Origin of the sequence: Candidatus Rickettsia colombianensi (genome assembly GCF_003664375.1) — a bacterium.
GTDB lineage: Bacteria > Pseudomonadota > Alphaproteobacteria > Rickettsiales > Rickettsiaceae > Rickettsia > Rickettsia tamurae.
Genome location: NZ_RAQN01000013.1, coordinates 1 through 57,671, shown reverse-complemented (window position 1 = coordinate 57,671; position 57,671 = coordinate 1). Strand labels below are relative to the sequence as shown.

The window sequence follows — 57,671 nt, the reverse complement described above, 5'->3', positions numbered from 1 at the left end:
TGTTAAAACAGAACTAAGCACTGCAACATACATTACATATATCGGTTTATCTGCCTTTTTACTTTGACTAATAAACAGCAAAATATATAGCACGCTTATTAGCGGCAGAAAAATACTGATAGATATAATAGGTAATTCTAACATTCTTTTAAGATTTTATGAGTTTTTTTATTAGTATATGTCATTCCCGCGAGGCATTGTTGCGTGGATCAATTCCACCGCTGTCATCCCGCGACTTGATCGCGGGATCCAGTCCTTTTTTAATTTTTTTCTGGATACCGTGGTCAAGCCATGGTATGACACTAAAAACCTTTCCAAACAAAATAACTAATTGTTACAACAATAAATGATACTATATACAAAGCATAATTAAAAACATATCCTGTTTGTGTTTTGCCGGTAAGAACGCTAAAGCAATTAACGACTCGTGAAAAACCGTTCGGTCCAAAACGATCGATTATTTTTTGATCGCCAAGATAAAATAAAGAAGCTAAACAGTTAATAGGCTTCACAATTAAGAAATTATATATCTCGTCGAAATAATATTTATTTCTTAGAATGTTGGAAATTAATCCAAGGGGTGTCATCCCGCAGCTTAACTGCGGGATCCATTTTTTTTGAATTCCGTGGTCAAGCCACGGAATGACAGTACTTGACTTATATAAGTAAATCCCAATAACAATTCCCACTATACCGACTGCCATAGGTAGTAATTTTATATATAAAGGCGGGTGGCTAATTAGTAATTTATAAATATGTAAATTAAATAGGCTTTCATGGAAATAACCGTTTGTTTTGTCCATAGAGAGTAAATAATAGCCGATCATACCGCTAAAAAAGCTCCCAGCGACAAGTAATATAAGTGGATTATTCATTATTTTAGCCGGTTCGTGAGCATGTTCAAAAACATCTTTTTCTAGCTTAGTTTTGCCATGAAATACCAACATAATAATCTTCATTGAATAAATAGCGGTAAGTATTGCTGCTACTATCCCAAAAATGAACATAAATGAGCCGCTACTATAAGTCGCTTCTAAAATCGAGTCTTTAGAGTAAAACCCTGCTAAAGGATAAATCCCTATTAGTGCAAGTGAGCCGATTAAGAAATTTCCGTAAGTTACCGGCATTTTATTTCTTAAATCACCCATTTTAAAAATATCCTGCTCGTGAATGGCATGTATTACGCTGCCGGCTGATAAGAATAATAAGGCTTTAAAAAAGGCATGAGTTACTAAGTGAAATATCCCGCTATTATAGGCAGATACCCCGCAAGCCATAAACATATAACCAAGCTGGCTACAGGTAGAGTAAGCAATAATCTTCTTGATATCGCTTTGCATAATAGCAATGCTTGCAGCAAAAAGACAAGTAACACCGCCGATAATCGTAATAAATTGTAGAATTAAAGGGCTATATTCAAACAAATACGAGCAGCGTGCTACTAAGAATACTCCTGCCGTTATCATGGTTGCTGCGTGAATAAGTGCGGATACCGGAGTCGGTCCTTCCATCGCATCAGGAAGCCATACATGTAAACCAATCTGTGCAGATTTACCCATACAACCGATGAATAATAAGAAGCAAATAATATCTAGAATAGAAAACTGTAACAATATTTTTGTATTAGATAATAATTCTGCAGATGAAAATACATCTTTGTAATTTGCCGAACCACAATAAACAATAATTGTTATTACGCCTAAGATAAAAGCAAAATCGCTGGCTCTATTTGTTATAAAAGCTTTAATCGCTGCTTTATTGGCGGATTCTTTTGAATACCAAAAACCAATTAGTAAATATGAGCAAACGCCGACGCCCTCCCAACCGAAAAATAACTGTAAGAAATTATCGCTAGATACTAGCATTAACATAAAAAAAGTGAATAAAGAAAGAAAAGACAAGAAGCGTATAATCCCCTTATCTTCGGCCATATAGCCAAGCGAGTAAATATGCACGACGCTAGATACCCATGTTACGACTATAAACATTATGCTAGTTAGCTGGTCGATATAAATCGACCAATTTACTTTAAAATTTCCAACCTCAATCCATGGTAATAATTTAATATGGATTATATTTCCGTCTAAGCCCGCATCACAAAATATTATTAATGAGAATAAGGCAGATAAAGATAAAAAGCCGGTTGCAATTACTTGAGCTAATTTTTTGTCTATTATCCTTACGAATAACTCGTTTATTATTGCAGAGGCAAGCGGTAACATGATGATCATTATGGAAATATTTTGATACATCATTATCCCCTCATCTGATTAATGTCGGTAATTTCAATTGAGCCTTTATTACGGAAATATATTAGTAATATTGCAAGCCCGATTGAGGTTTCGGCAGCTGCTACGGTTAAGATTATAATACTAAAAATTTGTCCCGATAATTCTTGCATATATACGGAAAATGCAACAAAATTTATGTTAACTGCAAGCAGCATTAACTCAATAGACATTAATACATTGATAATATTTTTGCGATGCATAAATAATCCAAACATTCCGATAGTAAAAACTAAGCTGCTTAAGATTAAATAATGATTAAGCGAAATATATTTATTCATATTTAATATTCTCAACACCTTTATTTAGAATAGGCTTTGTCATTAATACGGTATTTTCTTTATTGTGACGTAGTTGTTTTGATATATCTTGACGTTTTACTCCCTCACGCTTCTTTAGCGTTAACGTAATACATGCAATCATAGCGACAAATAAGATAAGGCCCGCCATTTGAAACGGTAGCATAAAGTCTGTGTAGAGTACGCCTCCTATTGCTTTAGTATTTAAGATATTATTTGTTATGGCAAATGATATACCGGAGCTGAAATTAATATTTTTGGTGCCAAGTAAAATAATTGTTACTAAATCAGCAAACATTATTAGAGCTATAAAAATACTTAAAGCAAGATTTTCTTTTAACTGTGTTATTGTCTTATTAAAATGCATATCTAGCATCATTATCACAAATAAGAATAATACTGCTACAGCTCCAACATAAATCACTATCAGCATCATAGCTAAAAATTCTGCTCCAAGCAAAATCATAAGCCCTGCACCGTTGATAAATGCAAAAATTAACCATAATACCGAATATACGGAATTTTTGCTTAAGACAACGCATAAGCTACTGATAGTTATTAATGTTGCAAATAAATAAAAAAATATAGGCATGGTGTTTATATAGGTTGTGTCTTATCGCTATTTTATCTTCGTAAAACTCGTTTTACAACATTAGGTTCTTTCTCAATAATCTTAAGAAGTAATTTTGCAGCTCCGGTAGGTAATCTTCTGCCTTGTTCCCAGTTTCTTAAAGTTGCAACACTAACTCTAAATGTTGTAGCAAATTGTTGTTGTGTTAATTTTAACTTATCTCTTGCTTCATGCACGTCTATATTAGATAATTTTATATCATGTTTATTTGCTTTTAATTTTCCTTTAGCGTATAAAACAGCCTCTTGCATTCCAATTAATATACTTTTTTCGGTTTGATTAGTATGTTTATTATTCATTTTTGCCTCTTCCGACATGTTTTTTGCATGATTTCGATGTCATTCCCGCGAAAGCGGGAATCCAGAAAAATAACATTAATATAAATACATATTTGACAAAGTAAACCTATATTCAAACATCAAACCAACAAAGCATTAGAAGAAAATTTCTCGATCATCGGAGTAAATAAGCTTTCTAGTTCTTTGCGTATTTCTTCTTTGTTTTCTACCTTTTGACCTTCTTTACTTAAAGTTAGCTCGCCTTTTTCTACATGACCAAGTACAGCCTCAATGATTGCTTTTTTATCATGTTTACCGTCCATATACCTAAGTGCAAACTTCTCAAAGAAATTAACGCCAATCGGTTCATGTTTTAAATTTGTAACCCACATAGAAGGTGTATGGGTTGCTTGATGTATTACCATTTTTGTTGTTTTAGGCTTATCAAGCTCAGGGTTATTTCGATGCTTCTGATTTGTAATACTAATATAACCTTGTAATACTAGCTTCATTGCATTATTTAAAAGCTCAGCTTTAATTTCGTTTAATTTAGTATTATGTAGCTTTTTATTAGCTTCAGCGGTTATTTTCTCAAAGCTTAACGGATTATTTAGATTCTCGCTGAAAGTGTATAAAATAGCTTTCATATAAGGTGAACTAGTTGTTAAGTTAGAGTCTTTATTACCGTTTAAGAAGAATTTTAAGGATTCTGAAGCATTATTAAGATCTACTTCTTTGAGTGGTTTTTCAGGCACTATATTAAAGATCATATTAAATTTCGTTATATCATCATTGTTAATATTTCTATTAATTTTCACATCACTATGACATAATAAAGTGGTTCTAAAACGACGATTCGTAATGAAATCCATATATTGTTCAGTTCTAACTATATCGTTCACCGCTTTTAACTGCTCTACTACTTTTGGTGGCATATTACCAAGATACATAGTCGAAAGATTACAATCGGCTAAATATTGTAAATTGTGCTTTCTTGCTTCATTCATAAATTCATGGAAGTAGAATTGAGCATTTTCTTCTTCTAGATGATCATGACGTAAATAATGATCGGTTTGTTTAGCAAGCAGTCCTGCCTCGGTTTTTAATACTTCTGCATAAGGAGTTTTAGAATTCTCTAAGCTATCCTTAACAAATTCTAGTAACAATCTAGATTGAGCTATTCTATCCCGTACATTTGCAAATGAGCTAGAATGATACATCATCATATCTCTAATAGTACGGACCATATTCCAACCCGGTAGAGTATTATAGCTAATATATGCTATTCCGTTTGGGCTAAGATTTTTATTACAAACTTCAAAAATTTTATCTCTAACGGTTTTTGGCACCCAAGAAATTACGCCATGGCAAATTATATAATCAAACTTACCGAAAGAATCATCAATATCGGTTATCGAACAATGATGAAATTCTATATTTTTCAGTCCAAGTTCTTTAACATTTTTATTTGCTTCGTCAATTTGTACCTTAGACAAATCAACCCCAACAAAATGAGTTTTTGGATAAAGAACTGCGTGTGGTATTAAATTACCGCCTGCTGCACAACCAAGCTCTAATATTTTTGCATTCTCGACTTCAGGAGCATTTACATCGAAAAGAGTTGCAAGTGTACTTAAGTGATAGGGGTGGGTAGTAGCATACGGGTAGCTCTCATATGGTACTTCATCATAAGTGTTATGATCTGAAACCGCACCGTTAAGAACTGATTGTATGGAATGTGATTTTTTTGCCGTCTTATCATGACCGTTAGGGGTAGAAGAAGAGTTAGTAGCTTTTGGGGACATATTTTTTCCTTATAATAGTTGGATTATTCGTGTCATCCCGCGGCTTGACCGCGGGATGACATTGCAGCTTTCATATAAATATTTCACAGAATTATTAAAATGGCAATCTATAATTAAACCCTACGCCAAATTCTCCAACGGCTATAGTTTTTTGATAGGATTTGCCGGCACAAATTGCCCCATTTTCATATCAAGCGTATCATAATTAATTCTTACTCTATGTGCCGTTTGTAATTTTGCAGTTGCATCAATACTTAAATTTGAAGTTACATCTTGTGAAATCCCAAGACCTGCTTGCCGAGCAACACAATGTTTATGAGTTCTTCTTACTTTAAAATAATTGCTATTTATAACACTCCACCTAGAAGAGATAGGCTTAACTTTTATTTGTGTTATTCCACCTCCAAGTATTACAAAAGGTGTGAAAGTTTTTATTTTTTCTAAATCATAAATAAGATTTAGCATATATATTTGGTAATACGGTAATATTACCTGGGGTTTTAGGCATAGTGAGACCATTACTTAAATTTTGCTGAGGTAATACGTAATGCAGACGATATTTATGTTGATAAGTTGCTGAGAATTCAATAGCTATCTGTGGATATATTATATAGCCTATTTTCCCACTATACATACTTGATTTTTTTAAAATTATTTCGGTATTTGAGTGTTTATGTCGGAATTTACTAACGACCGATTCAACTATTCCGCCTTCTGCTCCTATATAGAACCCTGTTTCTTTTGCAAAAGCAATGTTATTAAAAATTATGATAGTAATAAAAAATAATTTTAGTAATTTAGTCATTATAATTGCTTAAAAAATAAAAAAAATATTATATACCTACTTTATTAATGGTCAATCATATTTTTCCTAATTATGGAAGCAATTATACCAAATAGTAATAAAGTAATAGTTACAGTGAGCGAAACATATGCCGGAATCGCTATATAATGATGAATAAATATTTTAAAGCCGATAAATATTAAAATTAAAGCCAAAGAATATTTTATATAACTGAAACGTTCTGCAATTTCTGCTAAACAAAAGAATAACGCTCTAAGCCCTAAAATAGCAAAAATATTTGAAGTATAAATTATATAAACATTATTAGTAATTGCGAATATTGCCGGTATACTATCTATAGCAAAGACTAAATCTATTGCTTCTATCAGTACTAGAGATATAAAAAGGGGGGTAAAATATAGTTTGTTATTACGTTTAACAACAAATTTATCCCCTTCAAGATTAGGAGTAATATTTAGATTTTTTACTATTGACTTGTAAATATAAGAATTCTGTATATCAAAAGTTTTATGTGATACATAAAAAGTTTTTATACCGGTAGCAATGAGTATTACGGCAAAAATATATAATAACCAGGCAAATTTATTTATAAGAATAATACCGCCGTAAATCATTATGGCTCTGAATATTATTACGCCTATTATACCGAAAAATAAAACACGATGTTGATATTTCCCGGGAATTTTAAAAAATTGAAAAATAATAGAGATAACAAAAATATTATCAAGTGACATAGCTTTCTCAATGAGAAAGCAAGTATAATATTCACGAGCATGATCTGCCCCCGTATTATAGTAAACATAGATACAGAATAAACAAGCTATTACAAAATAGAAAAGACTAAAAAGTACGCTTTCTTTAAAGCTCATTACGGTATTTTTTTTGTGTATTATTCCCAAATCGAGAATCAGTAAAGCAGCGATTACCGTATAAAAGATAATCCAACTCATTTATTTATCTCTTCATTTTATATTGCATGTGGAAATATAACCCCCCGCCAAACATAACTCTTAGCTGAAATTTTATAGTATTTTCTCCTTGTTTTAAATAACGCTTTATATCAATCGGTAAATTCTTAGCTTGTAATGCTTGACCTTGGTCATTTCCATTGTTACAGTACCTTTTCTCATCTAGAGAATCAACATTAGTAGGGAGGCTAAGTAGCTTTGTGCCGTTGACATATATTAATGTGCAATCATCATACCATAAATCTTTTACTTCAAAATACTCAATATCGTCCATTATTGCATCTAAAGTTACTTTGAATTCTACAGTATGCAATATTGTATTGCCCGGTTCATTTGTTGCATCTATAAATGCCCCATCCTTTGGAAATGCCATAATGCTCCCCTGTGGTAACGGTTTTTTGTTTAAGATATAGTCACCTATTTTAGTTACCGGATTATAAGGGGTCTCAGGTAATTGGCTTGATGGAAAGTCGTTATAACCAACTTTTATAGGTAATCCTGTAGATTCTCTACAGCCGACACCTTGACCTAAAGGTTCAAACTTGACAACCTTTCTATCAAAATATGACAAACAATGGCGTTCTAAAGGTTTACTAGGATCAATAACTATCCAATTCGTTGGACATTTTCCTTTTGCAAGTTCTCCTATATCGCTTTCAGGCCATTCTGCATTACCGTGATTGTTACCGGAAGGAGCTTCCACTGTGCTAGGAATTTTAGCACAAGTAGGTACTAATATAGGAGCACAAAGATTCAGCTCTTGCCAAGTTTTATCTCTTACATCCTCAGTCTCAGCTTTATATGTCGGCTCAGGAGGAGTGTTTTCATCTCCTTTTGTATATGTCACTGTATAATATTTTGAAGGATCTACCGGTACTAATATTGGTCCTATGTTAGGTTCCGGCTTAATTCTATCTGTATACTCCCTACTTAAAACACATATTGGAGTATTAGCCTTATCGTTATTGGTATAGCATTTACTCGGAATCTTATTTATATTGCAAGTATAAATTGTAATACCTCTTCCTGGACCTGACACTGTTTCTTCTAGAGTACAACTTGTTAGATCTGTATCTTTTTTACATAAGCCAAGGTTTGGATATTTAACGTTATATTTATTTTTAAAATCCTTACAATTTATAGTATCGTTGTTGTTTAGTTTAGCAAGTACACAATTTGTCGAGTCATTATTGTAACCGGGAATAGGTGATCCATCAGGTAAAGTAGGAAGCAGCATAGGATTACAATGTTGGAAATTTTTCGGCATCAAGCAGGCATGCGTTCCACCTTGGATATATTTACCGTTTATATATTCTAAATGTTTTAAATATACCGCACTTGAGTCAGGATTTCCATTACTATCATAAGGTTCTTTATCGTCTTTATATTTACCGTGAATAGTCAACTGATTTAGAGCATTCTCTCCTGAAAACGGCATAGCAATATATTTATCTTCCTTCGGATCTTTAGGTATAAACGCAACAGAAGAACTATACTTATAACCGGCAAGCATTACTATGCTTTCTGTGTCAGTGGGGTTGGGAGGTGGAGGTCCGGCGTATGCTAACGGCGTGACAAGAGTGCTTGTTTCATCTATGATATTGTTGCCTTCTCTTACTTGTACTGAAGCAATGAATTGCGGTTTATAATAAGCATCGTTGAGATTGTTATTATTAGTACAGATAATTCCGGCATATTGTTTTGCACATTCATAAGCAGCTAAGCTGTAAGAATGATTTACTCTCGGTACGCAATCTATTAAATTACCGGACTCAAATAAGCAAATATTATTAGGATTTTGCTTATCGTCTTCGGTATTACTAATAGAGACATGAAGCTTTCTATCTTTACCGTTATTGTCTTTTAAGGTGACATCTGTCTTTATAGGCATTAAGCTAGTTGTATCTTGTTTTTGTACCTCAGGAAATTTTACGCTTACATCCTTAAATTCGCCGATATTAACTCCCCATACTTTTTGGCAGGTAGTTGAATTAGAACTTGGACAGTCCGGTATATCGCTTATGTAGTAATCGCTAGGTGTTTCTACATTTCCAATTTTCTGCGAATATACTATTCTAAATCCCTCATTACAACCGTTAGCCGTAACACTACATGGCGTAGGAATTTCTGTATTAATACATGGAGTGCTGCCTGAAGTATTCTTACACGATTTAATTAAATCTTTAAAAGCCGTGTTAGTATGAGTAATTTTTGCTGAAGAAAAATCTATATTACGTGGTTCTACACAAGTTTTGAGGTCAGAGGGAGAACTCGTGCAAAGTGGAACAAGATTGCTAAAGCTAACACGTATGGTATTATTAACAATATTGTTTTTAACATTAATATTAGACGGCACTACACAAGCCGGACTAGTAGAAGATTGGTCAAACTTGCCGCTTGCATCTTTTATGCTACATACATTATTAGCACTAGCATTAATGCTAATATAATCTAAATTTGGACAATATGGCGGTGGAAAAGGTCCTAAAGGTAATTGTACACAACCAAAAGAATAGCTATCTACAGAACCGTTTAATGACCCAAGTGCTTCAATAATTTTTATTATTAAATCAGGAAAAAAATTAAAAATCTCTCCTATTGCATTAAGTATTGATTGAAGTACTTTTATAAATTCTGAATTTTGATCTATCATACCAAGAAGCTGCCCTAATAAACTTGGTAAACTTGCTCCTTTTACCGTTTCAACTAAAAATTTTAATACTTTTGCAATAGGACTAAGTTCATTAGTTTGATGAAGAGGTTGACGATTAGGATTCCAGTCCATCGGATCAAGATGTACACCGGAATCTGAAACAAGGTTAACAAGTCCAGGATCGCTATAAGCACAAAGTTTAGGAGATTTTAAAGTAACTATTTTTCCGTCTACACTGATTATCTTATTATCACTTTGTGTGTAACCGACTTTATTGAGATGTACTCCATCGGTATAACCTGGATCTGCAGGGGAAGGTGTAGCATTTATTCCGGGAGGCGGAGGCATATCCGGTACGGCAATTCTAGCACAAACTCTAGTTAGAGGTAGACCGTAACCTGTAGGCCATAATACACATTCTCCATCCCAATTTAAAGTAGAGTTTTGGTGCCAACAAGCTGCGGCATTACAGCTTTGAACTCTAATACGAATTTTTGGAGTAAAGTAACTACTATCAGGGGCTTCTTCTGCACATCTATTGAGTAAAAAACCGATAAATGTACCTGGGTAATCAAATTTTAATAAACAAGTATCATTATTGCGACCGTCGCTTTTATTCCAAGGAGGACACAATGTGCCTGGTTTAAAAGGTCCTCTTTTTACTTCATTTTTGCTGCCCTTATTCCAAATTTCTGTTCTCTCACTTTGACCGCAATTACATGGATCGCTAAGACAATCGACTATATCACCCCAAATAGATGCATATACATTAAATGAGAAAAATGAAAATAAGAAAAATAGTAAATATTTTTTTAACACTTTGAGTATTCTTTATGCTCGTTGTTTTTATAGTTCATAATAAATTATTGTCATCCTGCGAGCTTGTAGCGGGATCCAGTCCTTTTTAGTTTTTTTTGGATCCCATGAATAAATCACGGGATGACAGAGTGAAATATTAGTCCGTATTTAACTCATTATATAGGTAATTAACCCAATTATCCGGAGGACCTTGGTGTTGTTCAAGTATTTTTTTATAAATATCCATTTCCTCTTGTCTGCTTGATAAAATACGGACAATTCCTATTAAAGCGGCAATACTTAATTCAGAAGCTATCGATTTATTATCCTTACTAATTAAGAACATTCTTGCAGAAAGTATTAGCTGTGATAATTTTCGTATTTCCGGCTCGCTTAAACCTAAAATTTTATCTAAATCTTCTATTTTAATGTCAGACGGTAGAATAATTTTAGTATTAATTAAATCAAGCCAAGGTTTTATAGTATATTTTGGATATGACTTAAGATAAATAAAGTTGAAATTACTGACGAAAATACCGTTATTTTGAGATAAATTATTATAGATTAAATTTATATTATCATAATAAACCTCAGGTCTGTAAAGTTTATCAAAATTATCGGCAGCAAATATTTTAGGTTTTCTGCCAACTAGGCTTAAATGATAAGTAAAAGCATAAATTACTGCTGCACTAATACTTTGGTGTTTCTTTAAATTATTATTAAATTGTTCTAAAACTTTTCTCTCCGTCGGGTAAAATTGTTTAGAAAACGGCTCATCAGAAAGTTTATATAAATTAAACCCTATAACTTTCCCTTCTTCAATGTTAAGAGACGGTCCATCAAATAATCCATAATATAATTGTCCTTCGGTAAAAACTTTAAGTTTATCAAGTATTTGTATTCCTCCTTCCTCCTTAAAATCTTCTAATTTTAAAATATCGGAAAAAATACGTTTTTCTTTTTCAATTGATAAAATTTTATTTTTTAATTTCTCTAGAAAGGATATCTCTATTTTACTAAGAGGTGAAATATAATGACCACTGATTAATTTTAAAAATTCTAAAATGAAGACTTGTGATTTTTCTGTATCATCTACTAAAAATGGATTGATAATTTGTTTGTCCGGTTCTAACCATTTGCCTTCTATTGCCTCGATAAAAATTTTAGAATCATTATTATTAGAGATATAAATTATTGTTGGATCGTATTTAGTCGATTCTGATATTAAAAAGTTCAATAATACGGTTTTGCCGGTTTTTCCCGTACCAAAGATGCAAGTATTACCTTTATTCGTTTTATCATGAAAATTCATGAAATATGGAGTACCTTTCTCGGTTCGTAGTAAAGTTATAGCCTTACCCCAAGGATTATATTGATTACCGAGTGTAGTATTATGAAGAGTGGTAAGAGAAGCAATATGTTCTACGGATAATGGTGACATTCTACGTATAAAGGCAAAGTTAGCAGGTAATTGCGACCAAAATATTTGCTCAATATTAAGATCTTCTTTTACATGAATAATACCAAGTTTAAAAAGTTTGGTTGATGCTTTAGTTACGGCTGCATCTAGTTTATTTTCATCTTCTTCTATAACGGCAATTGAAATTTGCTGATTACAAAATTGCAAATCTAAATTAGCTGCATCAAGCTTATTAATCCCTTTGTGATTAAGTAAAGTTGAGTCGTTAGTAATTTTTAGAATATAATCTTGACCACGCAATTTGGATGTTACTTGTTTTTTGCTAACAAAGTAAAATATTTCAGTTATTATTAATTCAATCGGTAACTGTAAAAATTTATCTAGTGTATTAGAAGGAGTTTCTTGATATTCTTTTATAGATAGTAAAGAAGCGAATTTATTATTTTTCTCATGATCCGTAACTACCATTTTATCGCCGCTAATTGTATAAATACTTCTACCTAGTGCATCGGATAAATCTATTATAGGTACCAAACAATCATTATTATTAAGATTAGCTATTCGATTATATAAAAATAAAGGATTAGAAAAAACATTATCATTTTCAAATATTATACCGAGTTTTTCAGCACCAAATTCGTTTAAATCGTTTAAAATATTATTAGTGATATTTTCTAGTTTTTGAAAAGCTGAATCTAAGTAGTTATTTTCAAAATCAGTAATTAATTTATTAGATAAAGAATTTATTAAAGAGTTAAAATTTTTGATGTCAACTTTAGCAGAATCATGTACTATAGATATATATAAAGTATTAACGAATTTATCATTCCAATGGTTTTTTCTTTGCCATAGTGCATGAATATTTGCCGGTAATAATTTTTTGTAAGGAGTGGAATCGTCTAAATTTTGTTTTTCTCGTATTGTATGTAGCCAAAAAGCAAAATCATAATCGGTTATATTCTTTTTTATAGAAACTCTAACCATTTCACGTAAATTTTGTATGTTATCGCTTATTTTCTCTGAGTTAATGCCGTGTATTTTGATAATTTGTAGTAATTTACCGTCTTTGGTAAGTAAAGTATTTTCATTATAATGACATGCTATAGGTATAAAATTAGGAGCATTATAATTATATATATCTTTGTCAAATTTTCGTAAATCACTAAACACAAATAACCTGAATTTAAATTATCGTTTTGTATACTATGTAACATTTGGGAAGTCATCCCGCGACTTGATCGCGGGATCTAGAAATAACTTAACAATACTAATCATTTTATTATTAGTAAATGGATACCGTGGTCAAGCCACGGTATGACACAGAGTCACACAACGCCGTTTCCTACATGACGATGCCAATTTTCAAATTAAACGAGTATACAACAAAACTTTACCTTATTATTTATGTTTAATAAACAATTATTCACTATATGTAGTAATTTTTTGTAACCCTCCCATGTAATTTATCAAGACATCAGGTATAGTTATTGATCCATCTTCATTCTGATAATTTTCAAGTATTGCAACCATAGTTCTTCCGATAGGTAATCCTGAAGCATTTAAAGTATGAACTAAGGTAGTTTCGTTACTGCCGAATTCTTTATATCTTGCTTTCATTCTACGTGCTTGAAAATCTCCACAATTAGAACAGCTAGCAATTTCGCGATATTGCTTTTGTCCCGGAAGCCATACTTCTATATCATAGGTTTTTTTTGCCGCAAACCCCATATCTCCGGTGCAAAGTAACATAACACGATAAGGAAGATTCAGTTTTTGTAAAATAGTCTCTGATGCATTAGTTATATATTCATGTTCGGTTTTTGACTCTTCCGGAGTAGTAATAGATACAAGCTCTACTTTACCGAATTGATGTAATCTAATCATACCTCTTGTATCTCTACCGCTACTACCTGCTTCTGATCTAAAGCACGGGGTGTAAGCAACATAACGCATCGGTAATTTCTCTCTCGGTATAATAGTATCGGCGACTATATTTACTAAAGATACTTCTGCGGTTGGAATTAGTCTGTAACCATTTGTTGTTGCAAAAGACTCTTCGGCAAATTTAGGTAGTTGTCCTGCATTATACATAGCATTATCTCGAACTAATACCGGAGGTGATATCTCAAAGAAGTCAAACTCTTTAGTATGAACATCAATCATAAAATTAATTAAAGCACGTTCTAGCTTTGCTAAATCACCTTTTAACGTTACAAATCTAGCTCCTGAAATTTTAGCAGTTTGTTCAAAATCCATTAAGTTTAATTTTGTACCTAGTTCAAAATGCTGCTTATTCAAAGCATTTGGATTTGTCTCTCCGTAAGTACGAACTAATTTATTCATACTTTCATCAATCCCGTAAGGTACTTCTTCATCCGGAATATTAGGAAGCATATTTAATAGTTCATTTAATTCGTTATTATTATTTAGATCATGTTCGAGTTCTTCCAATTTCTCATTTATATGTTTGACATCTTTTTGTAACCCTTCAAACTCTTCGCCGCTTTTAGAGGCCATATTACCTAAAATCTTTGATTTTACCTTACGTGCATGCTGAAATTCTTGAATTAAACTCGTAATTTTTCTTTTCTCTCCGTCGAGCATAGCAATTTTACTAGACATAGGTTCAATAAATCTTTGGCTAAGCTTTTCATCGAATAATTCTTGATTTTCTCTAATCCATTTGATATTTAACATTTAGTGTCCTCGGTTTTTCTATAAAATTACATATCATTATTGAAGTTTCATATAATAAAAGTAGCGGTATTGCAAGAGCAAACTGGCTTAAAATGTCAGGAGGCGTTAATATTCCTGCAATAATAAAGTTAATTACCACGGCAATGCGTCTTTTTTGCTTAAGTGTTTGTACCTTAACTATTTTTAGTATATTTAATATTATTATCACAACCGGTAGTTGAAAAGCAACTCCAAAAGCAATAATTAAATGAATAACTAAATTTAGATACTCGCTAATTCTTGCTTCCAAAACTATCGGTACTATCATATCACGTTTTTCAAAACTAAGAAAAAAATTCCAAGCTTTCGGCATTACAAAGTAAAAAACAAAAATACTACCGCACCAAAATAAAATAGGCGACATAAAAAGAATAAAAGCGATAATTTTTTTTTCATGGCGGTGTAACCCGGGGCTGATAAATAAATAACACTCAAAAGCAATTATAGGTATAATAATAGTAAAAGCAGTAAAAGCTGCAAGTTTAATATAGGTAAAAAATGCTTCTGTAAGCCCTGTATAAATTATATTTCGTACCGTATCACCGCTTAGCTTAGCAAGCGGTTTTAATAAAAAACTATAAATATTGTCGCTACAATAATAGCAAATAGCAAATATAATTATAAAAGCAGTAAATATTCTAAGAAGCCTTATTTTTAATTCTAATAAATGTTCTTGAAAACTATATAGTTTCATAAAAATTCTGACTCTTCATTTCGCAGAAATATATATATCAATATTATAGACCTTTTTTAATAATTGTCATATCTTTTTAGAAATATTCACAAAGCCTAGTTTCTTTCTATATATTTTATAAAATATCGGTATAAATAACATGCTAAACAGAGTATTACCTAAAAAGAATACAGGCCAAGTAAGATATTTTGCACAAATACCGCCAAGGCTCGCTAGAATAATACGGCTAAGAGAGCTAAAAGATGCAATAATAGAATATTGTGTGGCAACAAATTCACTATTGCAAAGGCTAGCAAAATAGATAGAGATAATAGTTCCTGCAAAGCCTGCACAAAAATTTTGTACTGTAACGGTTATTATAAATGTCTTTATATCATAGCCGATAGTAGCAAGAATCATAAACATAAGAGGTGATAATAATTGAATAACTCCACCAATTAAGACACTATGAAATATACCCATTTTTATAGTTAAAATGCCGCCTAAAGCTCCCCCGACGATCATGATTAGTAACCCGTAAGCTTTGTAAATAACGGCAATTTCATGAGTAGTAAAACTTAAATCTAGAAATAAAGGAAAACTCATAGCCATAGGTATAGAATCCGCAGCTTTATATAAAAAGATAAACAATATAATTAGCAGTAAATATTGCTGTTTATTTTTTAAGGAGATAATACTTTTTTTAATAACTTCAAAATATTGTTGTAATCCTATTAAATTATTAGTTGTATGACGTATTTCTTTTGATTGTGGTTCTTTGATACACAAAATTACTATAGGTCCAATTAGAGTAATGAATAGAGCAAATTTATATACTGTATTCCAGCCGAAAATAATTGATGAATATAAAGCACCGACGCTACCAAGTAACATACCTAAACGAAACCCTATGCTACTAAAGGTGAAAGCCATTGAAAGCTCTTCTTTCGATGTAGGTCTCTCAATTCTATATGCATCAAGTACAATATCTTGAGTAGAACTGCAGAATGAAATAATAAATAAGATAACGGCAGTAATATATAAATTATTACAAGGGCTTATGTTTAAGAACCCCGTCATTGCTAGGATTAAACATATTTGTGCTACTAATGCCCAGCCACGCCTGTGACCGAATTTAGAACATAAAAAAGGTATAGAGTATTTATCTATAAAAAGTGACCATATGACCTTTAAGCAATACGGAAAAGTAGCTAGTGATATCGAACCTATTATATCAGTGGTGTATTTTGCTTCGGATAATTGATATGGAACTGTAAAAAAAATTAAATTGAACGTAAGACCGGAAATTAAGCCTAAAAGTAAAATACCGATTAAATATGTATGGTTATTTATGTCATTCCTGCGTGAATTGATCTTCAACGTCATTGCGAGGAGAAACTGTAAGTTTCGACGAAGCAATCCAGTAAAAAATTCTGATTTACAGAATTTTTTATTATTTTTTCTGGATTGCCACACTCCTTTCAGTTGTGGCTTTGTTGCATGGTTCACTTCCACCTCTGTCATCCCGCGAGCTTGTAGCGGGATCCAGTTAAAAATACTAATATTATTAGTATTTTTAGTTGTTTTCTGGATACCGTGGTCAAGCCACGGTATGACACCGAACACGTTTTTTGAGCCATGCAACAACGCTTTCAGTCGCTCGTAATGACAATTAGGTACACACGCAATAATGCCTCGCAGGAATGACATAAAGGAATGATTAAAAATTTTGTACACGAAATCTAATAGCTTTAAATAGTTACTTAATATTTCATTTTTAGGGAGTAAGGGGCTACTTTGGAAAATATTTTACCGACTACCGGTATTTTAGTTACAATAGTGCTGATTAAGAAAAAGGAAGGAATAACATTTCCTGTAACCATAATTAATTGCTGCTTGGTATCAATATTACCTTTCATAGTAAAATCAAAGAACGGTCCATGTGCTTCCGTATCAAAAATTGTAATTATATTTCCTCTATAATTAAATTTACCGGTCATATCTTCAAATAAAATATTTTTATTATTAGTTATTGAACTAAGAAAACCCGGCAATGAAACAAAGGAAACAAGGCGTGTTAAAAAAGGAGTATCGACTACCGTAAAATGTTTTATAGAAAATTTGCCGTCTAATATCGGCACTATTTCACCTTTTTTTACTTCATATCTTTTTGTATTTAAGTTGATATTAATCTGACCGTTTTGCATAGTGGTATACATTCCGAGTCCCTTAAGCAATGCTCCGGCATTATCGGATTCAATTAGCCATTGTTCAAAAGTGTCCTTAGCGGTAAGCGACATCTTAACTTTTTTATTGTCGATATTAGCATTTAGAAAACCGGAGAAACACCGCACTTTATCACATTTAATTGCTAAATCAAGATTACCTAGAATTATATTATTTTTTAAAAGTATTTTTGATATATTAGTTTTTAAATTAATATTACGTGTAGAATCTCCCCCTTTTTCTAAAAACTGCATCATATTAGCATTTGATAAATCTAATCCACTTCCATAAAGTTCCGTATTAAGATTATGGTTATCTATGATTATTTTTCCTTTTAAATCCGTATGATTATGTTTAACAGAGGCTAGATTAATATTATAAATATTTTTCTTAATTAAGGCATTACCGTTAATTTTTAGATTATCCTGCCCTGAAAGGTTAAATTCAATATTTCTATCGAAATTTTTATCATTTAATTTAGTATATAAATATAAATTAGCTTTTTTATATAATTTTTTATGAATGTATACTTTATCTATATAAAATTCTAAATTATCAAGATTAGAATTAACGGTAATAAAACTCTCATTATTATGCTGTTTTTTATACTCAAAATTTAAAACGGTGCTGCCTGTAATTAATTTAAATACTCCTAATCTTTGATTATTTGCCGCAATATTACTTTTTATTTTAAGTAAACACTCATTATTCTTATCCGATATATCATGATCATAAGTAAAGCTGCTTGCATAATTATTAATTTTACCTTTACCGCTAATATTTAGTTTATTGTCTTTAAAGCTACCTTTGGCTTCACCGTTTTGTAATAGGATATTATTGTCTAAGGTGTTAAAAGAGATATTTGTTAATGTCGACAAAACATTATAGCTATTAGGGATATTTGGGCTAATAGGAATTATTAGCTCTATTATTGAATTTGCCGTTCCTTTGATTTTTTTAAGATCAATATTTTGATATGCATCATTTGGAACAAAGGCAATTAAGTCGTTAATTTCACCTTTAGCAGTAGCATTAAAAACAAATTGCGATTTATCTGGTCCTTCCCATTTGAAAGTCATAATACCGTCTGAAACGACACTTTTACCGCTATATGCTTCATTAATTAGAAATTTTATTTCCAGTCCTGAAATGATTATATTAGTATCAACTTTAGTTAAAGGCGGTAAATCTTTATGATATTTATATTCAAAATTCGAGATATGTAAATTTGCTTTTAAATTATCTTCTACTAAAATATTTTTTTTTAAAAATTTTTTATCTAATTTAATATTTAATTCTCCGTTTTGGATGTAACCTTGTTTTATATGTTCTCGCAAATATGAGATTATAGGATTATCCGGAATAATTTTTTCGACTGTTTGATAAATTATTAAAGGCATATTTGCGGCAGCTGCACTTGCGTTGATATTTTTATCGGTTATTATACCGTTTAGTGATAAAAAAGCTTTATCCCCAAAGGTGAGTTTGCAATTAACGGTCTTTGGATTATCTTTAGAATAGGTGGTTTTATATGAGCATAAAGCATTTCCTAGCGGTAAGCCCGTTCCTTGCTCATCGGTTAAGATATCACTTTTTATTGAAGTTAACCGTATGTCGGTTAGGGAATCTTTTTTAATTATATTTAACGAATAATCACCGGTCGTTGAAGTATTTATAATCTCTTCATCGTTATTTGAGATTACGGAAATTTTATCAATATTAAAATTAGATTCTATTAATGAATTAGAAAAGAAATTTTTGAAATTAAAGAAAAGATTAAAATCGTTAATTTCTCCTCTAGCATTATCTATAAGACTTAAGGAAATTTTATCTATGGATAATCGGTTTTCTTTAAATTCTAAATTATGTAATACAGCCTTTATATCATTTTTACTTAAATAAAATTCAATTATTTTTTTCAAAGGTTCATTTAAGTGTCCTTTATTTGCACTATAAACAGTTAGAGTTATAGCCAAAGATAATGAAATTAGAATTATAAAAATACTAATAAAGGTTTTTTTAATAAAATTCATTTGAGCTTGTAAATCTATTGAAATATGATAAAAGCTTTATATACTCGATGAACTTCAAAAATTGGCTACGTCATCCTACAAGTACTGCGGTACTCACGTATTAAGTATACGCTTCATTCCTCGTCTTGTGGATTCCTTGCTCTTTTTGAAGTTGATCTTCGTCTATACTACTCTTCATTTATTTGAGGTATACACTTGGAATATAACGTATAATTTAAAAATTTAATATAAAAATCACAAAAAATTATGAATATTACATTTATCGGTAGCGGATATGTGGGATTAGTCTCAGGTATTATTATGGGCTATTTAGGTCATAATGTTACTTGTCTTGATAATGATGAGGTTAAAATATCCAAATTAAATAAGCAAATATTACCGATTTATGAAGCTAAACTTGATGAATATCTTAAGCAAGCTTTAGAATCTGATAGGTTAAAATTTACAAATATTTATAATAATGAACTTCAAAATGCCGATGCAATATTTATTACGGTCGGCACGCCTTCAAAAGAGTCGGGAGAAGCAGATTTAAAATATGTCTATTATGCTATTGATAAAGTTTCTATGCATATAAATAAAGATTGTTTAATAGTCATAAAATCTACTGTTCTGCCTTATAGTTGCAGTAATATTATAGCTTATTTAAAATCAAAAGGCTTTTCATTTAATGTTGCTTCTAATCCTGAGTTTTTAAGAGAGGGCAGTGCGGTAGAAGATTTTTTATATCCTGATCGTATAGTTATCGGTGTAAATAATAAAGAATCAGAGGAAATATTACGAAAAATTTATGCACCTTTAATAGAACAAGGTGCAAAGTTTGTGGTTACCGATTTAGTGACGAGCGAACTTATTAAATATGCTTCAAATAGTTTTTTAGCTACCAAAATTGCTTTTATTAACGAAATGGCTGATTTATGTGAAAAAATCGGCGGTAATATTAAAGATTTATCTAAAGGTGTAGGACTTGATCAAAGAATCGGTCAAAATTTTTTAAATGCAGGACCAGGTTTTGGTGGTTCGTGTTTTCCAAAAGATATTCTAGCATTAAATAATCTTGTAGAAAATCATCATATCGATTGTAAGATTCTTAAGGCAGTAATTAAAAGTAATAAGCAGCGTCCAAGTAATATGGTAGATAAGATAGCTACTTTGTTAGACGGAGATTTAAAAGGTAAAAGTATAGCAATTTTAGGCTTAACATATAAAGCAGGAACAGATGATGTTAGAGCAAGTCCTGCCATCGAAATTGTAAAGATCTTATTAAATAAAGATGTATATGTTAAAGCATTTGATCCTATCGGTCTTGAAAATGCTAAAAAGACTTTGGAGCATAAAAATTTGCTATATTTAGATTCGGCAGTTGAAGCTTGTAAATCAGTAGATATTATAGTTATTGCAACTGAATGGTCAGAATTTAAAGAACTTAATTGGCAAGAAATTTATGATTTAGTAAAATCTCCGATAATCATTGACCTTAGAAATATACTAGATAATGAAGCAGTGAAAAAAATCGGTTTTAGATATTATGCAGTCGGAAGTAAAATTTAGTCTTTGTAATTGTCATCCCGCGACTTGATCGCAGGATCTAGTCTTTTTAAAGTTTTTTCTAGATCCCGTGATCAAGCCACGGGGTGACACAATGACATGAATACAATAAAAACTTTAACATTAATTTAAAATGCAACCTGAATTTATTCATTTAAGAACTCAAAGCTCTTATTCTTTTCTAGAAAGTGCATTAACGATCGAGAAGGTAGTAGAGCTTGCTTCATCGAATAAAATGTCTGCTATTTGTTTGGCAGATAAGGGAAATTTATTCGGCTCATTAGAGTTTGCATTATATGCAGTAAAAAAAGGACTGCAGCCGATACACGGAGTTATTCTCAACATAAAATATAATATACAGCTAAATTTAGCAAGCTTCAGACAAGATGAATTTAAGAGCAAGCCTGCGGAGCGTACAAAAGTACGTGAGCAAAGGCTTGACCCAAAAATTTCGCTTGTATCAAGCTTGCTGAATGATGCTAGAGATATTTTTGCTCAAATTTTACTTATAGCTAAAGATGAAACCGGCTATAAAAATTTACTCAAACTATCAAGCCTTACTTTTACTAAGAATGATCGTAAGATATGCGATCACATTGATTTTGAAGATTTAATCGAATATCAAGAGGGATTAATAGCGTTATGCTGTTATACCGACGGTATTGTTGGGAAATGCTTACTAGCTCGCAACGAGGAGCAAGCGATGCTATTTGCACGTAAATTACAGGAAATTTTAGGAGATCGGTTTTATTTTGAGATTATGAGACATGATCTACCTGAAGAACAGTTTATTGAGGATAGTTATATTAGAATTGCTGCCGAGCTTGCTATTCCGCTTGTTGCTACTAATAAAGTTTTGTTTAGTGAGAAAAGCATGCATGATGCACATGATGTATTGTTATGTATATCAGCTGGTGTTACTAAAGAATATCCGGATCGAAAAACAGTTAGCGAAAATTGTTATTTTAGATCACCGCATGAGATGATAGAGCTTTTTTCTGATCTACCTAGTGCCATCCAAAATACCGTGAATTTAAGAGAGCGTTGTTATTTTGCAGCACATGCAAACCCGCCGATGCTGCCTAATTTTGCCACCAAAGATATTAGTGAAACGGATTTAATTAGAAAAGATGCAAAAGAAGGGTTGCTTGCAAGGCTTGCTACAAAGTTTAAATCTGAAAATATTTCGTTAGAGAATCAAGAAGAATTGAAAACCGAATATTTTGCTCGTCTTAATTATGAGCTGGATATTATCTGTAATATGAATTTTGCCGGTTATTTTTTGATTGTATCCGATTTTATTAAATGGAGTAAAAAAGAGGGTATTTTAGTCGGACCAGGTAGAGGTTCGGGAGCAGGTTCGGTTGTTGCTTGGAGCTTGCTTATTACTGATCTCGATCCGATTAAATTTGGCTTATTATTTGAAAGATTTTTAAATCCTGAACGTATTTCAATGCCTGATTTTGATATTGATTTTTGTCAAGAAAGGCGTGAGGAAGTAATTAATTACGTACGCTCTAAATACGGTAATAATAGAGTAGGACAGATTATAACTTTCGGTAAGATGCAGGCAAAGGCTGTAATTAAGGATGTCGCTCGTGTTCTTAGTTTACCTTATAAATTCGCTGATTATCTAACAGAACTTGTACCTTTTAGTGCAGTTAATCCCGTTAGCCTAGAACAGGCAATACGTGAAGTTCCGGAGCTTACAAATGCCGCTAAAGGTAATGGACTGTATAATTTAGAGGGTGAAGCGGAGTTAATTAAGCTAGTGCTTGATACTTCATTAATTCTTGAGGGGTTACATAGGCATTCCTCAACTCATGCCGCAGGAATCGTAATAGCAGGTACTGATTTAGTCGATATAGTACCGGTATACAAAGATGCTAATTCCGATATGCTGGTAGTCGGTTATTCTATGAAATATTCTGAAATTGCCGGTTTAATTAAATTTGATTTTTTAGGGCTACAAACCCTAACGGTTATTACCGATTGTAAGAAACTGCTTAAAGAGCAAGGAATAGAAGTGGATTTTAACAATATGACGTTTGATGATAATAAGACTTATCAAATGTTGTGTAAAGGTAAAGGAGTCGGCGTTTTCCAATTTGAAAGTATCGGGATGAAAGATGCACTTAGACGCCTTAAACCTGATTCTATACATGATTTGATAGCTCTTGGTGCGTTATACCGTCCCGGTCCTATGGAAAATATCCCTACCTATATAGCTTGTAAGCATAAATTACAACAGCCTGATTATTTACATGAGCTATTGAAGCCAATCTTAGAAGAAACTTACGGAGTGGTGATATATCAGGAGCAGGTACAAAGAATTGCTCAGGTTCTTGCAGGTTATACGCTAGGAGCTGCCGATTTACTTCGTAGAGCAATGGGTAAGAAGATAAAAAAAGAAATGGAGGAGCAGGAAGAAATTTTTGTTAAAGGAGCAATGGCTAATAATATTTCGGAATCTCAAGCTAAATCCATTTTTGCAACCGTGGCTAAATTTGCCGGATACGGTTTTAATAAGGCACATGCTGCGGCTTACGGTGTTATTTCATACCAAACTGCATATCTTAAAGCTAATTATCCTGCTGAATTTTTAGTAGCATGCTTAAATCTTGAATTAAATAATCATGATAAAATTAATTTATTTCTGCAAGAAGCAAAAGATAACGGCATAAAAATTACTGCACCTAATATTAATATTTCTGAAGGATATTTTAGCGTAAAGTCTTCGGACACTGTCATCCCGCGAGCTGCGACTTGTCATCCCCAAGGTTCTCTATGTCATCCCCGCGATCCAGAAAAGGTAGAAACTGCTCTGAATCATAAAAGTATGAAAATGGATTCCCGCTTTCGCGGGAATGATATAGAAGGTATTGGATATGACAAAGAAGAAAATACAATAATCTTCGCCTTAGGTGCTATTAAGGGAGTCACGCCGAATTTCGGTAAGTTAGTAACGGATGAGCGAAAAGCAAGAGGAATGTTTAAATCAATTACTGATTTTATTGAAAGATTACCCCCAAAATCTATTAACAGTAAATTATTGGAAAATTTAATTAAATCAGGCTGTTTTGATGAGTTACATGATAATAGATTGCAATTATTTTCAAGTATTTCAAAATTGCTTTCTTATTCAACTTCATATCACGAAGAGCAGGAATCTAATCAATTTAGTTTAATTAAAGTTTCTACTTTAAGTCCAACTATTTTAGTATCAAGTGATTATGCCGATAAAAATACCTTAGCTTTTTACGAATTTGAGGCTATGGGTTTATTTATCTCTAATCATCCTCTTACGCAGTATCAAGAAATATTTAGTCGTTTAAATATTTTAAATACTGCGGATTTACATAATAACTTACCTGAAGGTACTAACCGAGTAAATCTTGCCGGTGTAATACAAAAAAAGGATTCTCGTATGTCAGCAAGAGGTAGATTCGTTACACTCGTGCTTTCCGATCCTGAGAATATCTTTGAGCTTAGTATTTTTAGCGAAGAAGTCTTAAAAGATTATGTACATTTACTTGACGTTAAAAGTTTGGTAGTCGTTAATTGTGATATAATCAAAGATGAAGGAGGAATAAAACTAACGGCAAAAAGCTTTTTATCAATTGAGGATGCAATTAATAATAAACAATTCGAACTACAGCTTTACCCACAAAATCATGAAGAATTACTGCAGATAGTAACCTTGCTTGCAACCCGCACTAATAACGGGGATCAGAGTAATGCTAAAGCTACGATCTATTTACAAAGCGAAGATGTAAAGAATTTTGTAGCAAAAATTACATTACCGGAAAAGTTTTTTCTCCAAGGGCAAGATTTTGAGATTTTAAAAGGATATAGTAAATAGCGGGGTTGTTGCTCGGCTTTCTATGTCATTCTCGCGAGGCATTGTTGTGTGGATACCGAGTCGTCATTGCGAACAGCCATAGGCTGCGTGGCAATCTCATGAAATAATAACAAACTCCTGAGATTGCTTCGTCAATTACTTCGTAAATTTCCTCGCAATGACGAAAAAACCGAGCCATGCAACAAAGCCAATGCCTCGCAGGAATGACATAGAAACCTTGAGTCAATTTTTTATAGGCAATACCTAAATTGACGGTAAAATGAATCTATAATTGAGTAATATTCTTTGATGTTTTTTTATCGCTAAGTTCCATATATTTTGTTAGTCGATGTTTGTCTGCTATTAACTTTGCTTCTTTTTCTAAATTGATATTTTGCTCAAGATTTGAATCTTTAAGTAATTCTTTAAAATAATTACTTATGGATTTTAATCCCAATTTTCCCGTTAATTTACTTAAATATTTATAAAATTTATTTTGGACCGTTTGTTTTTTAGGTTCTGAGTTTTTATTGAATATATTATCGGTTTTAACTTCTTGTTTTTTATCGTCTACCACTTTCGTACTATCAGGTGGATTTTTATTAGCTTCAGTTATTAGTTCATTTACTAAATTTTGTTTTTCTTCTTTAAGTACAGCGTCATTCAAAAAGCTTGATACAAGCGAATTTTTTGAGTGTATTGTATCCAAGTTAAGGTTAGTAGTTTCTTGTTTTTCTACATTCGGGAGCGGTATATTAATATGCTCGGTTTTTGTTTCAATTATAGGTGAATCTATTAATTTATTCTCTCCAAAAATATCTAGAGCTTGCTGCGTAAACTCATCTACTAATTTTTGAGTTTTTATAGGTGTTATTTCTTCATTAAATTTGTTTTCACTATAGTCTTTAACTACTTGAGTGATTTCTTCGGATGCTTTTGCTTCCGGTATAGTCATTTTGTATTTTTGTGCCATATCTTTTATGACATCATCCAATTTCTTATGTTCTTCTGATAACTCTAGCGGTTTAGGGTTAGTATTACTTTGTTTCATTTGCCGGAAAATATCTATAGCCGGACGGTTTTCTATTTTTGCTTGTATTTGTGCTTTGATAAGTATATTTACATCTTTATCATTTAAGCATTTTTCTGATAGCTCTTTAATGATTTGTTCTTTGTTAAATTTATATAATCTATAATTTTCTAAAATTTTTTTTGAGGGAGCTATTTCGTGCTCTTCAAAAACAAGTTTGAATATGGTTTATGACAGGCTTTAAAAGATCCTCGGTAATAGGTAAATCAGTGTCCTTATAGGGAAACACGGTAGATAAAAAATCTACTAGATCAATCTTGACATACTTTAAATTAGATTCTTCAGCAACTTTATTAAATAACTTTTCTTTTGTGCTTGGTGTAGGCCCTTCATTATAAAAAAAAGTATCAAAATAATTAGTAGCTGAATTGGCAATATCTTTTTGAAATTGATTTTGATGAGTTGTATTTGAGATACTTTGTTCTTTTATTAAAGGTATATTTAAGATATTTGCTAAATTTTTTTGTTCGCTTTCTAAGTTTGATATTATTTGAGATACTTGATTTTGTGTAATAAAATCATATATTTCACGAAATTCTGAATCCGGTACATTGTCTCTTAAAGCTTCTCTTATTGACCTGCTGCTACAATTCCCTAAAGTTTGTCCAGTAACTGTTCTTCTTGAATCAGCTGTTGGGTTAATAAGTTGTTCCGATTTGAATTTGTTGATTTTGTTATTATGAGCTTTTATTGCTTCTATTTCATTTATAGATAATATACTATCTTTTACTTCTTTATCTGTTTGATTTTTGAGTTCATATTTAATTGAGCTGAATTTTGCTTTATTTCTTGCTTCTATTGTTTCATTTATTTTAGATAATTGATCTTTTGGTGTTTGATTTAGCTTTGAATTATCTGCTCTTACCCCAGCACTGGCATTATATAATACGATAATTTTTTCCGTTTTCTTTAGAATATTTTATAACATTTGCATGTAATCCTGTATTAGTAGGAGCATTAGAATATGATAAATATGCCTCTCCGGTTTTTTGCAGTTTATCATATATTTTATCCGTAGTTTCTTCTAAAAATTTTTTTAACTGTTCTGCAGGCGGTAATTTATTTGAGTTAGTTAAATTACGTACTGAAAAGGATTGCTTATAAATCTCATCTAAGCCATCCATAAAATGGTCTAATTTTTTATCTGTATTTTCGTCAGGATTTAAAGCTTTATAAGCTCCAAGTAAGGCCTAGCCGTTATAAAATGAGCTGAGCCTAAATTATAATCTTTTATGGATTTATCATAGGTACGGGCATCGTCAAGCATTTCGCGGTACTGAGTTGCTTTCGCTTCATACTCATATTCTCGTATGTTATTTAAGGCTTGAGTGATATTTTCATAATGCTCTCTCAGCTTATTTTGATTATTCTCTTTTAGAGCAGTATTTGTAAGTTCATTATCATAATTTTCTAAGTTACCGAACTTTCTATCATTATTTATATTCTCAGCCATATTTTCAACTAATTAATTAAACAAAGATAAAAATAATCATGTATTACGAATAAATAAATGTCAATAGTTACTCACTTCAATATATCTACTTTATCTAATTGTTCCCATGTAAAATTTTCGTCTTCACGGCTGAAATGACCGTAAGCAGCCGTTTTTTGATAACATGGAGTGCGAAGCTTAAGATGTTTAATAATTCTGCCTGGACGCATATCAAAATGCTGTGTTATGAGCTTAGTAATTTGTTCGTTGTTTAATTTGCTAGTACCGAAAGTTTCAGCGTAAATAGATACGGGAGCAGCAACGCCTATTGCATAAGATATTTGATTTCACAGCGATCAGCAAGTCCTGCTCCTACTATATTCTTAGCAATATAGCGTGCCATGTAAGCAGCCGACCTATCTATATTTGGTTGGGTCTTTTCCTGAAAAGCAACCACCGCCGTGTCTTGCCATTCCTCCATAGCTGTCCACGATAATTTTCCTACCGGTTAAACCGCAATCTGCAACAGGGCCGCCTATAACAAACCTACCTGTCGGGTTAATTAGATATTTAGTGTGTTTATGAAGTAAATGGCTTGGTAATGCCTGTTTAATAATTTCTTCCATTACTGCTTCAATAAGGTCTTTTTATTGTATTTCCGGATGATGCTGAGTTGATAAAACTACCGCATCAATGGCAATAGGTGTGTTATTTTCATATCGTAACGTGACTTGTTATTTTGAATCGGGTCTAAGCCAAGACAAAACATTTTGTTTACGCAAATATGCTTGTCTTTTCATTAAAAGATGAGCGTAGTAAATCGGTGCAGGCATTAAACTATCCGTCTCGTTACAAGCATAACCGAAAACCATACCTTGATCTCCTGCACCTATTTCATCGTCAGTTGCATTGTCAACACCCATAGCTATATCGGGTGATTGTTTAATTATAGAAGAAATTACGGCACAACAGCTACCGTCAAATCCATAATTTGGATTATTATAGCCAATTTCTTGTACTTTACTCTGTACTATTTGCTCAATATCCACATAAGTACTAGTAGTAATTTCACCTCCCGCTAGAACTAGACCGGTTGTTACAAAAGTTTCGCAGGCAACACGACCGTTAGGGTCTTGTTTTAGAATCTAATCAAGTATCGTATCTGAACTTTGATCGGCAATTTTGTTCGCATGCCCTTCAGAAACTGACTCAGACGTAAATATAAAATTTTTCATAAGTTACTCTCCTTTTAAAATTCTTGAAATGACTTTATTAAAGTTTTAGCGTCAGATGCTTCATAACTTATCAAATCTCTTATAAATTCTACTTTACCGAATAGTTCTTCGGAAGCATTAAAATGTACTGATCCTAAATAACCTTTATAGTTCATCAAATCATTTTTTATCATATTAATCTTTTTTTATAATTTTAGTTTTACTTGATGATTTTGATGTCATTCCTGCGAAAGCAGGAATCCAGTAAAACCTATAAAAAACTTGTTTTTTTAGGTTTATTTTGTCAATTAATGTGTAATTTTTGTACCAATTTAAGGTTATTTTCTGGATTCCCGCTTTCGCAGGAATGACATCAAAATCATCCATGCAACAACACCTAAGACTGCTTGCAATGACAACTTAGCTTCGTAGGAATGACCAACTATTCAATGAATTTCCATCCAGTTATTACCTGCTCTAATTTCGGTTATAATCGGTACATCCATATTAGTAGAGTTTTCCATGATTTTTTTAATAATGGGTATTATAATTTCTACTTCTTCAATCGGTGCTTCAAATAGTAATTCATCATGAATTTGCAGTACTAATCTTGTTTTAAGTTTACGTTTTTCTATTTCTTGATCTAGATTGATCATGGCAATTTTAATTATATCGGCATTAGTTCCTTGAATCGGAGCGTTAATAGCCGCACGCTCTGCAAATTGTTTAAGTTTTTTATCATGAATTAGAGGTACAAAACATTTTCTGCCGAAGAAATTTGTTACATAGCCGTTGCTACTTGCAAAAGCTTTTGTTTGCTCCATATATTCTTGTACTCCTTTATATTCGGCAAAATATTTCTTGATATATTTGGATGCTTCGCCGTTGGTAACATTTAATTGCTTAGCAAGCCCAAAAGCACTTATACCGTAAATAATACCAAAATTTATAGCTTTTGCTTTACGTCTATGTTCGCTAGTTAGTTTGTGTTTTTGTAAGTTAAAGATCTGACAAGCGGTTTGAGTATGGATATCGTCTTTATTGATAAATGCTTGTTTTAATGCATCTATATTTGCGATATGGCTTAATATTCTAAGCTCAATTTGAGAATAATCGGCAGATATTAATTTATAACCTTCTTCAGCGATAAAAGCTTGTCTGATTTTATTCCCTTCACTAGAGCGAATCGGTACGTTTTGCAGATTAGGTTCTTGTGAGCTAAGTCTTCCTGTAGTGGTAGAAGTTTGTAAAAATGTCGTATGTACCCGCTTAGTTATATTATCTATCTGTTTCGGTAAACTATCGGTGTAAGTATTCTTTAATTTTGTAAGCTGTCGCCACCTTAGTAATAAATCAGCTATGTTATATCCATGCTCACTAAGTTTTTCTAGTATTTCCGCTCCTGTTGAGTAAGAGCTTGCTTTAGCCGAAACTTTACCGAAAGGTAATTGCATTTTTTCAAATAAAATCTCACCTAATTGTTTTGGCGAACCAATATTAAATTTAGTTCCGCTAAGAGCAAAAATTTCTTCTTCAAGTTTTAGAATTTCTTCTCCAAATTCAGCGGATAATTGTTTTAGGTAATTAGCATCTACTTTAATACCCACTTTCTCCATTTTATCTAAAATAAAACAAATAGGTAAATCAATGTCGCTATAAAGTCTAAAGGCTTTGTTGTCTTTAAGCTCCAATATAGTTTGCTTATAAAGTGAGATAAAGTTTATTACTATTTTTGCTGATTCGATAATTATATTTTCTATCAAAGTTTCTTCAAATAAATTTTGCTGTGATAAACCGGCAGATAACGCATATTGCATTAGTTCTAAATCCTCTATAGCCGTAATTTCATGAGATTGGTTTGCATAAAATTTCAGTAAAGGTTTCAGAGAGTAAGTAATTTTTTTTATAGATTTATCGACTAGTAAATTGAAGATTATATCCGAAAACCAGTTGTTATTAGTTTTAGTATTATAAGAAAATAGATCATGAGAAGTGTTAGAAATTTTAATAATATAGCTTTGGTTTTGCAGTGATAAAATAAAAGCAAGACTATCTCCTTTATGCTGCAGTAAGTATATTCCAAATATTCCTATTTTCTCAGCTTCTTTAGCAAAATTTGCTAACTCACTAGCATTACTAATTTCTTTTGCTTCGGTTACTTTATTATCTGCTATCTCTTTATGGTCATTAATTTTAATATCGAATAAATTTTCTGCTCTTTTATATAAAGATTTAAAACCGTATTCTTGTAAAAATCCTGTTAATTTATCGCTATTTGGAGGTGACCATTCTAAATTATTCAGCTGGAAATCTAAATCAACATTAGAATCAAGCCCTATTAACTGCCATGAAATTAACGCCGCTTCTTTAGAATTTTGTAAAGTTTCACGTTGTTTTACGCTTGAGACTTGGTCTAAAGAGTTAAATATATTTTCTACAGAACCAAATTGTGTTATAAGACTACTTGCCGTTTTTGGTCCGATAGATGGCACACCCGGAATATTATCCGATCTATCGCCGATTAAAGCCATCACTTCACGTAATTTATCAGAAGTAGTACCGAATTTTTTAACAACATCCTTCTCTGTAATATATTTCCCTTTTAACGGATCATATATTTTGATGTTTTCACTCATTAACTGCAATAGATCTTTATCGGAAGAGATAATAACGACCTCTTCTCCAAGCATGACCGTTTTAGTAGCAAAGGTTGCGATAATGTCATCGGCTTCATAACCGTTCTTCTCTAGAATAGGAAAATTTAAACTACTTGCAACATCACGAACTAAAGGTAATTGTACAATTAAATCTTCAGGAGGAGGCGGACGATTAGCTTTATACTCAGGATAAATATGATGACGGAAATTTCCCCCGCCGCTGTCGAATACTACAGCGACATGTTTAGGCTTAAAATCACTCAGTAATTTTAGTAGCATTGAAGTGAAGCCGTAAAGAGCACCGACAGGCTCGCCTTTCGGCGAAGTTAAAGGCTGTTGTGCATAATAGGCTCTAAAAACAAATCCGTATCCATCTATGAGTAATAAGGTATTTTTTTGAGTCATTTTATGATTTTAATTTTTAATTAAATCGTCATTGTGAGGAAATTGCATAGCAATTGACGAAGCAATCTCAGGAGTTTATTATTACTTTATGAGATTGCCGTGTAGCCTACGGCTGCTCAAAATGACGACTCAATATTCGTGCGGGCAAATGACGTAGCAAAACCTCACAATCCCACTAGACTTTTAGCAAAATCATGTCGGTTGAATATTTTTAAGTCCTCTATCTTCTCGCCTATACCGATAAAGTATACGGGTAAATTAAATTTTTGTACTACTCCGACAAGTACTCCGGCTTTAGCACTGCCGTCTAGTTTAGTCACGATAAGTCCCGTCAAATTAGTAGCATCATTAAAATGTTCTACTTGGTTATAAGTATTTTGTCCGGTAATAGCATCAATTACTAAAATGCTATGAGTGGGTGCATTCTCGTCTAGTTTTTTTATAACTTTTACAATTTTAGACAGTTCATCCATCAAATTTTTCTTATTATGAAGTCTGCCTGCCGTATCGATAAAAAGTATATCGATATTTTGTTTTATCGATTCTTCCATAGCACGGTAAGCAACACTCGCAGGGTCAGCCGATTCTTCACCGGTAATAAGTAGTGCATTTGCTCTATCTACCCAAGTACTTAGCTGATTTACGGCAGCTGCTCTAAAAGTATCGCATGCCGCAACTGCTACTTTTTCCCCTTGTGCTGAGTACATTGCAGCAAGCTTACCTATAGTCGTGGTTTTACCTGCTCCATTAACACCGCAAACTAAAATTACGTTTAATTTATTTGCATCTAAAGTAAAAGGAATTTCTGATTTTGATAGCTGCTGTTCTACTAATTCAGCTAGTGCATCTTTTACTGTATCACTATCTATTTCTTTGTCAAATTTTACCTTTTTAAACTCTTCAATAATATTAGTTACTACCGCAACACTCATATCACTTGAGATAATTAGCTCTTCTAGCTCTTCTAGAGTTTCTGCATCTAATTTTTTCTTGTAAAATATTTTGTCTATACCTTCCGATATTTTATTAGAAGTTTTAGATAAACTTTGTTTTAATTTACTAAATATCGAAATCATATTAGATAGTTTTTTGTTTTATGGGTGTTGGTGTTACGCCTGCTTCGGCGTCATACCGTGGCTTGTCCACGGTATCCAGAAAAAATTAAAAAAGACTGGACCCCGTGGTCAAGCCACGGGGTGACACAGTGGTGGAATTGATCCACGCAGATAAGCCCCCTTACAATGACGATTAAGGTACTTATCTCTTCTTCTTATTTTTGCTTTTGTTTTTATTTCCGTCGGTAGTTTTATTGAATCTACCTAAATTTTTAACAAATTTTTGTAATCCGTTAAGTTCCGTTCCATATGTCCTAGTATATTCACGGACTGTTTCTATATCTTGTCTATGAGAATCATCTATTACTACTACTTCCTGCATAAAATTATTAGCATCAAACGTAATTTTTACTATTTTTTGCTTTTCAATTTTTGGATTAAGCCAAGCTCTTTGAGACATAACTCTTTCAACATAATACCAGGTATTTTGGGAATATTCCGGTACCATAGTAGGCGTACCTATTAATTCTACGACTTCCGCTTTGTTTAGTTTTTTAGACTCTAATTTTACAAGTGCCGAATCATCTATGGATTGCCCTCTATTTTCGATAGTTTTGCAGCCGCTTAAGGAAAAAAAGGCTAATATACTAAAAATGTATGTTATAAAAATTTTCATAAGTTTAATTTTATCTAGATTTTATTACAAGATTATAATATACTGCTTCACTAATTTGACAAATACTTTTTAATTTATATTTAGAGAGGCTAATAATGGCAGTTCCAAAGAAAAAAACATCAAAATCAAGACGTAATATGAGACGTTCACATTTAGCACTTGGTAAAGTTAACGTAATAGTTGACTCGCAAACTGGTGAATATAAGCTTCCGCATCACGTTTCTTTAGTTGACGGGACTTATAATAATCGTCAAGTAGTAACGAAAAAAATTGAAACTGAAGAAGAAGTAGCCTAAAGTTATGACCTGCAAAATTATTGGTTGCGGCGGGTATCTTCCTTCAAAAATAGTTAGTAATGACGAACTTGCAAAATTTGTAGATACTAATGATGAATGGATTAGAACAAGAACAGGTATTACGCAGCGTCATATAGCAGGTGATACAGAATATACTTCCCATCTTGCTTTAAAATCGGCTGAAAAAGCTATAGTAGATGCAGGGATATCAGCAAATGATATTGATTTAATTATTACATGTACTACTACTCCGGATAATAGCTTCCCTTCGGTCGCCTCTAAGCTTCAAGGTTATCTTGGTTTAACTAATATACCGTCTTTTGATTTACAAGCAGTATGTGCCGGCTTTGTTTATGGTTTACAAGTAGCGAATTCTCTTATCTCATCAGGTAAATATAAAACTATTTTGCTTATAGGGGCCGAGAAAATGACGTCATTATTAGACTGGAATGATAGGACTACTTGCGTCTTATTTGGTGATGGAGCAGGTAGTGTAATATTACAGCGTAGTAGTGATGACTCCGGTTTAATAGATAGCAATATTTTTGCAAGCGGAGCTGATTATGAAATATTATACACAAACGGTGGTATAAGTATGAACGGTATTAGTGGCAAAATAGTTATGCAGGGGCAAAAATTATTTCGTCATGCAATAGAAAAAATGCAACAATCTATAAAAGATTTACTGCATGCTAATCAATTCAGTGTAAGCGATATTGATTATTTTATACCTCATCAAGCAAATATCCGTATTATTAATAAACTCGCCGAATCATTAAACCTATCAGAACATAAGGTAATAAAAACCGTAGAGAAGCACGCTAATTGTTCAGCGGCTTCTATTCCGCTTGCTTTGAGTACTCTTAAAGCATCAGGTAAAATAAAAAAAGGTGATATTCTACTATTTTCAGCTATCGGTGCAGGTCTTAATTGGGGCAGTGCATTAATAAGATGGTGAATATAATCGTTTAATTTGAAAATTGGCAGCGTTACTTAATTATATATACGTTGCGGTTATAAGCTTCAAAATCGATTCCTCTTTTCTACATTAAACTTCATTTATCTATTTATCCAAAGTATCTACTTAGTATTATAAAAATGATATTTTTACCACATTTATACATGAGTAATTGCATTTTATAATATTTTAGCCTTTAAACTAATAAAATAATGATATATACTAACTCACATAGCTTTTGGTTAGTTTAGTTTTATGAACTAGCTAAAATGAATTCAATATTAATAAATTATAATCTCAAGGAGTTTAATTATGAAAACAAAAATTACATTAGCTTTTCTTGCATTATTTGTGCTTGCAGGGTGTAATACAACAAAAAGAGCACCGCAATTTGACGGTAATATGAACCAAGGTGAAGAAACCTCATTAATGAAAGATTTCGAGAAGCATGCAGGAAATGCAGTATGGTTTGCTTTTGATAGCTCTGCTTTATCACCAAAGGCTAAAGAAGAGTTAGAGAGGCAAGCTTGCTGGTTATCAAAGCATCCTGAAGTAAAAGCTACTGTTGAAGGACATTGCGATGCAAGAGGTACCAGAGAATATAACTTAGGCTTAGGTGAAAGAAGAGCAGCAGCAGCGAAAAAATTCTTAGCTCATAAAGGAATCGATCATAACAGATTAAATATAATCTCTTATGGTAAAGATAGACCTGCTATGATGGGTAATACTGAAGAAGCTTTTGCTTATAACCGCAGAGCTGTAACAGTTGTACATCAATAAAATTATTTACTAATTATAGTATCCTAAAAGGTCGAGTTTACTACTCGGCCTTTTTTTATTTATAAATAACAACAAACTCCTGAGATTGCTTCGTCAATTACTTTGTAATTTCCTCGCAATGACGAAAAAACTGATCCACATTGCCATGTTTTTTAGGCGATACCTCAAAAATATAAAAATTTTACTAGACTTAACTGCATAATAATTATATAAATTTCAAATGAAAAGGGGCTGTAGCTCAGTTGGTTAGAGCACGCCGCTCATAACGGTGTGGTCGTAGGTTCAAGTCCTACCAGCCCCACCACACAAATTCTTATTTAAATTCGCATTAGCACTGAATTTATAATGATTAATCTAAAAATACTTTCTTGGTATCTTACTAAATTATATTCTAAGTGTTTCTTTATTATATTATTTCTTTTAATCGGGCTATTAATTATCTCAAATATTTTTGATCTTTTACAAAAATTCAAAAATATTTATGTTCCTTTTAGTTTTTTTTGGAGACTTATTTTATATAAGATCCCTTATTTACTAGGTCAAGTATCTTCGTTAATTAGTTTTACCGCTATGTTATTTTTTCTTAGAAATCTAACAAAAAATAATGAATTAACGGCTATGTTATCTAGCGGTATTCATATTTGGCAAGTGCTTGTTATTCCATGTATTGTAACTTTAATTTTAGGTATAGTTTTTACGACTATATTGAATCCTATCAGTATTATAGGCTTACAAAAATATGAGTTATTAGAAGCAAAACTAACTAAAAAAGCCTTAAGTGAGGGTATAATATCTAAATCTGGTTTATTATTTTTTGAATCTTTAAATGATGGAAATCAAATTATCCAAACACAATTTATTAATGTTGCCGAGAAAAAATTAAATAATATTACAATTTTATTTGTTGATAGTAATAATTCTTTTTTAAAGAGAATTGATGCATTATACGGTATTATTGAAAATAAAATGTTACATTTAAATAGGGTTAAGGTGTTCACAAAAGAGGAAACTAAGGCTTACAACAATTTAACTATACAGGCAAATTTATCAATTAATAGTTTAGTAAATAAATTTATTCGTCCTGAAATGGTTTCTATTTGGGCTTTACCTAAATTAATTAATGAATTATTAAATTCAGGCTTACCGGCTATTAATTATCAAATTTATTATTACAAGCAATTATTTAAGCCTATAATGATGATGGCAACCGTAATTTTAGCAAGTTGTTTTATTAGTCTTAAACAGTGTGATAATTCCCAAGAAAAAATACTGATATTAGGTTTATTTTCAGGTTTTATAGCATATTCGTTATCAGAAATATTATTAAAAATACTTACTTATAATAATTTGTCTTTAATTGCTGCTATTTTATTACCTAGTATGCTAATATTTTTTATTAGTAACTTTATTATTTTACATTATAAGGAGATTTGAATAAAGTATTGATGCTATATGTCATCCCAGCGGAAGCGGGGATCCAGTTAAATGTCATACCGCGACTTGATTGCGGTATCTTAGAACATAGTCTGTTATACAAGATCCCGTGGTCAAACCACGGGATGACAATAAGAATCAAAAAATAAGTTTTTAGAATTTAGATAGAAAAAATAAAATGATAATGAAATTTTTGGAAGGGTTTTCTTCCGGTATGGCTATAGATCTTGGTACGGCAAATACTATTGTCTATCAAAAAAGTCGTGGAATTGTTCTAAGGGAGCCTTCTGTTATTGCGTTAATAAAAAAAGACGGTGCTTTTGTGCCTTATGCTTATGGTCATGAAGCAAAAATGATGCTTGGGCGTACTCCTACGGATATTGAAGCAAAAAGACCTTTAAAAGACGGTGTTATTGCCGATTTTAAGGGTGCAGAGGAAATGATAAAGTATTTTATTAGAATGGTGCATAATCGTCGCTCTTTTTTTGGTCCGACAATTGTTATTTGTGTGCCTTCTGGTTCTACGCCGGTTGAGCGTCGTGCTATCCAAGAAGCAGCAGAAAGTGCAGGGGGTAGGGATGTCTATTTAATTGAAGAACCTATGGCGGCAGCGATCGGAGCAGGACTACCTGTAACGGAAGCGACCGGTTCGATGATTGTTGATATTGGAGGAGGCACTACGGAAGTTGCAGTTTTATCACTAGGGGGTATAGTATATGCAAGGTCGGTAAGAGTCGGCGGTGATAAGATGGATGAAGCTATTATCTCATATATAAGAAGGCACTATAACCTATTGATAGGTGAGGCTACTGCCGAAAAGATAAAGCAAGAAGTAGGTACGGCTTATGTAGATGAAAATGCTGAGCCGAGAAAGATGGAAATTAAAGGACGTGATTTAATTTACGGTATTCCTAAAGAAATGATATTGAACGAAAGACAAATTGCTGATAGTCTAATTGAACCGGTAAGTCAAATTGTTGAAGCGGTAAAAGTAGCACTAGAAGCAACACCTCCTGAGTTATCTTCAGATATAGTTGATAAGGGAATTGTTTTAACAGGCGGTAGCTCATTATTACGAAACCTCGATTTTGTTCTTAGTGAAGCCACTAAATTGCCGGTGATAGTTGCAGATGATGCCCTCTCTTGTGTAGCACTTGGAACAGGAAAAGTACTTGAAGATTTTACAAAGCTAAAACATGTACTATTTAAACAGGATTAAAAATGGCAATACTTGCAAATAGAGTAAAAAATTCTTCAAATTCATTAGAATTAATAAGAATAATATCAAATACTCTTAAGCGTTTTTTTGTTATATTTGGGCTTGGATTGTCTGTATATTTATTTTTTACTACGCCTAAAAAAATATCTAGTATATCACTTGAAGTAACCGGTAGTATAGTATCAACCGGTTTAGCAGTTTATGAAGATATATTTGAATATATAAATTCAGTAACACAAAAATTTATTTATTTTCAAGATTTAGAACGAAAAAATATAGAACTTAAACTTGAGATAGCAAGATTACAACATTTGCAAAGTGAAGTAGAATCGGTAAGAGCCGAAAACATTGCATTAAAAGATTTGTTAACGATTGCTGAGGAGGAAGAATTTGAATATATTACTACTAAATTACTGAGTGTTTCCTTTAATCCATTTTCTAGAACAGCTTTGATTTCTGCAGGTAAAAAGCAAGGCATTGAACCTGATCAAATCGTTGTTAATTCAGGAAAATTAGTAGGAAAAGTAATAGAAGTGAGTAATAATTATGCTAAAGTAATGTTAATTAGCGATGTTAATTCTAGAATACCTATTAAAGCTAATTCTTCAAGAGAACAAGGTATTTTAGCAGGTAATAATAATAATAGTAAAATTTTATACTTGCCTAACAATCATTTAGTACAGAAAGATGAGGAGATAGTAACCTCTGGGCACGGTAATATTTATCCTGCAGGTATTTTAGTGGGTTATGTGTCTAAAGTTACGGAACATGATGTTATGGTAAACGTAGCAGCTGATCTATCTAAAACGGAATTTGTACAAATATTATTGTCTAAAAAGTAATTTCTGTTTTTTAATGTTGTACTCTATGTCATTCCCGCATAGGCGGGAATCCAGTAAAACCTATAAAAAACTTGTTTATTTTATCAATAATATGTAATTTTTGTACCGATATTAAGTTATTTATTCTGGATTCCTGCTCCGCAGGAATGACATTAAGAGCATGAAAAAGGATTATTTCAGCATTATTGCCGAATATATTTGCATAATAATCTATAAATTAAAATTTTATCAAATACTACATCATAGAAAACGTTATTATGTCAGTGAAATAGATATTATTGCGTTACGTAATAAAGAAATTGTTTTTATTGAAGTCAAAGCAAGAAACTCTAAAATTGATGATAGATTTGTATCTTTCAATCAGCAAAGAAGAATTACTAGGGCTGCTGAAATGTTTTTAAGTAGTAATTCTAAATATAGAAATTATAATATCAGGTTTGATTTGGTAATTATAAGATCTTATAAATTACCTATAATTATAAAAACGCATGGTAGTATAATTCAAAAAGCTTTTGTAGGTCTCGCCTTTAAATTCGTCTTGTCTGAAGCTTTCTGAATTATACTACATCAATATTTAATTTATTCGGAGTATGTGATATGGCACTTGCTACTAAAGTAAAAGAATTTTTAGAAGAAAAATTAAAACAAGAAAAGATAGATCGTAAATATCTTGCTCAAGTTACTGATATCCCTTACACAACCGTTAGCAGAATTATGAGAGCAGAAGTTAATCGTGAATTTAATCCTGAAATAGATACTATTTTAAAAATAGCAAAATATTTTAATTGTACTATGGATGAGGTAATAAAAAGAAAAGTACAGAATAATTCATAAAACTTGATACAAGTGAATTTTGCATGACTCGCCTGTACTCACGTAGTTTACCTACTGCTTTCGTAGGTTCGCATTTAAATTCATCTTGTCTGAATCTTTCTGAAATATGCTGTACCTACGAAATAAAACATAAAATATGACAATAAAAAATAAAGGACTGATTATAATTTTATCTTCCCCTTCAGGTACAGGTAAGTCAAGTTTAGCTAAAGCATTATTGAAAATAGATAATAATTTGCGTTTATCTATTTCGGCAACTACAAGAAAACCACGTTTAGGAGAAGTAGAGGGTATAAACTATTACTTTAAGACCGGTCTAGAGTTTGAAGAATTAGTTAAGCAGAATAAATTTCTTGAATATGCTAAAATATACGATAATTATTACGGTACGCCTAAAGAATATGTCGAAATGTTATTAAATCAAGGCTTGGACGTTGTGTTTGATATTGATTGGCAAGGAGCAAGGAGTATTAAGAAAAATGCTACTAATGTTGTTGCTATATTTGTATTGCCTCCTAGTATTGAAATACTGGAACAACGCTTAAGAAATAGAGCGACCGATAATGAAGAAGCAATAAAATTACGTATGCAGTCGGCACAAAACGAAATGTCACATGCTAATGAGTACGATTATGTAATTACTAACGATGATTTCGACCAGACGCTTAAAAAAATATATGCGATTATAGTTGCAGAACGAGAAAAAGCGTTTTGACTTTATCGTTTTTTCTTTCTATACTGAAAAGTAGAAGTTATGTTTCTAATTTTCATGGTACTAGTTTAAACGCTTAGAAAACAATTCCTTTCATCAATAATAAAATATTTTAAAACTCATAAAGTTTGTGCTTTGTTAGGACCAAGGCAGTGTGGAAAAACTACCCTTTCTAAACAGTTCGCAGAAGCTTATAATATTCCTAAAATCAATATTTTTGATCTTGAACATCCCTTAGATTTAGCAAGATTAAATGAACCGATGCTTGCTTTGTCTGATCTAAAAGGATTTGTTATTATTGATGAAATTCAGTATAAACCGAATCTATTCCCTATTTTAAGAGTTCTTGTTGATACAACTGATATTAAATTTTTAGTACTAGGCAGTGCATCAAGAGACTTAATTAAACAAGGTTCTGAAACACTAGCAGGTAGAATAGGTTATATTGAAATGACACCGTTTACTTTATCTGAAGTGTCAGGTACTCAGCAATTATGGATACGCGGCGGATTTCCTTTATCATATCTTGCAGATGATGAAGAGTTAAGTGCTTTATGGCGTCAGAATTACATTAAAACATTTTTAGAAAGAGATATACAAAATTTAGGTTTTACAAATTCCGTCTATGCAGTTACGTAGGTTTTGGTTAATGCTTTGCCATTATAACGCTAATATATTTAATGCCTCAGAACTTGGAAATTCTTTATCTATCTCATATCATACTGCAAAGCATTATTTAGATATTTTAGAGGGAACTTTTATGATCCGTATTTTGCAGCCTTGGTATGAAAACCTTAAAAAAAGACAAGTTAAAACTCCAAAAATCTTTTTTAGAGATAGTGGAATATATCACGCTTTATTAGGCTTAAATAATTATGAAGCTTTAAGCACTCATCCTAAAATAGGTGCATCATGGGAAGGATTTGCCTTAGAACAAATTATTAGATATTATAAAGCAGAACCCGAAGAATGTTATTTTTGGTCATCTCATAATGGAGCGGAAATAGATCTTTTACTTTTTAAAAATGGAAAACGTTTGGGGTTTGAAATTAAATATACAAATACACCGAGCATGACAAAATCAATGCAAATATCTTTAGAAGATTTAAAACTTGATCAAATGAATGTAATATTTCCAGGTGATATTAGCTTTAAATTGTCAGAAAAAATACAGTCAATAGGTCTTTCGAGCTTAATTAAAATGATACAAAAGCTGCAATTATATAGTTACAGCTTTTAGAATGTTATATTATTTCACATCCGCCTTTTTTAGCACCTTTGCCGGCAAGTTTTGTTTGCTGAGCTTCATAATCATTATGCATTTTATCAAAATTTTGATCAACTGTTAAATATGTTGTTCCAGTACTATTAGGTGGGCTTACCATATTTTTCATAGGTTGAGATTTTATCTCGTTTGATAAAGTTGTTGTTTTAGCTTTAATTCTTTGTAATGCCGCTAATGTATCCATATCATTACTTTGTTTACTCATATTTCCTCCTATATTTTATTTGTTAAATTTTATCTTATCCACACGTTATTTTGTTTTTTTTGTTGAACTTGATTACTTTGCTCAACTTGGTGATTCTTTGGGGTAGCTATTGGGTTATTTAAAGAATCTTTTATTTTATTAGCTTCACGTTGAGTATTAATTTTACTACATATATTTTTACGTACATCTCGATCTTCACTGCTTAATTTTTTATTATTGACTATTGCTTCCTGTTGGTTATTGAGTAAAAAATGCTTCTGTTTAAATTCTTGATGTTTGTTAGGATCTAGAGTATTTTTTGATTTCTCTATAGCATCTCTAAGCTGATTTATTTTGTTTTGATTTTCTTGGTGAAATACATTAACACTTTCTATTTCTTCTTGAACGTGTTTTTGAACTTTTTTAGCTTCTTTTACTACAGTGTTTTTAACTGCTAGATTTTCTTTCTTTACTTTTAAATTCTCTTCTAATTCCTTAATTTGTTCAGGTAATAAATTTTTATCTTTTAATTTCTCGGTTAAATCATTAATTTCTTTTTCTATAATCTCTTTTTCTTCATTAGCTTTTTTAACTATTATATTTACTTTTTCTTGTTCCTTCTTAAGCTCTGCAAGTTTTTGTCTACGTTCTTCTATTGCTTCTTTAGTTAAAATATTTTTATTAATCGCCTGTTCATCGATTATCTCTTCTCCATTTTCATTTATTCTAACCATTGTTGCTATAGGAGAAGATAATTTTTTATATTCTTCTGATTTTCTCTTAAATCCATCATGGATAGCATTAAGTTCTTGAATTTGCCTTGCAGCTTCTATTTTATATTGTATTATTGCTTCTTCCTGTTCTCTTTGTTTTTCTAACTGTTTTAGCTCTTTTTGAGTAATTTCAGAATTAATCTGGCTTTCTGCTAGTTCTTGCTTTTTTAATGCTATAGCCTCTACTTTTTCTGCTATATCATTAATAAAAGAACTATCGGATTTAATATTTCGAGCTGCACTTACTAATCTACTTAACTCTGCAGGGTTATTAGTAGCGGTAATTTGAGCAAGAATAGCTTGGATATCATTAAGCGCATTAGTTGTTTTTTCTTTTTGTGGATATTCTTTATTCATAATTTTACTCACAATAACCTTTTATGTGTGTTTCCATTATCTATATAAACGTTAACAAAAATTAACAATTAAGTCAAGAAAATTTTAACAAAAATTAATTTTGTATTTCTAGCCATTGATTTAATAACCCATCTAGCTTCTTTTTATCATGAGTTAATTGATTTGTGATCTGAGTGTATTTTTGAGGATTATCTAAATACAGATTAACGTCTTCAAGTTCTTTTTCTAAGTGTTTGATGGATATTTCTAGCTTCTCAATATCATTTGGTAATGTTTCAAGCAAACGCTGGTATTTATAAGATAGCTTTTTATTTAGAGGTTCTTTTTGAGAAGTTAATGGTAGTGGTTTTGAAGCTTTTTTAGTTATAGGAGAGGTAGTAAAATACTGCTTATAATCTTCATAACCTCCTGTCAAATCATGAATTTTACCTTGAGCGAAAACTAAAGTTCTAGTAACTAACCTATCTAAAAAATCACGATCATGGCTCACGACTATTAAAGTACCTGAATAATCTGCAAGTATATCTAGTAAAATTTCCAGACTATCCATATCGAGGTCATTAGTCGGTTCATCTAAAATTAACAGATTTCCAGGGTTAATTAGAATTTTTGCAAGTAATAATCTATTAGCTTCACCGCCTGATAAAATAGCAGTTTTTGCATTAAGTAGTTTAGGATTAAACATAAATTGTTTTAAATAACCGGCAACATGCATGGTTTTACCGTTTGGCAAAAATACTTGATCACCGCCTGTAGGACATAAAGTTTGTTGTAATGTATGATTAGGCTCTAGTTTTTCTCTATGTTGATCAAAATATGAAATATCTAAATTACCGCCATATATAATTTTACCCAAGTCAGGTGTAAGTTGCTTTGTTAGTAATTTGATAAAGGTAGATTTGCCTGAGCCGTTTGCACCTATTATACCGATTTTCTCGCCTTTTTTTACACGAAAGCTAAAATTATCAATAATTTTAGTATTTTTATAACTAAAAGTAATATTATCTGCTTCAATAATGAATTTGCTTTTAGCTATATTTTCGGCAAGCTCTGCCCTAACTCTTTGTTTTGAACTAGCTAGTTTTTCAGTCTGTTCTTGTGTTATTGCTCTTAAAGCTTTCAACTCCGCAAGTCTCTTTTGATTCCGCTTACGTCTAGCAGTAACACCGGCATTTAACCATTCATTCTCTTGAGATAATTTTTTATTTAATTTCCGAAGAGAGGCTTCTTCTTGTTCTATGGTAATTGTTTGCCATGCATCAAAAAATTTAAATCCTTTATCGGATTTACGTAAAATCCCTCTATCAAGCCACCAAATTTTATTAGTAACATTTGAGAGGAATGTTCTATCATGACTAACGCAAATAATAGCACCGTTATAAGATTTAACAAATTCTTCTAACCATTCGATTGTTTCAATATCTAGATGGTTAGTCGGTTCATCAAGTAGTAATATTTCCGGCTCTAATATTAAAGCTTTAGCAAGGCTTGCTCTTCTAAGCTGACCCCCTGAATAGGTTGATAAGTTATCTGTTCCGTTGATTTGTAATTTTTCTAGAATTATATCGATTTGGTATTTATCTATTTCTTTTGTACTATCTGTTTGTTGTAAGACAAAATCATAAACAGTTAGATTAGTTTTTATAGAAATATCTTGTCTTAAATAACCGGTTGTAACTAAAGGATCTTGAAATAACTCACCGTTATCTAGCTCATAATTACCTGATATTACTTTCATTAAGCTTGATTTCCCGCAGCCGTTACATCCTATAAGACAAATCTTATCGCCTTTGTACAAATAAAGCTCTAAATCAGATAAAATTACTTTATCCGCAAAGCTTAGATTACCGTTTTTGATGTAATAAATTGAGGTCATAATGGTGTCATAACCTTCTTAATCACTAAACTGGCATTAGTACCACCAAATCCGAACGAGTTGGAAAGCACGTAATCTATCTTAGTTTTCTTAGCTTTAAGTGCAACTAAATCTATCTTAACCTCATCCATAGGGTTATCTAAGTTTAAGGTTGGTGGTGCAATCTGATCTCTAATTGCAAGAGCTGAAAAGATAAACTCAACACTTCCTGCCGCACCAAGCAAATGTCCTATTGATGATTTAGTAGAAGACATTAAAACTTTGGGATTCGCTTCTAAAAATAATTTTTGTACGGCTGCTAATTCTATTCCATCACCAAGTGTAGTAGAAGTACCGTGTGCATTAATATAATCAATCATATCGGGCGTGATAGCTGCATCTAGCATTGCGTCTCTCATCGCTCTATAAGCTCCTCTACCTTCAGGATGTGGGGCTGTCATATGATATGCGTCACCTGTAGAGCCGTATCCTATAACTTCACCGTAAATTTTAGCACCGCGATTTACAGCATGCTCATATTCTTCCAAGACTACAACGCCTGCTCCTTCACCCATAACAAAACCGCTGCGGTCTTTATCCCAAGGTCTTGAGGCTTTTTCAGGATTATCGTTATATTTAGTACATAATGCTCTAGCAGCAACGAAACCTGCAACTCCAACAGGTGTAACTGGAGCTTCTGCACCGCCTGCGATCATAACATCGGCATAGCCGTGCTTTATCATACGCATAGCATCGCCTATAGCATGTGCCCCTGTAGAGCAAGCTGTTACTGCCGCTTGGTTCGGACCGCTAAAACCGTATTTTATAGAAACAAGACCGGATAAAAGGTTAATTAATGAGGCGGGAATAAAGAAAGGGCTAACTTTGCCGTTATTTTCTTGATAAAGTTTGATAGAGGTATATTCGATCATTTTAAGCCCGCCGATTCCTGAACCTAATATCAAGCCGGTTCTATCACGAGATTCTTCATCTTCGGGTAACCAGCCGCTATCTTCAACTGCTTCGGTTGCGGCTGCTACTCCGTAATGGATAAATTTATCCATTTTACTTAGTCTATTAACGTCATCTGCTTGTGTGAAATTTTCAAGTTTAAATCCATCTTTCTCAGAGTTATCTATAAGTCCGACAATTTTACACGCAAGTTTAGAGGTGTCAAATTCCGTAATAGTTTTTATGCCGCTTACTCCGGTTACAATATTTTTCCAAGATGAGCTAACATTAAGCCCAACAGGAGTAACAAGTCCAAGCCCGGTAATAACTACTCTTTTATTTACTCTTTGATTCGACATTTTTAATTATCTATTAGGGATTTAATTTATGCAGATTAAGCTTGGCGTTCTTTGATATATTTTATAACATCGGATACGGTTTTAATTTTAGTGGCTTCATCATCAGGGATATCAATACCGTATTCAACTTCTATTGCCATCATTAATTCTACGGTATCAAGGCTATCGGCTTTCAAATCTTCTATAAATCTTGAATCCGTAGTTATTATCGATTTATCTTTATTTAGCTTTTCAGCAACCATTTCAATAACTTTCTGTTCGATCTTGTCCGTTGTACTCATAATTTTGAACTCCATAAATCATTTAATTTTATATGCCGTATAATAGCGGTTATTCGGCTATTAGACTTTATTTTAACTGTATGAATATTTATTTAAAATATTCATAGCATTTTATCTTTAAAAGAACTTCTAGCACAAAAAATTATTTTATGCTAGCACAAAATAATCTTATTAATTTTTATACCATTAACATACCGCCGTTTACATGTATAGTTTGACCGGTAATATATGATGCCTGATCGCTTGCTAAAAATGCGACTGCATTTGCCACGTCTTCCGGCATACCGTAAGTACCTAGCGGAATTTTTTGTACTATGACTTCTCTTTGTTTTTCGTTTAGTTTATCGGTCATATCTGATTTAATAAATCCTGGAGCTACTGCATTAACCGTAATTCCTCTGGTTGCAACTTCATAAGAGAGCGATTTGGTCATGCCTATTAAACCTGCTTTAGAAGCACAATAATTAGCCTGCCCAGGGTTACCTGAAATTCCTACTATTGAAGATATGTTAATAATACGTCCATATCTGTTTTGCATCATTTTTTTTATTGCTTCACGATTTAAAATAAAATTTGCTTTTAAATTAATATCAATAACTTTGTCAAAATCTTCATCTTTCATTCTAATTGCTAGCGTATCGCTAGTAATACCGGCATTACATACTAAAATATCTAGCTTTGATGCTTTAGATATTAAATTGCTGCATTCTTCCTTATTTGCAAGGTTGCATATTTCTATCGTATAATTATCTTTTAAAACATTTCCAAGGGATTTTAATTTTTCCTCATTACTACCACTAATAATTACATGGCTTCCGAGTTTGTGTAGTAACCTTGCTATAGCTCCGCCTATGCCTCCTGAAGCTCCCGTAATTAAGGAAGTTTTACCTGTTAAATCAATCATTTTCTTCCTCCGTTTGATCAAGATTTATATTAGTAATTTTTGACGATTTTTCACGTATTATTTTCTCAATTTCGTTGGAAATTTGTGGATGTTCTTTTAAATATTGTTTGACGTTTTCACGCCCTTGACCTATGCGTACGTTATTGTAGGAAAACCAAGAACCGGATTTCTCAACAATATCAAGCTTAACTCCAAGGTCAATTATCTCGCCTTCTTTTGAAATACCTGAACCGTACATTATGTCAAAATCTGCAGTTTTAAACGGAGGAGATACTTTGTTCTTGACTACTTTTACTTTGGTTTGGCTGCCTATTACTTCTTCTTTATCTTTAATGGAGCCGATTCTTCTTATATCGATTCTAACAGAAGCATAGAATTTTAAGGCATTACCGCCTGTCGTAGTTTCAGGACTACCGAACATCACACCTATTTTCATTCTGATTTGGTTGATGAAAACAGTAATACAATTGGTACGATTAATTGATGCGGTAAGTTTACGCAAAGCCTGACTCATTAATCTTGCCTGAGAAGCCATTTGAGCATCACCCATTTCGCCCTCAATCTCTGATTTCGGTACTAAAGCCGCAACACTATCTATTATTATCATATCAATACCGCCGGAACGAATTAACGTATCGGCAATTTCTAGGGCTTGTTCACCTGTATCGGGCTGTGAAATAATAAGCTCATCAATATTTACGCCTAATTTTTTAGCATAAGCAGGGTCTAATGCATGCTCAGCATCAATAAAAGCACATGTGCCGCCTTTTTTCTGTGCTTCGGCAATTAAATGTAGTGTTAAAGTAGTTTTACCTGAGCTTTCAGGACCAAAAATCTCGATTATTCTGCCTTTAGGAACACCGCCAATCCCAAGAGCTATATCTAGCCCAAGTGAGCCGGTCGATACAGCCTCTATATCAACATTTGGACGCTGCCCTAGTTTCATTACCGAACCTTTACCGTAGCTTTTTTCGATTTGTGCGAGTGCTGCGGCAATGGCTCTTTCCTTATCTGTATTTGACATAAATTTCCATATTATAATTTAAAATATAAGATTGAGAAAGAAAAATCAAATTTTATTTATGTTATTGTGCTTGTAAAATTAAATCTTGACTTCCATATTAGGTGATGCTTAGATGTTAAATTTACTTGTGTTATAAATTTAAAAGCTAATTAAATTACTTGTTAACAGTCGCATAGTTTCCAAAAAAGATAGATTTAGTAAAACCCTTATTAAATAACTTATCACATATGGTATCACAATTCTCACAAACTGAATATATCGCTAAAGATAATTCAGCATCTACATCTTATAAATTTAGATGGCATATTTTAATTATTTTAAGCATTTACTTACTTTTGGTATCGATGGATGCTACAATGCATATGCATTAGTATTATCAGGTCTTCTAATTACCGCAGGTGCATTAGGAGATAGATTCGGTCGTAAAAGATTATTACTTTGGGGGCTTTTAGTTTTTTCCATCGCTTTAATGTTAGTTTATGTATTTGATAGCTCATGGGGATTGGTATTATGTCGTGCTTTACTTGGGGGATCAATGATTATGCCTTCCACTTTATCGATATTGCGTAACATTTTTACTAATACACATGAACGTATGATCGCAATGTCCGTGTGGGGAATAATGGCAACTGTAGGAGCAGCTATAGGACCCGTACTAGGAGGAATATTGGTTGAGCTTTTAAGTTGGCAATTTGCATTTTTTATAGCACCTATTGCATTAGTAATTAATTGCTTTTGGAATAGTTTGGATTCCTGAATCATCTAATCCTAGTAATGAACCATGGGATTGGATAGGAGTATTTCAATCGTTTTTTGGGATGGCAGCTTTAGTTCAAGGCATTAAGATGTTGGCTAAATACGGTATTATGAATCTAGCATCCGGCGGAATACTATTAATTGGCATTGTGTTACTAATAATATTTACCTTACGCCAACTTAAAAGTGATGATCCGTTAGTGGATATGCGTTTATTCTTAATTAGCAATTTTAGTATAGGAATAATAGTTTATTTGCTGATTACTTGTGTCTTAGGATCCATAATGTATCTTATGTCCTTATGGTTACAGTTTATCAAAGGGTTAAGTCCTTTGTATGCAGGGCTTTATATGTTGCCTGCAGCAGTTTTTGCTTTAATTGCATCTTTAGTTATGCCATATTTACTCACACGATTTACCGCACGTGTAATAATGTTTAGTGGGCTTATCTTTACACTATAGCATTGATTTTACCTAGTATATTAGACTATAGAGATTTACTATCGAATACTATATATCTTGGATTGCTTGGTATAGGAAGTAGTCTATACCTCTCTACCACCGTAACAGTTATGATGAATGCAGTGCCGGCAGAGAGATCCGGAGATGCAGCAGCATTACAAGAAACAGCATATGAATTAGGTAATGTATTAGGTATAGCTGTTATTGTGAGTATTACATCTCTTATATATAGTAACAATCTAGTAATTCCTCACGGTGTTTCTGTATCAATGGCAGAAATAGCTCGTGACTCAATCGGTGAAGGAATAATTATTGCTCAACAACTACCACCTTCATTTGCTCACGAGTTAGGAGGTGAATATTGCTTTTATAAATGCATTGAATATAGTAAGTATTATTCTAGGAATAATCATGCTAATATTGGCGGGTGTGATTATGTATGTTCTCCCTTCTTTTAAAGCATCTACCTCTCTACATTAATAGCTTTATTACATAGATGAAATTGGTATAGAAACCTTACCGTCTTTTGCTCTCGATTGATTAAACTTAAATTGCTCAAGTTTCAACCACCGAAGAGAAATAAACTCTTGGTGGTCGGGGAAGTAAGAAAACCATCAACGATAGCCATAATAGCCTTTAGGTTCTAAGCTTAAGCTTTAAACCTTGGACATAACTATTATAACCCCGACCGGAATAAAGCTGAGGATTGCATCATTTTTATGGTCGATACAAATACCACGTTGATTAAGAGTTTCTTACGCCCCGAAATAGCATTTTGCTATTTCGAGTATCATTTTATATATAACTTTCAAAAAATCAATGATGGTTTGTTATGGTACTAACAACGTTCTATGCTTCTATAGAGTCAGATGGTGATGATACATCGGCTAATAACGGCATTTTGCAATTTTGATAGTCAATATCTGTGTAACGAGGGTTAAATATCTCAAATATTTCTGTAATGCTTTCTTTATATTCTTCAGACTTGGGATTTGCTGTTCGTATAATTGTTATTAAGCTTGCAAAGTTGCTGATAGTCTGAAAACTATCATCACCGCCAAGACTCTTACATATTTCATGCAATATTCCGCTTAAAGAATCTAAGTTTATTGCTATAGCGGATGGGGAATTTAATTTTACAATTTCATTATTTAAATTAGTTAGTGGTAGTATTAAGAATTCATATTCCTTAATAGATTTTGCTAGTTTTATAATATCATCTAAATTATTAATTTTTATAACTTCATTTAATATAACTGCATTATTCTTAAAATTTTCATGTAGTAGTTCTACAAATGCTAATTCTTTATTCTTCATTACTAAATCTAAATTTTCATTTTTTGTATTTCTTCCCTTATACCAATCCCATCCATATTTAGCTGCAAAACCTAGACTTATTAATCCAAATACCGTAGCGGTGATATAAGCACCGGCATATCCACCGCCATTTGTATCGTCGTTGGGTTCTTCTGTAGTGGAAGTGGTTGCCTCAGTGAAAGGTTTACTTAGTAGATCTAAAATATTTTTACCTACTTCTGTAGGGGATATATCGTCCAAAGTTACGTTGAAAGCATCTAGAATAACCTTAAGATTATCAGTAGTGAATTTGACTGGTATATTCAATAAATTAAAAATTTCTACCCCTGCTTCTTGAGCATTTTTCAAAGTTATTTCCGAATGATTTAAAATATCTCTCAAATTATTAACAAGCATTTTGGCATTATGCTCTTGTAAAACAGCTTTGCCTTCAGTGGTAGTGCATTCCTTTAATTCTACTAGGGTATTGTTTTGAAGTAAGTGCTTACCTTCTTCTAAAATAACGCTAGTACTGTTTCCATAAGTAACAATAGATTTTATAGGGATTTTAATGCCTGTACACTCCCTAATTATTGCTGATAAATCGTTAGGTACATCTGTTAAATGAGTATAGATTCCTGCCCAATTACATTTTATATTCTCAACTAAATAACCGTTAGTGAAATTTCCTTTAACAGTATTGTATACTGATGAAAGTATAGTATTGCCTAACTTATAAATAATATGCTTTGTATTTCCAGGTAAGCTACTCACCATTTCATTTGCAAATATAGGCATGAAACAGTTTAAGTTTATATTTAATATAGGTGCCATAATATTACTTCTTTAATTAATAAAACCATAAAACATGGTTTCTAGAGTATATTAATGTTTTTGTCAAGATGAAGTTAAAATAAATTAATATATGAAAAGATTTGAGAAAGATGATTGTTATGCTGTAATGTTTCGTTTTTTCGTCATTGCGAGGAGAGGCAAAGCCTCGACGTGGCAATCTCAGGCATTTTGTACTAGACTTCTTGCATAACCTATCTTATAAAGAGGAATTTGAAGGAAACACGGAACGCAGCACCGGCAGAGTACACTTAGTATGTGAGGATGCGAGTACCGGATTGACGTACAAATTACCTTTAGAAGGAGGTTATGCAAGAAGTCTAGTACAAAATGCCTGAGATTGCCACGCTCCTTACAGTCGCTCGTAATGACGATTTGGTGTCCATGCAATAATACCTTGCGGGAATGACATAGAACGAGCTATACAACATTACTTACCTATACAGAAATTTTTAAAGATCTCGCCTAGTGTTTCTTCTACGTTGATAACACCCGTAATTGCACCGATGCAGCGTGCCGTCATTCTAATATCTTCAGTTGCTAGGACTAAATCATTATCTAAGCTAAAAGCCATTAAATGTGAGAGAGCTTGTTTTAAATAATGACGATGACGCTGATTTGTTATATAAGGAGTTTCGGTAAATCCTGCTATATTTTCGGCAATATTTTCAATATTTTTTAATATACTTGAAAGAGCAATATTATTTTTTACTGAAACTCTTAAGCACTTATATTTATTTTCAATAGAAAAGATTTTACTAGCTTCGATTAAATCGATTTTATTAATTATTGTGATAGTATTTTTATCAATTAAATTAATAATATCTTCATTTATAGAGGAGTCTAATTTTTCAGCATCAAACATTATAATTTTAATATCCGCTGTTTTAGCCGAATTAATAGCTCGTTTTATACCTTCTTGCTCGATAATGTCACTACTTTCTTCTCTTATACCTGCTGTATCCTGTAAAATAATAGGATAGCCGCCAATGTCTAAATGCCCCTCAATTATATCTCTAGTAGTTCCTGCGATATTTGAGACAATCGCTATATCTCTCTGCATTAAAAAATTTAGTAAGCTAGACTTACCAACATTTGGTGGACCGATAATTGCAAGCTTAAGACCGCTATTTAGTAATTCTCCCCGTCTATTATCGTTAAGATAATTAGATATTTCATTTACAAGGTTTTTATGAGTGTTATTAACGTCATTAAGGACGCTATCCGGTATATCTTCATCAGGGAAATCTATATAAGCTTCAAGCAGAGAGATAATTTTTAAAAGCTGACTACGCCAGTTATTATATAATTCTTCAAGTCCGCCGCTTGCTTGTTTAATTGCTTGTCTATGCTGCATAATGGTTTCGGCATTAATTAGATCAGCTATCCCCTCTGCTGCCGTTAAATCGAATTTGTTATTTAAAAAAGCTCTTTTGGTAAATTCTCCTGCTTCTGCCAAACGAGTATCAGCTATATTTAACAATGCATTAATAAGCATTATAGAAATAGCTTTACTACCGTGCGTATGAATCTCAACTACGTCTTCACCGGTAAAACTACCTGGTGATTTAAAATAAACAACCATAGCATTATCAATTAGCTCCTTAGTTTCAGGGACTGTAATTTGTTGATAATACATTAATCTCGATTTAAAGTCCTTTCTACCGGTAAGTAGTTGTAACACTTCTAAGCTTTTAGGACCGGAAATCCTAAAAACCGCTACGCCTGCTTTACCGAATGCAGAGCTTTGTGCAAATATCGTTTCCACTTATTTTCTATGCCTCTTGCTTAAGTTATTTTATATAATATAATAACAAAAGAAATAATCATATTATTATTACTTGAGAAAATCATGACCCCAAAAACAACCTCTTTAAATTTTAGTCGTTTAAATTGTCAAATTCCGAATTATAAAACTAAAATTCTAGAACTTAGCAAGGAACGTGAATCAAGTTCCATATATATAGATTTTGTTCAGAAGTTTTTAAATTATATTCCGATAGATTATGATTTTGAGAATAGAGAAAAATTATTTAAAAATTTTGCAGATGAAGCCTTTAAGTTTTTTAAGCAAAGGGTAGAAAGAGCAAGAAAAATAGCAATAACAAAGGCAGTTATCGAAAATGATCCGGCAATAAATGTCTTGATATTACTTGATAATAAGCCGCATATTGTTGATTTTATCATATGTCTGCTTAAAAACATGAATTTGCAAACTAAGTTTTTACTCCATCCGGTAATAAACTGTGTCCGAAATAGTAAAGGAGAATTAGAAAAAATATTAGAAAATTCTGTGTCGGATGAAAAATCAGAATCGATACTACATTTAACCATTTTAGGAAATTTTGATAATAAAACTGCTACATTTTTAACTGAGGCTATAAATGAAAGATTAGCAGAGTTAGAGCAAAGCTATAGCCATTTACCGCAATTACTCACAAAATTACAAGATTTATCTGAAAATATAATCGATAATGATAAATTAAATTTTGAAGAGGCTAAAGAATTCTTAAATTGGTTACAAAACGATAATTTGGTTTTATTAGGGACTCTTGATTTTGAGGTAAAATCTTTAAAATTAAGCAATGAAATAGGAGCAGCAAAAATATGGCAAGAAGTAAAAGACGAGATTGATGATATTATAAAATGTTCTGCTAATCCTTTATATCAGAATCAATTAATAATACTCGGTAAAATAAATAGTGCGTCGCTTATCCATTCAGATAATTTAATCGACTATATCTTAGTGAAAAAATTTAACTCTTCGGGTGAATATATTTCGGGAAGTATAATTTTCGGCATATATAATTCAAATATGTATTATCATTCAATAAGTAATATTCCAATCCTACGACAAAAATTTAATTTTGTAATTGAGAAAGCCGGTTTTGCATTATCCGGTTATAATGCCGATAAGTTAAGAATTTTAATGGAGTCGTTACCGAGAGAAGCTTTAATACAAATTGATCAAGGCGATTTATATTGTATGTGTTTACATATGCTCTCAAGTATGATGAGTAAGAAGCTTAAATTATTTATTCAATATGATTGGTCGAGTTCTTTTCTTAATATCATAATTTTTCTGCCACGAGAACGTTTAACGGCTGAAATACATAATATGATAGATTGTTATTTAGCGGAAAAATTCGGCAGTAAAATTTTATCCAACTATATCACCGAAGTAGTCGGTAATTTTTCTTATCTTTTTGTAACGCTTGAAGCACAAGGGGAACATAAAATAAATTTTGAAGCAGAAATAATACAGCAAGATTTAGATCGTATCTCTACACGTTGGAGTGAAGATTTTTATTTTAAGCTTTCTAAAAAATTCGGCGAATATCAAGCAGGTATTAATTTAAAGCTTTTTGATAATGTTTTTCCGGCAGACTATAGGCAAAAATTTTCTCCAGAGATAGCTTTAGTAGATATTGAATATTTAACGGAAGCAAGCAAGTCACAAGAATGTATGTTTAATCTAGTTTCTGTAAATGAAATGGAATTTTACTTAAAAATATATAGTCCAAAAGTAAAACTTGCCCTTTCTAACATATTGCCGCCAATCGAAAATTTAGGTTTTAAAGCAATTGATGAACAAACTTTTGCAATTAAGGAGGCTTTGGGAATCAAAGAAAGCTGGATATATAATTTTATCTTAACTTCTATTGTACCTGTAAAGGATAATATTACCGAATTAAAAATAAATGTTGAAGAAGCTTTAGATAAAATGGCACTTGGGATGCTTGCTAATGATTCTTTAAGTAAATTAATAGTACTTGCCGGTTTTAATTGGAAGCAAGTTAAACTCGTCAAAGCTTTAACAAGATATTTACATCAAACAGGATTTAGTTACGGTAAAGGTTATGTACAGTTAACGTTACTTAAACATCCCGAATATACAAAAATGTTGGTAAATCTATTTGATATAAAATTCAATCCTAAATACTCCAATGATAGAAATCTTTCTAAACCAGCTTATAGAGAGGAATTTAAAGGAGACACGGAAGCACTTGCCGCCGCAGCGTACAAAGAAGTACGTGAGGATGCGAGTACCGGATCGACGTCTAAATTACCTCTAGAAGCGAAGCTTGGGAAGATGTCTAATAATTGTGACGTAATTAAAGACAAACTAAATAACTACTTAGTAACCGTTGAGATGAGTAGTGAAGATAAAGTACTACGTAATATGCTTGGTATAGTTAATGCTATTACTAGAACAAATTACTATCAACCACATAAACATATTTTTTCATTTAAGTTTGATTCTTCAAAAGTACCGGATTTACCTAAACCTGTTCCGTTTGCCGAAGCATTTGTTTATTCTAGAAATTTTGAAGCTGTTCATTTAAGAGGCGGTCCCGTATCGCGCGGGGGGCTTAGATGGTCGGATAGAGCAGAAGATTATAGGCTTGAAGTCCTTGGGCTTATGAAAGCACAAATGACGAAGAATTCCGTTATTGTCCCTGTCGGTTCTAAAGGCGGCTTTTATGTTCATTTTACTGAGGAAGGGCTTACTCGTGATGAATATATGGAAAAAGTGGTAGAATGCTATAAGAATTTCCTGAGAGGTTTATTAGACATAACCGATAATATCATTGACGGTAAAGTAGTACATCCGAAAGAGGTTATTATTTATGATAAAGAAGATCCTTATTTAGTGGTTGCTGCCGATAAAGGTACAGCTTCATTTTCGGATTATGCTAATAGTGTGGCAAGAGAATATAATTACTGGCTTGATGATGCTTTTGCTTCTGGTGGTTCTGCAGGTTACGATCATAAAAAAATGGCTATTACTTCCAAAGGAGCTTGGATTTCCGTAACTAATCACTTTAAAACTTTAGGGTTAGATGTCCAAAAAGACCCTATTACCGTCGTAGGTATAGGAGATATGTCGGGAGACGTGTTCGGTAACGGTATGCTAAGATCAGAGACTATTAAGTTAGTCGCCGCCTTTAATCATAAACATATATTTATTGATCCTACTCCTGATCCTTTATCAAGTTTTAATGAGCGTTTGCGTTTATTTAATTTAAAGGGTTCTAATTGGTCCGATTATGATTCTAAGCTGATTTCTAAAGGAGGCAAAGTATTTGAACGCAGTAGTAAATTAATAAAATTATCACCGGAAATTAAAAAATTACTTGATATAAATGATAATGAGATGTCACCGGAAGAATTAATTAAAGCTATTTTAAAAGCAGATGTTGATTTATTGTGGAATGGCGGAATAGGCACTTATATCAAAGCTAAAACGGAAAATAATTTAGAAATCGGTGATAAAGCAAATGATAACCTTAGATGTAACGGTGAAGAAATTAGAGCAAAGGTTATAGCAGAAGGCGGTAATGTCGGTGTATCACAGAGAGGTAGAGTTGAATATGCTAAAAAAGGCGGACGCATAAATGCCGACTTTATTGATAATTCAGCAGGTGTTGATTGCTCTGATCATGAAGTAAATATCAAGATTGCTTTAAGTAGTGCGGTAACCTCAGGAAAAATTACTTTAGAAGAACGTAATAAACTTCTAAACGATATGACAAAGCAAGTTGAAGAGTTAGTATTGCTTGATAATTATAAGCAAACCGAAGCAATAACAATTATGCAACTATCTCCTACTTTAACCGTTAATATACTTAGTCAATTCATAGATATTTTAGAAGAAGAAAAAGTATTAGAGCGGGAAAATGAATTCTTGCCTAGTGCAGAAGAATTGAATAGAAGAGCTATTAG

General features: G+C 32.2%; 46 protein-coding genes, 1 tRNA gene and 6 pseudogenes (1 of these 53 running past the window's edge). 20 read left to right on the top strand and 33 right to left on the bottom strand.

Features of this window, described 5'->3' with window-relative positions:
* From D6968_RS04490 to D6968_RS04420, 15 genes and pseudogenes are all read right to left on the bottom strand, one after another.
* Window positions 1-144: the beginning of an NADH-quinone oxidoreductase subunit M gene (locus D6968_RS04490; RefSeq protein WP_121543707.1), read on the bottom strand. Its footprint begins 1,338 nt before the window's first position; 144 of the gene's 1,482 nt are visible here — the first part of the coding sequence; its start codon is at window positions 142-144; its stop codon lies off the left edge, out of view.
* 27 nt (window positions 145-171) lie between these two features.
* Window positions 172-303 (bottom strand): hypothetical protein, encoded by a 132-nt coding sequence (locus tag D6968_RS06300; protein ID WP_281269448.1) that lies wholly within the window; start codon window positions 301-303, stop codon window positions 172-174.
* Window positions 303-2,222 (bottom strand): NADH-quinone oxidoreductase subunit L, encoded by a 1,920-nt coding sequence (gene nuoL / locus D6968_RS04480; RefSeq protein WP_410519445.1) that lies wholly within the window; start codon window positions 2,220-2,222, stop codon window positions 303-305. Before nuoL ends, D6968_RS06300 begins: the two co-directional genes overlap by 1 nt.
* Window positions 2,223-2,254: 32 nt before the next feature.
* A complete protein-coding gene (nuoK, locus tag D6968_RS04475; RefSeq protein ID WP_121543701.1) occupies window positions 2,255-2,569 on the bottom strand; it encodes an NADH-quinone oxidoreductase subunit NuoK in 315 nt (104 codons plus the stop codon).
* Entirely contained in the window at window positions 2,562-3,179 is a 618-nt protein-coding gene (locus tag D6968_RS04470; protein WP_121543699.1) for an NADH-quinone oxidoreductase subunit J, read from the bottom strand. The genes nuoK and D6968_RS04470 overlap by 8 nt, the downstream gene beginning before the upstream one ends.
* 32 nt (window positions 3,180-3,211) lie before the next feature.
* Window positions 3,212-3,517, bottom strand: coding sequence for a helix-turn-helix domain-containing protein (locus D6968_RS04465; protein ID WP_245969326.1), 306 nt, complete (start codon window positions 3,515-3,517; stop codon window positions 3,212-3,214).
* Between the two features lie 119 nt (window positions 3,518-3,636).
* Complete coding sequence (locus D6968_RS04460) at window positions 3,637-5,301, bottom strand: methyltransferase regulatory domain-containing protein (RefSeq protein ID WP_121543695.1); 1,665 nt, start codon at window positions 5,299-5,301, stop codon at window positions 3,637-3,639.
* A gap of 94 nt (window positions 5,302-5,395) precedes the next feature.
* Window positions 5,396-6,106 (bottom strand): annotated as a pseudogene (locus tag D6968_RS04455) (outer membrane protein).
* A 44-nt stretch (window positions 6,107-6,150) separates the two neighbouring features.
* Window positions 6,151-7,056, bottom strand: coding sequence for a TerC/Alx family metal homeostasis membrane protein (locus tag D6968_RS04450; protein WP_121543693.1), 906 nt, complete (start codon window positions 7,054-7,056; stop codon window positions 6,151-6,153).
* Between the two features lie 4 nt (window positions 7,057-7,060).
* Window positions 7,061-10,546: a hypothetical protein gene (locus D6968_RS04445; RefSeq protein WP_121543691.1), complete on the bottom strand. Its 3,486-nt coding sequence runs from the start codon at window positions 10,544-10,546 to the stop codon at window positions 7,061-7,063.
* 136 nt (window positions 10,547-10,682) lie between these two features.
* The gene (locus tag D6968_RS04440; protein WP_121543689.1) at window positions 10,683-13,115 is read right to left on the bottom strand and encodes a VirB4 family type IV secretion/conjugal transfer ATPase; all 2,433 of its coding nucleotides are present in this window, start codon (window positions 13,113-13,115) and stop codon (window positions 10,683-10,685) included.
* Between the two features lie 249 nt (window positions 13,116-13,364).
* Entirely contained in the window at window positions 13,365-14,642 is a 1,278-nt protein-coding gene (serS, locus tag D6968_RS04435) for a serine--tRNA ligase (protein ID WP_121543687.1), read from the bottom strand.
* Complete coding sequence (gene tatC / locus D6968_RS04430) at window positions 14,620-15,375, bottom strand: twin-arginine translocase subunit TatC (protein ID WP_121543685.1); 756 nt, start codon at window positions 15,373-15,375, stop codon at window positions 14,620-14,622. The genes serS and tatC overlap by 23 nt, the downstream gene beginning before the upstream one ends.
* Before the next feature lie 66 nt (window positions 15,376-15,441).
* Window positions 15,442-17,091: an MFS transporter gene (locus tag D6968_RS04425; protein ID WP_177717337.1), complete on the bottom strand. Its 1,650-nt coding sequence runs from the start codon at window positions 17,089-17,091 to the stop codon at window positions 15,442-15,444.
* Window positions 17,092-17,117: 26 nt separating this feature from the next.
* Window positions 17,118-19,613, bottom strand: a complete 2,496-nt coding sequence (locus D6968_RS04420; protein ID WP_121543681.1) for an AsmA-like C-terminal region-containing protein — start codon at window positions 19,611-19,613, stop codon at window positions 17,118-17,120.
* Between the two features lie 246 nt (window positions 19,614-19,859).
* Here D6968_RS04420 and D6968_RS04410 point away from each other — a divergent pair, with 246 nt between their 5' ends.
* Window positions 19,860-21,164, top strand: coding sequence for a UDP-glucose dehydrogenase family protein (locus D6968_RS04410; protein ID WP_121543677.1), 1,305 nt, complete (start codon window positions 19,860-19,862; stop codon window positions 21,162-21,164).
* Window positions 21,165-21,294: 130 nt separating this feature from the next.
* Entirely contained in the window at window positions 21,295-25,023 is a 3,729-nt protein-coding gene (gene dnaE / locus D6968_RS04400) for a DNA polymerase III subunit alpha (RefSeq protein ID WP_121543675.1), read from the top strand.
* A 265-nt stretch (window positions 25,024-25,288) separates the two neighbouring features.
* Here the strand turns inward: dnaE and D6968_RS04390 are convergent, their stop codons facing one another.
* From D6968_RS04390 to D6968_RS04315, 9 genes and pseudogenes are all read right to left on the bottom strand, one after another.
* A complete protein-coding gene (locus D6968_RS04390) occupies window positions 25,289-26,053 on the bottom strand; it encodes a hypothetical protein (RefSeq protein ID WP_121543673.1) in 765 nt (254 codons plus the stop codon).
* A gap of 900 nt (window positions 26,054-26,953) precedes the next feature.
* Window positions 26,954-27,216: pseudogene (locus D6968_RS04375) on the bottom strand (hypothetical protein).
* Between the two features lie 38 nt (window positions 27,217-27,254).
* Window positions 27,255-27,545, bottom strand: a complete 291-nt coding sequence (locus D6968_RS04370; protein ID WP_121543671.1) for a hypothetical protein — start codon at window positions 27,543-27,545, stop codon at window positions 27,255-27,257.
* A 71-nt stretch (window positions 27,546-27,616) separates the two neighbouring features.
* Window positions 27,617-28,759 (bottom strand): annotated as a pseudogene (gene metK, locus D6968_RS06295) (methionine adenosyltransferase).
* Between the two features lie 14 nt (window positions 28,760-28,773).
* Window positions 28,774-28,914, bottom strand: coding sequence for a hypothetical protein (locus D6968_RS04340; protein ID WP_245969322.1), 141 nt, complete (start codon window positions 28,912-28,914; stop codon window positions 28,774-28,776).
* 19 nt (window positions 28,915-28,933) lie between these two features.
* Window positions 28,934-29,125 (bottom strand): hypothetical protein, encoded by a 192-nt coding sequence (locus D6968_RS04335; protein WP_121543659.1) that lies wholly within the window; start codon window positions 29,123-29,125, stop codon window positions 28,934-28,936.
* 59 nt (window positions 29,126-29,184) lie between these two features.
* Window positions 29,185-31,800 carry a DNA polymerase I gene (gene polA / locus D6968_RS04330; RefSeq protein WP_121543657.1) on the bottom strand — a complete coding sequence of 872 codons (2,616 nt, stop codon included), beginning with the start codon at window positions 31,798-31,800 and terminating at the stop codon, window positions 29,185-29,187.
* A 164-nt stretch (window positions 31,801-31,964) separates the two neighbouring features.
* On the bottom strand, window positions 31,965-32,876 hold the full coding sequence (ftsY, locus tag D6968_RS04320) for a signal recognition particle-docking protein FtsY (RefSeq protein ID WP_121543655.1): 912 nt from the start codon (window positions 32,874-32,876) through the stop codon (window positions 31,965-31,967).
* A 181-nt stretch (window positions 32,877-33,057) separates the two neighbouring features.
* On the bottom strand, window positions 33,058-33,531 hold the full coding sequence (locus D6968_RS04315) for an outer membrane protein assembly factor BamE (RefSeq protein WP_023507136.1): 474 nt from the start codon (window positions 33,529-33,531) through the stop codon (window positions 33,058-33,060).
* A 95-nt stretch (window positions 33,532-33,626) separates the two neighbouring features.
* On the opposite strand from D6968_RS04315, the gene rpmF reads away from it, so the two are divergent.
* From rpmF to D6968_RS04250, 12 genes and pseudogenes are all read left to right on the top strand, one after another.
* Window positions 33,627-33,827 (top strand): 50S ribosomal protein L32, encoded by a 201-nt coding sequence (rpmF, locus tag D6968_RS04310; RefSeq protein WP_008579275.1) that lies wholly within the window; start codon window positions 33,627-33,629, stop codon window positions 33,825-33,827.
* Window positions 33,828-33,831: 4 nt separating this feature from the next.
* Window positions 33,832-34,785 carry a beta-ketoacyl-ACP synthase III gene (locus D6968_RS04305; RefSeq protein ID WP_121543653.1) on the top strand — a complete coding sequence of 318 codons (954 nt, stop codon included), beginning with the start codon at window positions 33,832-33,834 and terminating at the stop codon, window positions 34,783-34,785.
* A 312-nt stretch (window positions 34,786-35,097) separates the two neighbouring features.
* A complete protein-coding gene (pal, locus tag D6968_RS04300) occupies window positions 35,098-35,565 on the top strand; it encodes a peptidoglycan-associated lipoprotein Pal (protein WP_121543651.1) in 468 nt (155 codons plus the stop codon).
* 227 nt (window positions 35,566-35,792) lie between these two features.
* Window positions 35,793-35,869, top strand: a tRNA-Ile gene (locus D6968_RS04290).
* A gap of 41 nt (window positions 35,870-35,910) precedes the next feature.
* Window positions 35,911-36,999, top strand: a complete 1,089-nt coding sequence (locus tag D6968_RS04285; RefSeq protein ID WP_121543649.1) for an LptF/LptG family permease — start codon at window positions 35,911-35,913, stop codon at window positions 36,997-36,999.
* Window positions 36,996-37,148: a hypothetical protein gene (locus tag D6968_RS05340; RefSeq protein ID WP_177717329.1), complete on the top strand. Its 153-nt coding sequence runs from the start codon at window positions 36,996-36,998 to the stop codon at window positions 37,146-37,148. Before D6968_RS04285 ends, D6968_RS05340 begins: the two co-directional genes overlap by 4 nt.
* A 29-nt stretch (window positions 37,149-37,177) precedes the next feature.
* Window positions 37,178-38,218 (top strand): rod shape-determining protein, encoded by a 1,041-nt coding sequence (locus D6968_RS04280; protein WP_121543647.1) that lies wholly within the window; start codon window positions 37,178-37,180, stop codon window positions 38,216-38,218.
* 2 nt (window positions 38,219-38,220) lie between these two features.
* On the top strand, window positions 38,221-39,060 hold the full coding sequence (gene mreC, locus D6968_RS04275) for a rod shape-determining protein MreC (RefSeq protein WP_121543645.1): 840 nt from the start codon (window positions 38,221-38,223) through the stop codon (window positions 39,058-39,060).
* Between the two features lie 160 nt (window positions 39,061-39,220).
* Window positions 39,221-39,616 carry a YraN family protein gene (locus tag D6968_RS04270; protein WP_245969320.1) on the top strand — a complete coding sequence of 132 codons (396 nt, stop codon included), beginning with the start codon at window positions 39,221-39,223 and terminating at the stop codon, window positions 39,614-39,616.
* 41 nt (window positions 39,617-39,657) lie between these two features.
* Window positions 39,658-39,894: a helix-turn-helix transcriptional regulator gene (locus D6968_RS04265; RefSeq protein WP_008579283.1), complete on the top strand. Its 237-nt coding sequence runs from the start codon at window positions 39,658-39,660 to the stop codon at window positions 39,892-39,894.
* A gap of 136 nt (window positions 39,895-40,030) precedes the next feature.
* Window positions 40,031-40,609 carry a guanylate kinase gene (gmk, locus tag D6968_RS04255; protein ID WP_121543643.1) on the top strand — a complete coding sequence of 193 codons (579 nt, stop codon included), beginning with the start codon at window positions 40,031-40,033 and terminating at the stop codon, window positions 40,607-40,609.
* Window positions 40,610-40,705: 96 nt separating this feature from the next.
* Window positions 40,706-41,833 (top strand): annotated as a pseudogene (locus D6968_RS04250) (ATP-binding protein).
* A gap of 17 nt (window positions 41,834-41,850) precedes the next feature.
* On the opposite strand, the gene D6968_RS04245 reads toward D6968_RS04250, so the two are convergent.
* From D6968_RS04245 to recA, 7 genes are all read right to left on the bottom strand, one after another.
* A complete protein-coding gene (locus D6968_RS04245) occupies window positions 41,851-42,096 on the bottom strand; it encodes a hypothetical protein (RefSeq protein WP_121543641.1) in 246 nt (81 codons plus the stop codon).
* Window positions 42,097-42,125: 29 nt separating this feature from the next.
* Window positions 42,126-43,217, bottom strand: a complete 1,092-nt coding sequence (locus D6968_RS04240) for a coiled-coil domain-containing protein (RefSeq protein WP_121543639.1) — start codon at window positions 43,215-43,217, stop codon at window positions 42,126-42,128.
* Between the two features lie 82 nt (window positions 43,218-43,299).
* Entirely contained in the window at window positions 43,300-45,081 is a 1,782-nt protein-coding gene (locus tag D6968_RS04235; protein WP_121543637.1) for an ABC-F family ATP-binding cassette domain-containing protein, read from the bottom strand.
* Entirely contained in the window at window positions 45,078-46,370 is a 1,293-nt protein-coding gene (fabF, locus tag D6968_RS04230; protein ID WP_121543635.1) for a beta-ketoacyl-ACP synthase II, read from the bottom strand. Before fabF ends, D6968_RS04235 begins: the two co-directional genes overlap by 4 nt.
* 35 nt (window positions 46,371-46,405) lie before the next feature.
* The gene (gene acpP / locus D6968_RS04225; protein ID WP_177717326.1) at window positions 46,406-46,666 is read right to left on the bottom strand and encodes an acyl carrier protein; all 261 of its coding nucleotides are present in this window, start codon (window positions 46,664-46,666) and stop codon (window positions 46,406-46,408) included.
* 163 nt (window positions 46,667-46,829) lie between these two features.
* A complete protein-coding gene (gene fabG, locus D6968_RS04215; protein WP_121543631.1) occupies window positions 46,830-47,555 on the bottom strand; it encodes a 3-oxoacyl-ACP reductase FabG in 726 nt (241 codons plus the stop codon).
* Window positions 47,548-48,579 carry a recombinase RecA gene (gene recA, locus D6968_RS04210; RefSeq protein WP_023507152.1) on the bottom strand — a complete coding sequence of 344 codons (1,032 nt, stop codon included), beginning with the start codon at window positions 48,577-48,579 and terminating at the stop codon, window positions 47,548-47,550. Before recA ends, fabG begins: the two co-directional genes overlap by 8 nt.
* A gap of 298 nt (window positions 48,580-48,877) precedes the next feature.
* On the opposite strand from recA, the gene D6968_RS05450 reads away from it, so the two are divergent.
* The 3 genes from D6968_RS05450 to D6968_RS06070 all read left to right on the top strand — a co-directional run bounded on the left by D6968_RS05450 (window position 48,878) and on the right by D6968_RS06070 (window position 50,254).
* On the top strand, window positions 48,878-49,336 hold the full coding sequence (locus tag D6968_RS05450; RefSeq protein ID WP_218564476.1) for an MFS transporter: 459 nt from the start codon (window positions 48,878-48,880) through the stop codon (window positions 49,334-49,336).
* A gap of 61 nt (window positions 49,337-49,397) precedes the next feature.
* On the top strand, window positions 49,398-49,796 hold the full coding sequence (locus D6968_RS05325) for an efflux MFS transporter permease (protein ID WP_177717323.1): 399 nt from the start codon (window positions 49,398-49,400) through the stop codon (window positions 49,794-49,796).
* A gap of 2 nt (window positions 49,797-49,798) precedes the next feature.
* Entirely contained in the window at window positions 49,799-50,254 is a 456-nt protein-coding gene (locus D6968_RS06070) for a hypothetical protein (protein ID WP_245969318.1), read from the top strand.
* A 391-nt stretch (window positions 50,255-50,645) separates the two neighbouring features.
* Here the strand turns inward: D6968_RS06070 and D6968_RS04195 are convergent, their stop codons facing one another.
* Window positions 50,646-51,926 carry a DUF5460 family protein gene (locus tag D6968_RS04195; protein WP_121543629.1) on the bottom strand — a complete coding sequence of 427 codons (1,281 nt, stop codon included), beginning with the start codon at window positions 51,924-51,926 and terminating at the stop codon, window positions 50,646-50,648.
* A 203-nt stretch (window positions 51,927-52,129) separates the two neighbouring features.
* Here D6968_RS04195 and D6968_RS04190 point away from each other — a divergent pair, with 203 nt between their 5' ends.
* Window positions 52,130-52,282, top strand: a complete 153-nt coding sequence (locus D6968_RS04190; protein WP_121543627.1) for a palindromic element RPE1 domain-containing protein — start codon at window positions 52,130-52,132, stop codon at window positions 52,280-52,282.
* A 92-nt stretch (window positions 52,283-52,374) separates the two neighbouring features.
* Here the strand turns inward: D6968_RS04190 and mnmE are convergent, their stop codons facing one another.
* The gene (gene mnmE / locus D6968_RS04185) at window positions 52,375-53,712 is read right to left on the bottom strand and encodes a tRNA uridine-5-carboxymethylaminomethyl(34) synthesis GTPase MnmE (protein ID WP_121543625.1); all 1,338 of its coding nucleotides are present in this window, start codon (window positions 53,710-53,712) and stop codon (window positions 52,375-52,377) included.
* Window positions 53,713-53,796: 84 nt separating this feature from the next.
* On the opposite strand from mnmE, the pseudogene D6968_RS06560 reads away from it, so the two are divergent.
* Window positions 53,797-55,893: pseudogene (locus tag D6968_RS06560) on the top strand (NAD-glutamate dehydrogenase); the annotation flags it as partial.
* 150 nt (window positions 55,894-56,043) lie between these two features.
* Window positions 56,044-57,671, top strand: a pseudogene (locus tag D6968_RS06555) (NAD-glutamate dehydrogenase domain-containing protein); the annotation flags it as partial.

Coding starts and splice junctions, on each gene's coding strand:
- nuoL (WP_410519445.1), bottom strand. CDS start 2,222: ATGTTACCGCTTGCCTCTGCAATAATAAACGAGTTATTCGTAAGGATA.
- nuoK (WP_121543701.1), bottom strand. CDS start 2,569: ATGAATAAATATATTTCGCTTAATCATTATTTAATCTTAAGCAGCTTA.
- D6968_RS04470 (WP_121543699.1), bottom strand. CDS start 3,179: ATGCCTATATTTTTTTATTTATTTGCAACATTAATAACTATCAGTAGC.
- D6968_RS04465 (WP_245969326.1), bottom strand. CDS start 3,517: ATGAATAATAAACATACTAATCAAACCGAAAAAAGTATATTAATTGGA.
- D6968_RS04460 (WP_121543695.1), bottom strand. CDS start 5,301: ATGTCCCCAAAAGCTACTAACTCTTCTTCTACCCCTAACGGTCATGAT.
- D6968_RS04450 (WP_121543693.1), bottom strand. CDS start 7,056: ATGAGTTGGATTATCTTTTATACGGTAATCGCTGCTTTACTGATTCTC.
- serS (WP_121543687.1), bottom strand. CDS start 14,642: ATGTTAAATATCAAATGGATTAGAGAAAATCAAGAATTATTCGATGAA.
- tatC (WP_121543685.1), bottom strand. CDS start 15,375: ATGAAACTATATAGTTTTCAAGAACATTTATTAGAATTAAAAATAAGG.
- D6968_RS04420 (WP_121543681.1), bottom strand. CDS start 19,613: ATGAATTTTATTAAAAAAACCTTTATTAGTATTTTTATAATTCTAATT.
- D6968_RS04410 (WP_121543677.1), top strand. CDS start 19,860: ATGAATATTACATTTATCGGTAGCGGATATGTGGGATTAGTCTCAGGT.
- dnaE (WP_121543675.1), top strand. CDS start 21,295: ATGCAACCTGAATTTATTCATTTAAGAACTCAAAGCTCTTATTCTTTT.
- D6968_RS04390 (WP_121543673.1), bottom strand. CDS start 26,053: ATGAAACAAAGTAATACTAACCCTAAACCGCTAGAGTTATCAGAAGAA.
- D6968_RS04370 (WP_121543671.1), bottom strand. CDS start 27,545: ATGGCTGAGAATATAAATAATGATAGAAAGTTCGGTAACTTAGAAAAT.
- D6968_RS04340 (WP_245969322.1), bottom strand. CDS start 28,914: ATGAACTATAAAGGTTATTTAGGATCAGTACATTTTAATGCTTCCGAA.
- D6968_RS04335 (WP_121543659.1), bottom strand. CDS start 29,125: ATGGATGATTTTGATGTCATTCCTGCGAAAGCGGGAATCCAGAAAATA.
- polA (WP_121543657.1), bottom strand. CDS start 31,800: ATGACTCAAAAAAATACCTTATTACTCATAGATGGATACGGATTTGTT.
- ftsY (WP_121543655.1), bottom strand. CDS start 32,876: ATGATTTCGATATTTAGTAAATTAAAACAAAGTTTATCTAAAACTTCT.
- D6968_RS04315 (WP_023507136.1), bottom strand. CDS start 33,531: ATGAAAATTTTTATAACATACATTTTTAGTATATTAGCCTTTTTTTCC.
- rpmF (WP_008579275.1), top strand. CDS start 33,627: ATGGCAGTTCCAAAGAAAAAAACATCAAAATCAAGACGTAATATGAGA.
- D6968_RS04305 (WP_121543653.1), top strand. CDS start 33,832: ATGACCTGCAAAATTATTGGTTGCGGCGGGTATCTTCCTTCAAAAATA.
- pal (WP_121543651.1), top strand. CDS start 35,098: ATGAAAACAAAAATTACATTAGCTTTTCTTGCATTATTTGTGCTTGCA.
- D6968_RS04285 (WP_121543649.1), top strand. CDS start 35,911: ATGATTAATCTAAAAATACTTTCTTGGTATCTTACTAAATTATATTCT.
- D6968_RS04280 (WP_121543647.1), top strand. CDS start 37,178: ATGATAATGAAATTTTTGGAAGGGTTTTCTTCCGGTATGGCTATAGAT.
- mreC (WP_121543645.1), top strand. CDS start 38,221: ATGGCAATACTTGCAAATAGAGTAAAAAATTCTTCAAATTCATTAGAA.
- D6968_RS04270 (WP_245969320.1), top strand. CDS start 39,221: ATGAAAAAGGATTATTTCAGCATTATTGCCGAATATATTTGCATAATA.
- D6968_RS04265 (WP_008579283.1), top strand. CDS start 39,658: ATGGCACTTGCTACTAAAGTAAAAGAATTTTTAGAAGAAAAATTAAAA.
- gmk (WP_121543643.1), top strand. CDS start 40,031: ATGACAATAAAAAATAAAGGACTGATTATAATTTTATCTTCCCCTTCA.
- D6968_RS04245 (WP_121543641.1), bottom strand. CDS start 42,096: ATGAGTAAACAAAGTAATGATATGGATACATTAGCGGCATTACAAAGA.
- D6968_RS04235 (WP_121543637.1), bottom strand. CDS start 45,081: ATGACCTCAATTTATTACATCAAAAACGGTAATCTAAGCTTTGCGGAT.
- fabF (WP_121543635.1), bottom strand. CDS start 46,370: ATGTCGAATCAAAGAGTAAATAAAAGAGTAGTTATTACCGGGCTTGGA.
- acpP (WP_177717326.1), bottom strand. CDS start 46,666: ATGGAGTTCAAAATTATGAGTACAACGGACAAGATCGAACAGAAAGTT.
- fabG (WP_121543631.1), bottom strand. CDS start 47,555: ATGATTGATTTAACAGGTAAAACTTCCTTAATTACGGGAGCTTCAGGA.
- recA (WP_023507152.1), bottom strand. CDS start 48,579: ATGTCAAATACAGATAAGGAAAGAGCCATTGCCGCAGCACTCGCACAA.
- D6968_RS05450 (WP_218564476.1), top strand. CDS start 48,878: ATGGCATATTTTAATTATTTTAAGCATTTACTTACTTTTGGTATCGAT.
- D6968_RS05325 (WP_177717323.1), top strand. CDS start 49,398: ATGGCAGCTTTAGTTCAAGGCATTAAGATGTTGGCTAAATACGGTATT.
- D6968_RS04195 (WP_121543629.1), bottom strand. CDS start 51,926: ATGGCACCTATATTAAATATAAACTTAAACTGTTTCATGCCTATATTT.